Annotated in this window: 56 protein-coding genes and 2 pseudogenes (2 of these 58 only partly in view); 42 read left to right on the top strand and 16 right to left on the bottom strand. The window is 60.7% G+C overall.

Going from position 1 to position 57,036, the window contains the following annotated elements:
- Nucleotides 1-495 carry the 3' portion of a carboxylating nicotinate-nucleotide diphosphorylase gene (gene nadC, locus FHX10_RS10875; RefSeq protein WP_097630176.1) on the top strand. It extends 405 nt beyond the left edge of the window, so the window shows 495 of its 900 coding nt (coding positions 406-900); its start codon lies off the left edge, out of view; its stop codon occupies nt 493-495.
- Between the two features lie 694 nt (nt 496-1,189).
- Here the strand turns inward: nadC and FHX10_RS10870 are convergent.
- Nucleotides 1,190-1,369: a hypothetical protein gene (locus tag FHX10_RS10870; RefSeq protein ID WP_063475724.1), complete on the bottom strand. Its 180-nt coding sequence runs from the start codon at nt 1,367-1,369 to the stop codon at nt 1,190-1,192.
- A 44-nt stretch (nt 1,370-1,413) separates the two neighbouring features.
- On the opposite strand from FHX10_RS10870, the gene FHX10_RS10865 reads away from it, so the two are divergent.
- The 11 genes from FHX10_RS10865 to FHX10_RS10815 all read left to right on the top strand — a co-directional run bounded on the left by FHX10_RS10865 (nt 1,414) and on the right by FHX10_RS10815 (nt 12,302).
- Nucleotides 1,414-2,403, top strand: coding sequence for an ABC transporter substrate-binding protein (locus tag FHX10_RS10865; protein WP_184389290.1), 990 nt, complete (start codon nt 1,414-1,416; stop codon nt 2,401-2,403).
- Between the two features lie 5 nt (nt 2,404-2,408).
- The gene (locus FHX10_RS10860) at nt 2,409-3,182 is read left to right on the top strand and encodes an ABC transporter ATP-binding protein (protein WP_063475722.1); all 774 of its coding nucleotides are present in this window, start codon (nt 2,409-2,411) and stop codon (nt 3,180-3,182) included.
- A 4-nt stretch (nt 3,183-3,186) separates the two neighbouring features.
- The gene (locus FHX10_RS10855; protein ID WP_063475721.1) at nt 3,187-3,981 is read left to right on the top strand and encodes an ABC transporter permease; all 795 of its coding nucleotides are present in this window, start codon (nt 3,187-3,189) and stop codon (nt 3,979-3,981) included.
- Between the two features lie 87 nt (nt 3,982-4,068).
- On the top strand, nt 4,069-5,064 hold the full coding sequence (locus tag FHX10_RS10850; RefSeq protein ID WP_063475720.1) for an isopenicillin N synthase family dioxygenase: 996 nt from the start codon (nt 4,069-4,071) through the stop codon (nt 5,062-5,064).
- Nucleotides 5,065-5,066: 2 nt separating this feature from the next.
- Nucleotides 5,067-6,038, top strand: coding sequence for a LysR family transcriptional regulator (locus FHX10_RS10845; RefSeq protein WP_097630175.1), 972 nt, complete (start codon nt 5,067-5,069; stop codon nt 6,036-6,038).
- A 32-nt stretch (nt 6,039-6,070) separates the two neighbouring features.
- On the top strand, nt 6,071-7,423 hold the full coding sequence (locus tag FHX10_RS10840) for a cytosine deaminase (protein ID WP_063475718.1): 1,353 nt from the start codon (nt 6,071-6,073) through the stop codon (nt 7,421-7,423).
- Nucleotides 7,424-7,748: 325 nt separating this feature from the next.
- Nucleotides 7,749-9,701, top strand: coding sequence for a BTAD domain-containing putative transcriptional regulator (locus tag FHX10_RS10835; protein WP_047611942.1), 1,953 nt, complete (start codon nt 7,749-7,751; stop codon nt 9,699-9,701).
- A gap of 106 nt (nt 9,702-9,807) precedes the next feature.
- The gene (locus FHX10_RS10830) at nt 9,808-9,951 is read left to right on the top strand and encodes a hypothetical protein (RefSeq protein WP_164735880.1); all 144 of its coding nucleotides are present in this window, start codon (nt 9,808-9,810) and stop codon (nt 9,949-9,951) included.
- Nucleotides 9,952-9,964: 13 nt separating this feature from the next.
- Nucleotides 9,965-11,227, top strand: a complete 1,263-nt coding sequence (locus FHX10_RS10825) for a YcaO-like family protein (protein ID WP_047611935.1) — start codon at nt 9,965-9,967, stop codon at nt 11,225-11,227.
- Nucleotides 11,224-11,967, top strand: a complete 744-nt coding sequence (locus FHX10_RS10820) for a TfuA-like protein (RefSeq protein ID WP_097542607.1) — start codon at nt 11,224-11,226, stop codon at nt 11,965-11,967. The genes FHX10_RS10825 and FHX10_RS10820 overlap by 4 nt, the downstream gene beginning before the upstream one ends.
- Nucleotides 11,968-12,035: 68 nt before the next feature.
- The gene (locus tag FHX10_RS10815; RefSeq protein ID WP_004668299.1) at nt 12,036-12,302 is read left to right on the top strand and encodes a hypothetical protein; all 267 of its coding nucleotides are present in this window, start codon (nt 12,036-12,038) and stop codon (nt 12,300-12,302) included.
- Nucleotides 12,303-12,339: 37 nt separating this feature from the next.
- Here FHX10_RS10815 and FHX10_RS10810 read toward each other — a convergent pair whose 3' ends face one another.
- From FHX10_RS10810 to FHX10_RS10785, 6 genes are all read right to left on the bottom strand, one after another.
- Nucleotides 12,340-12,744, bottom strand: a complete 405-nt coding sequence (locus FHX10_RS10810; RefSeq protein ID WP_028759063.1) for a helix-turn-helix domain-containing protein — start codon at nt 12,742-12,744, stop codon at nt 12,340-12,342.
- 352 nt (nt 12,745-13,096) lie between these two features.
- Nucleotides 13,097-13,933: an amidohydrolase family protein gene (locus FHX10_RS10805; protein WP_097542608.1), complete on the bottom strand. Its 837-nt coding sequence runs from the start codon at nt 13,931-13,933 to the stop codon at nt 13,097-13,099.
- 112 nt (nt 13,934-14,045) lie between these two features.
- Nucleotides 14,046-14,657, bottom strand: a complete 612-nt coding sequence (locus FHX10_RS10800; RefSeq protein WP_097630174.1) for an ATP-dependent Clp protease proteolytic subunit — start codon at nt 14,655-14,657, stop codon at nt 14,046-14,048.
- A 42-nt stretch (nt 14,658-14,699) separates the two neighbouring features.
- Nucleotides 14,700-15,059, bottom strand: coding sequence for an SRPBCC domain-containing protein (locus tag FHX10_RS10795; protein WP_097630173.1), 360 nt, complete (start codon nt 15,057-15,059; stop codon nt 14,700-14,702).
- Nucleotides 15,056-15,370, bottom strand: a complete 315-nt coding sequence (locus FHX10_RS10790; protein WP_097630172.1) for an ArsR/SmtB family transcription factor — start codon at nt 15,368-15,370, stop codon at nt 15,056-15,058. Before FHX10_RS10790 ends, FHX10_RS10795 begins: the two co-directional genes overlap by 4 nt.
- A 70-nt stretch (nt 15,371-15,440) precedes the next feature.
- A complete protein-coding gene (locus FHX10_RS10785) occupies nt 15,441-16,226 on the bottom strand; it encodes an IclR family transcriptional regulator (RefSeq protein WP_097542612.1) in 786 nt (261 codons plus the stop codon).
- A gap of 315 nt (nt 16,227-16,541) precedes the next feature.
- Between FHX10_RS10785 and FHX10_RS10780 the strand changes: the two genes are divergently transcribed.
- The 5 genes from FHX10_RS10780 to FHX10_RS10760 all read left to right on the top strand — a co-directional run bounded on the left by FHX10_RS10780 (nt 16,542) and on the right by FHX10_RS10760 (nt 23,597).
- Nucleotides 16,542-17,276, top strand: a complete 735-nt coding sequence (locus FHX10_RS10780; protein WP_047611919.1) for an SDR family oxidoreductase — start codon at nt 16,542-16,544, stop codon at nt 17,274-17,276.
- Between the two features lie 211 nt (nt 17,277-17,487).
- Nucleotides 17,488-18,765, top strand: a complete 1,278-nt coding sequence (locus tag FHX10_RS10775; RefSeq protein WP_097630171.1) for an L-fuconate dehydratase — start codon at nt 17,488-17,490, stop codon at nt 18,763-18,765.
- 222 nt (nt 18,766-18,987) lie between these two features.
- Nucleotides 18,988-21,567, top strand: coding sequence for a caspase family protein (locus FHX10_RS10770; protein ID WP_097630170.1), 2,580 nt, complete (start codon nt 18,988-18,990; stop codon nt 21,565-21,567).
- A gap of 438 nt (nt 21,568-22,005) precedes the next feature.
- Nucleotides 22,006-22,320: a hypothetical protein gene (locus FHX10_RS10765; RefSeq protein ID WP_063475710.1), complete on the top strand. Its 315-nt coding sequence runs from the start codon at nt 22,006-22,008 to the stop codon at nt 22,318-22,320.
- A gap of 17 nt (nt 22,321-22,337) precedes the next feature.
- Nucleotides 22,338-23,597 carry a methyltransferase family protein gene (locus FHX10_RS10760; RefSeq protein WP_097630169.1) on the top strand — a complete coding sequence of 420 codons (1,260 nt, stop codon included), beginning with the start codon at nt 22,338-22,340 and terminating at the stop codon, nt 23,595-23,597.
- Nucleotides 23,598-23,610: 13 nt separating this feature from the next.
- Here FHX10_RS10760 and FHX10_RS10755 read toward each other — a convergent pair whose 3' ends face one another.
- On the bottom strand, nt 23,611-25,218 hold the full coding sequence (locus FHX10_RS10755; protein WP_097630363.1) for a hypothetical protein: 1,608 nt from the start codon (nt 25,216-25,218) through the stop codon (nt 23,611-23,613).
- Between the two features lie 151 nt (nt 25,219-25,369).
- Between FHX10_RS10755 and FHX10_RS10750 the strand changes: the two genes are divergently transcribed.
- The 7 genes from FHX10_RS10750 (at nt 25,370) to FHX10_RS10720 (ending at nt 36,524) form a co-directional block, all read left to right on the top strand.
- Nucleotides 25,370-25,960, top strand: coding sequence for a hypothetical protein (locus FHX10_RS10750; protein ID WP_047613358.1), 591 nt, complete (start codon nt 25,370-25,372; stop codon nt 25,958-25,960).
- Between the two features lie 192 nt (nt 25,961-26,152).
- Nucleotides 26,153-26,530, top strand: a complete 378-nt coding sequence (locus FHX10_RS10745) for a hypothetical protein (RefSeq protein ID WP_097630168.1) — start codon at nt 26,153-26,155, stop codon at nt 26,528-26,530.
- Nucleotides 26,531-26,742: 212 nt separating this feature from the next.
- Nucleotides 26,743-28,692, top strand: coding sequence for a DUF4384 domain-containing protein (locus tag FHX10_RS10740; protein ID WP_097630167.1), 1,950 nt, complete (start codon nt 26,743-26,745; stop codon nt 28,690-28,692).
- A 22-nt stretch (nt 28,693-28,714) separates the two neighbouring features.
- Nucleotides 28,715-30,331, top strand: coding sequence for a caspase family protein (locus FHX10_RS10735; protein ID WP_097596070.1), 1,617 nt, complete (start codon nt 28,715-28,717; stop codon nt 30,329-30,331).
- A complete protein-coding gene (locus tag FHX10_RS10730; RefSeq protein ID WP_184389287.1) occupies nt 30,328-32,871 on the top strand; it encodes a trypsin-like serine protease in 2,544 nt (847 codons plus the stop codon). The genes FHX10_RS10735 and FHX10_RS10730 overlap by 4 nt, the downstream gene beginning before the upstream one ends.
- A 13-nt stretch (nt 32,872-32,884) precedes the next feature.
- Complete coding sequence (locus FHX10_RS10725; RefSeq protein WP_097596034.1) at nt 32,885-34,084, top strand: serpin family protein; 1,200 nt, start codon at nt 32,885-32,887, stop codon at nt 34,082-34,084.
- 37 nt (nt 34,085-34,121) lie between these two features.
- The gene (locus FHX10_RS10720; protein ID WP_097596033.1) at nt 34,122-36,524 is read left to right on the top strand and encodes a protein kinase domain-containing protein; all 2,403 of its coding nucleotides are present in this window, start codon (nt 34,122-34,124) and stop codon (nt 36,522-36,524) included.
- A 219-nt stretch (nt 36,525-36,743) separates the two neighbouring features.
- Here FHX10_RS10720 and FHX10_RS10715 read toward each other — a convergent pair whose 3' ends face one another.
- Nucleotides 36,744-37,223: a GNAT family N-acetyltransferase gene (locus FHX10_RS10715; RefSeq protein ID WP_029868333.1), complete on the bottom strand. Its 480-nt coding sequence runs from the start codon at nt 37,221-37,223 to the stop codon at nt 36,744-36,746.
- 102 nt (nt 37,224-37,325) lie between these two features.
- On the bottom strand, nt 37,326-38,033 hold the full coding sequence (locus FHX10_RS10710; RefSeq protein ID WP_245435090.1) for an HAD family hydrolase: 708 nt from the start codon (nt 38,031-38,033) through the stop codon (nt 37,326-37,328).
- Between the two features lie 146 nt (nt 38,034-38,179).
- On the opposite strand from FHX10_RS10710, the gene FHX10_RS10705 reads away from it, so the two are divergent.
- The 3 genes from FHX10_RS10705 (at nt 38,180) to FHX10_RS10695 (ending at nt 39,377) form a co-directional block, all read left to right on the top strand.
- Nucleotides 38,180-38,455, top strand: a complete 276-nt coding sequence (locus FHX10_RS10705; RefSeq protein ID WP_063475700.1) for a type II toxin-antitoxin system ParD family antitoxin — start codon at nt 38,180-38,182, stop codon at nt 38,453-38,455.
- The gene (locus FHX10_RS10700; protein ID WP_184389474.1) at nt 38,436-38,786 is read left to right on the top strand and encodes a type II toxin-antitoxin system RelE/ParE family toxin; all 351 of its coding nucleotides are present in this window, start codon (nt 38,436-38,438) and stop codon (nt 38,784-38,786) included. The genes FHX10_RS10705 and FHX10_RS10700 overlap by 20 nt, the downstream gene beginning before the upstream one ends.
- Nucleotides 38,787-39,065: 279 nt before the next feature.
- Nucleotides 39,066-39,377, top strand: a complete 312-nt coding sequence (locus FHX10_RS10695; protein WP_029868329.1) for a DUF982 domain-containing protein — start codon at nt 39,066-39,068, stop codon at nt 39,375-39,377.
- Nucleotides 39,378-39,666: 289 nt separating this feature from the next.
- Here the strand turns inward: FHX10_RS10695 and FHX10_RS10690 are convergent, their stop codons facing one another.
- Nucleotides 39,667-40,401: a phosphotransferase gene (locus FHX10_RS10690; RefSeq protein WP_029868328.1), complete on the bottom strand. Its 735-nt coding sequence runs from the start codon at nt 40,399-40,401 to the stop codon at nt 39,667-39,669.
- Between the two features lie 175 nt (nt 40,402-40,576).
- Nucleotides 40,577-41,548 carry a DMT family transporter gene (locus FHX10_RS10685; RefSeq protein WP_029868327.1) on the bottom strand — a complete coding sequence of 324 codons (972 nt, stop codon included), beginning with the start codon at nt 41,546-41,548 and terminating at the stop codon, nt 40,577-40,579.
- A gap of 438 nt (nt 41,549-41,986) precedes the next feature.
- Here FHX10_RS10685 and FHX10_RS10680 point away from each other — a divergent pair, with 438 nt between their 5' ends.
- Entirely contained in the window at nt 41,987-42,955 is a 969-nt protein-coding gene (locus FHX10_RS10680; protein ID WP_029868326.1) for a DMT family transporter, read from the top strand.
- A gap of 399 nt (nt 42,956-43,354) precedes the next feature.
- On the opposite strand, the gene FHX10_RS10675 is transcribed toward FHX10_RS10680, so the two are convergent.
- The gene (locus FHX10_RS10675; RefSeq protein ID WP_097596031.1) at nt 43,355-43,624 is read right to left on the bottom strand and encodes a 4-oxalocrotonate tautomerase; all 270 of its coding nucleotides are present in this window, start codon (nt 43,622-43,624) and stop codon (nt 43,355-43,357) included.
- Nucleotides 43,625-43,666: 42 nt separating this feature from the next.
- Here FHX10_RS10675 and FHX10_RS10670 point away from each other — a divergent pair, with 42 nt between their 5' ends.
- The 3 genes from FHX10_RS10670 (at nt 43,667) to FHX10_RS10660 (ending at nt 46,300) form a co-directional block, all read left to right on the top strand.
- Nucleotides 43,667-44,551, top strand: coding sequence for a LysR family transcriptional regulator (locus FHX10_RS10670; RefSeq protein ID WP_047611887.1), 885 nt, complete (start codon nt 43,667-43,669; stop codon nt 44,549-44,551).
- A 206-nt stretch (nt 44,552-44,757) separates the two neighbouring features.
- Complete coding sequence (locus tag FHX10_RS10665) at nt 44,758-45,600, top strand: dienelactone hydrolase family protein (RefSeq protein WP_047611885.1); 843 nt, start codon at nt 44,758-44,760, stop codon at nt 45,598-45,600.
- Between the two features lie 214 nt (nt 45,601-45,814).
- Nucleotides 45,815-46,300: an AAA family ATPase gene (locus FHX10_RS10660; protein WP_097596030.1), complete on the top strand. Its 486-nt coding sequence runs from the start codon at nt 45,815-45,817 to the stop codon at nt 46,298-46,300.
- A gap of 20 nt (nt 46,301-46,320) precedes the next feature.
- Here FHX10_RS10660 and FHX10_RS10655 read toward each other — a convergent pair whose 3' ends face one another.
- Complete coding sequence (locus FHX10_RS10655; protein ID WP_097596029.1) at nt 46,321-47,088, bottom strand: alpha/beta hydrolase family protein; 768 nt, start codon at nt 47,086-47,088, stop codon at nt 46,321-46,323.
- A 279-nt stretch (nt 47,089-47,367) separates the two neighbouring features.
- Here FHX10_RS10655 and FHX10_RS35570 point away from each other — a divergent pair.
- Together FHX10_RS35570 and FHX10_RS10645 are read left to right on the top strand one after the other, a co-directional pair.
- Nucleotides 47,368-47,668: pseudogene (locus FHX10_RS35570) on the top strand (class I tRNA ligase family protein); the annotation flags it as partial.
- 21 nt (nt 47,669-47,689) lie between these two features.
- On the top strand, nt 47,690-47,830 hold the full coding sequence (locus FHX10_RS10645) for a GrpB family protein (RefSeq protein WP_141677034.1): 141 nt from the start codon (nt 47,690-47,692) through the stop codon (nt 47,828-47,830).
- A 29-nt stretch (nt 47,831-47,859) separates the two neighbouring features.
- Here FHX10_RS10645 and FHX10_RS10640 read toward each other — a convergent pair whose 3' ends face one another.
- Nucleotides 47,860-48,117: a CrpP-related protein gene (locus FHX10_RS10640; protein ID WP_028758724.1), complete on the bottom strand. Its 258-nt coding sequence runs from the start codon at nt 48,115-48,117 to the stop codon at nt 47,860-47,862.
- A 375-nt stretch (nt 48,118-48,492) separates the two neighbouring features.
- Between FHX10_RS10640 and FHX10_RS10635 the strand changes: the two genes are divergently transcribed.
- The 6 genes from FHX10_RS10635 to FHX10_RS10610 all read left to right on the top strand — a co-directional run bounded on the left by FHX10_RS10635 (nt 48,493) and on the right by FHX10_RS10610 (nt 53,064).
- Nucleotides 48,493-49,128, top strand: coding sequence for a LysE family translocator (locus FHX10_RS10635; protein WP_245435084.1), 636 nt, complete (start codon nt 48,493-48,495; stop codon nt 49,126-49,128).
- Nucleotides 49,129-49,360: 232 nt separating this feature from the next.
- On the top strand, nt 49,361-49,831 hold the full coding sequence (locus FHX10_RS10630; RefSeq protein WP_097596028.1) for an NUDIX hydrolase: 471 nt from the start codon (nt 49,361-49,363) through the stop codon (nt 49,829-49,831).
- Nucleotides 49,832-50,006: 175 nt separating this feature from the next.
- Nucleotides 50,007-50,387 (top strand): N-acetyltransferase, encoded by a 381-nt coding sequence (locus FHX10_RS10625; RefSeq protein ID WP_246781219.1) that lies wholly within the window; start codon nt 50,007-50,009, stop codon nt 50,385-50,387.
- A gap of 40 nt (nt 50,388-50,427) precedes the next feature.
- On the top strand, nt 50,428-50,805 hold the full coding sequence (locus FHX10_RS10620) for a VOC family protein (protein WP_097594688.1): 378 nt from the start codon (nt 50,428-50,430) through the stop codon (nt 50,803-50,805).
- Between the two features lie 139 nt (nt 50,806-50,944).
- Nucleotides 50,945-52,441, top strand: a complete 1,497-nt coding sequence (locus FHX10_RS10615; protein WP_097594689.1) for a WG repeat-containing protein — start codon at nt 50,945-50,947, stop codon at nt 52,439-52,441.
- Nucleotides 52,442-52,446: 5 nt separating this feature from the next.
- On the top strand, nt 52,447-53,064 hold the full coding sequence (locus FHX10_RS10610; RefSeq protein WP_210294389.1) for a hypothetical protein: 618 nt from the start codon (nt 52,447-52,449) through the stop codon (nt 53,062-53,064).
- 189 nt (nt 53,065-53,253) lie between these two features.
- On the opposite strand, the pseudogene FHX10_RS35010 reads toward FHX10_RS10610, so the two are convergent.
- A pseudogene (locus FHX10_RS35010) lies at nt 53,254-53,364 on the bottom strand (TetR/AcrR family transcriptional regulator); the annotation flags it as partial.
- Between the two features lie 256 nt (nt 53,365-53,620).
- Between FHX10_RS35010 and FHX10_RS10605 the strand changes: the two are divergent.
- The 3 genes from FHX10_RS10605 to FHX10_RS10595 form a co-directional block, all read left to right on the top strand.
- Nucleotides 53,621-54,706: a polysaccharide pyruvyl transferase family protein gene (locus FHX10_RS10605; protein ID WP_097594691.1), complete on the top strand. Its 1,086-nt coding sequence runs from the start codon at nt 53,621-53,623 to the stop codon at nt 54,704-54,706.
- 19 nt (nt 54,707-54,725) lie between these two features.
- Nucleotides 54,726-56,240, top strand: a complete 1,515-nt coding sequence (locus FHX10_RS10600; RefSeq protein ID WP_097594692.1) for a lipopolysaccharide biosynthesis protein — start codon at nt 54,726-54,728, stop codon at nt 56,238-56,240.
- A 150-nt stretch (nt 56,241-56,390) separates the two neighbouring features.
- A protein-coding gene (locus FHX10_RS10595) for an acyltransferase family protein (RefSeq protein WP_029868310.1) crosses the window boundary here: on the top strand, nt 56,391-57,036 show its 5' portion. The gene runs 446 nt beyond the window's last position; 646 of the gene's 1,092 nt are visible here — the first part of the coding sequence; it begins with the start codon at nt 56,391-56,393; the stop codon falls past the right edge of the window.

Below are 57,036 nucleotides of genomic sequence, written 5' to 3'. Positions count from 1 at the left end.
ACGCGCAAGACGACGCCGGGGTTGAGGGCGCTGGAGAAATATGCGGTGCGGGCCGGCGGCGGCATGAACCACCGTTTCGCCCTTTACGACGCGGTGCTGATCAAGGACAATCACGTCGCCATCGCCGGCGGCGTCGCCGAGGCGATCCGCCGGGCGCGGGCCGGCGTCGGCCATATGGTGAAGATCGAGGTCGAAGTGGACACCCTCGATCAGCTGCGTGAAGCGATGGAGACCGGCGTCGACGCCGTCCTGCTCGACAATATGACGCCGGATCAGCTGCGTGAGGCGGTCGCCATCGTCGCCGGCCGGGCCATCACCGAGGCATCCGGCCGCGTCACGCCGGCAACGGCCGCCGCGATCGCGGCCTCCGGCGTCGATCTCATTTCCGTTGGATGGCTGACGCACAGCGCGCCGGTACTGGATATCGGGCTCGATTTCGTCGCGGCCGCGTCCACAGCGGTAACAGGCCCGAAACGGATTGCACAGGTCCTGTGACCCGTCAGGCGTGTTTCGGCTGGGCTTCCTTGTCGCTGTCGAATTCCAGCAACTCGATCATCACGCCGAGATCGGGCACCGTGTCATAATAGGCATACCGCCCGTGGCCGCCATCGAATTCACCACTCTGGAGCAGGCGGCGCGGGCTTCGTGAACGAACGATCGCAAGGCAATTCTAGACTGGCCGCGCCTCGACGGTTCATGGCGGAGCGATTTACGCCTGCCCTTGAAACAGCTCAATCGTAAACGTTACGGCCTCGAAGCCCTTCTCGACTACGGCTGAAACGCCAATTCATGGTCGTCTGGGCGATCGCCTGCATACGAAGGAGGCATTGGAAACTGTCCAGATGCTGGTCGCTCACAAGAAAAATGCGCCGGAAAACGCAGATGCCAGCTGAAGGTGCGGCAAGAAAATTACGAGCTAAGCGCTCTAAATATTAGAACGCTTATTTTTCAGCCGCCGGACCGCTCGATTACAGAGAAATTTTTTCCGTTATTTCAATCACATAATTGACGATCCTGCCCACTTCGATCTCGATACCGTGGACTTCGCCTGTTTTTTCAGCACAAGAATTGAAGCGTTTAAAATCTTGCAGAACGCCGGATATTCATGAGACAAACGACCTGCGAGTAGAAGCGGTCTGAGCCTCGGTTCTGGACATTGCTCGACGGGTAAACCTGTCGAGAGGATGTCCTAATGCAGGGAAAAACCAGTGATCTCGCCCCGAAATCCGCAGAGATCGACGCTGGACCTGATCATCTTCGCGCGCAGCGTTGTTTTGTATGCCTGGCCAGCAAGCGCCCTGAAAAACGCGATTGCGCAATTGCCGGGCTCGTCGCAGATGGCTTCGATCCGGAGCGCGTCGCCGATCACTATCCGTCCTTAAAAATCGAACACCAATTGCGAAAGGTCGACCCATGTCCCGCACCAAGCTTGCCTTTTATGCACTTGCCGCAATCCTTTCTGCCGGCGCCGCCTCCGCCGCCGACAAGGTGATCTTTCAGCTCGATTGGCTGCCGGGTGGCGACAAGGCGCCGATCTACGTCTGTATCCAGGAAGGTTTCTGTTCGGACGCCGGCCTTGAGGTGGAGATCGCCTCCGGTCGCGGCTCGACCGACGCCATATCGCGCCTTGCCTCGGCGTCCTCCGACGTCGGTATTTCCGATATCGGCGCCCTGATGGCCGCGCGCGCCAATGAGGGCGTCAAGGTAACCGCCGTCATGTCGCTGTTCAACAAGGGGCCGCATGCCTTCTACGTCGCCAAGGGCGGTTCGATCGCAAGCGTCGCTGACGTCAAGGGCAAGACGATCGCGACGTCGCCCTTCACATCGTCGAATGTCTACCTGCCGCTGGTGCTCAAGGATGCCGGCATCGACATGGCGGATATCAAGCTCATCAAAGCCGATCCCGGCGCACTTGGCCCGATGCTGATGACCGGCAATGCCGATGGCATCATCGCCTGGATGACCGACCTGACGCGCTACAGCAACCAAGGCAAGGAAGCTGGCAAGGAGATCGTTGCCCTGCCATGGTCGGCAGCCGGGCTCGAGCTCTATTCCGCATCCCTCATCGCCAGCGACGATTTCCTCGCCAAGCGTCCGCAGGTCGCCGCCCGCTTTATCGCCGCCTACAAGAAATCGGTCGAATTCGCCAAGGACAATCCGGAGAAGGCTGCCGCCGCTGTCACCACCATGGTACCGGAACTCGGCTCGGAGGACGTCCAGGGTTCGCTCAAGGACACGCTGCCGTTGATCTTCAACGAGGTGACGGAGAAGGACGGCCTCGGCGGCTTCGAAGCCGCCCGTCTCGCCGAAACCTGGCGCCGTGTCTCTGAAGCACAGGATATCGATCCGGCCAAGCTCGATCCGGAAACCATGGTCAACCGCACCTTCGCCGTAACGGAGTAACCTCGATGGCGATGCCCGCTATCCGCTTCGACAGGCTGGGACAAGTTTTCGAAACTCGGTCCGGGCGCACGGAAGCCCTGCGAGACGTCAGTTTCGATGTGGTCCGGCATGAATTTGTCTCGATCCTCGGCCCTTCGGGCTGCGGGAAATCGACCCTGCTGCGCATGATCGCCGGCCTGTTGAAGCCGACATCCGGCTCGGTAGACGTCTTCGGTCTGCCGGTGACGGCCCCGCGTGACGACATCGGGATCGTCTTCCAGAAGCCGACGCTGCTTCCCTGGGCGACTGTCGAAGACAATGTCGTATTTCCCGCCCGCCACAAGACCGGCCGGGTAACGGCAGAGGAGCGCGGGCGGGCGGGTGAATTGCTGAGCATGGTCGGGCTTGCCGGCTTCGAGAAACGCCTGCCGGACGAACTGTCCGGCGGCATGCAGCAGCGTGTCGGCATCGCCCGCGCGCTGCTCATGGATCCGGATATCCTGCTGATGGACGAACCCTTTTCGGCGCTGGATGCCCTGACACGCGAGGTGATGGGCTTCGATCTGCTGCGCATCTTTTCCCAACGCCCGAAGACCGTGGTCTTCATCACCCACTCCGTCAGTGAGGCGGCGCTTCTGTCCGACCGCGTTTTGGTGATGACCGGACGTCCGGGCTCGATCCTGACCGAAGTCACCGTCCCCGTCGGCCGGCCACGCGGCCCTGAAACTGCAAAGGACAAGGCGATCCATGACCTCTCCAATTACCTCCGCGATCTCCTCCTCACCCGTCAGGCGGCGTGAGGCCATGCGGAGCCGCACACCGGTTGCTCTCCTCAAGCAGGTGCTGGCGTTGCCGGGCATTGCGACCGCCGCGGCCCTGATCGGCACGGTGCTGCTGTGGGAAGCGGTCGCGCGGCTCCTGTCGATCCCGACCTATCTGCTGCCGCCGCCAAGCGCGATCCTCGGCTCGTTCTCCTCCATCGGCTTCGAGCGCTGGATCGGGCACATCGCCGCGACGTTGCGGGTGGCGCTGATCGGTTATGCGATGTCCATCTTTATCGCCATTCCGCTCGCGGTGGTCATGATGCGCTCGCCATTCCTGTCGCGAACGCTCTATCCGCTGCTCGTCGTAGTGCAGTCGACGCCGGTGGTGGCGATTGCGCCGATCATGATCGTCGTGCTCGGAGCCGGCGATGCGCCACGTATCGTTATCACCTGTCTCATCACCTTTTTTCCGCTCGTCGTCTCGACCGCAACGGGCCTTGCGGCAACCCCGCCGGATCTGATCGAGCTGTCGCGAAGCCTGCGCGCCTCGGGCTTCCGCGAGATCACCCAGATACGCTTGCCGTTTGCGGTGCCCTACATCTTCTCGGCGCTGAAAATCTCGATCACGCTTGCCGTCATCGGCGCCGTGGTTGCGGAGTTCTGCGCATCCGAAGCCGGCGTCGGCTATTTCATCCAACTGTCGACCTCCCTGTTCAAGCTGCCACAGGCCTGGGCCGGCTTGCTGCTGCTCGCCGCCATGTCGCTCTTGCTATTTCAGGCCGTGGTCCTGACGCAGAAGCTCCTCTTTCCCTGGAGCCTGCCGAAAAACGGCTGAAATCCATCCGGAGTAGAAGCAGTCGGGCCCTGCCCGGACATTGCTCCTCAACCGCCGGTTCGCCGGCACTCACGTAAGGAGAATAATATGAATATCCAGACAGACACCCTCGCGGAACTCGCCAAGGAAGCGACCATCGGCGGCATGGGCACGACCGTTGACCGGGAAATCCCCGTCATCGACCTTTCTGACTTCGACCACCGCAAGCACGAGATCGCCGATGAACTCTGGCAGGCCTCGGTCGATATCGGTTTCTTCCAGGTCTACAATCACGGCATCGCTCAGGACGATATTGACGCGGCCTTCGACACGGCCTGGACATTCTTCGAACTGCCGGTGGAGGTTAAGGCGAAAACCCCGATGCCGAAGGGCATCAATGCCGGCTGGGAGTTCAGGGCGCAGGTCCGTCCCTCCACCGGTACGCCGGATAACAAGGAGAGCTTCCAGCTCACCCTGCCGGACATGATCCGCCTCAATCTGTGGCCGAGCGAAGACGATCTTCCGGGCTTCCGCGAAAAGATGCTCCGCTTCGAGCGACAGAACTGGGAACTCGGCATGCGCATCCTCTCCTGCTTCGCGCTGAAGATGGGCTTTGCCGAGGATTTCTTCACCAAGGCGCATGACCCGTCTTCGGACCAATATCAATCGACGCTGCGCCTCATCCACTACATGTCGATGGAAGGCGCCAAGCCGGAAGACTTCACGTCGTGGCGTGCCGGCGCGCATTCGGACTTCGATTGCTTGACCATTCTTCACCAGAAGGAGGGCGAAGGCGGGCTCCAGGTGTGCCCGGGCAAGGATGCAGCCCTGAAGGAATGGACGGACGTTCCGCCGCGCAAGGGCTATATCACCTGCAACATCGGCGACATGCTGATGCGCTGGTCGGACGACCAGTTGCAGTCGACGCTGCACCGGGTGCGTATGCCGCGCGAGAATGAATACATGGGCCGCCGACTGTCCCTGCCCTTCTTCTGCCAGGCAAACCGCGATGCCGTCATTGAGGGTCCGCTCGGCAAATACGAGGCGATCACCGCCGGCGAATACCTGACCCGGCGCATCAACGCCAATTTCGCCAAGAAGTGACGTTGAAGATGGGCCGTTGCGGTGACATCGTGGAACGGTCAATCCGACTCCCGTCAGGCAACGGACCCATCATGCTTCATGGACGCGCGCTGCGTTATATAGACGAGGTGGCCCGACAGGGCTCCATCCGCAAGGCGGCAAGGACATTGCATGTCGCCGCCTCCGCGGTGAACCGCTATATCCTGGAGCTTGAGGAAGAGCTGCAGGCACCCATTTTCGAGCGCCTGCCGCGCGGCCTGAAGCTCACGAGTTCCGGCGAAATCCTCATCCAGCACATTCGCGAGACACTGCAGGCGCATCAGCGGATGCGGTCGCAGATCCAGTCCCTCAAGGGGCTCAATCGCGGCGAGGTGGCGCTGGCGACCATGGCAACGCTCGCTGCGGGTCGGATTGCCGAAATCGTTGCCGCTTACCGAGAAGAACATCCGCAGGTCAGCCTGCGCATCATGGTCGGCGACCGGACGACTGTTGCGGAGATGGTTGCACTCGGCCAGGCCGATATCGCCATTGCCTACAACCTGCCGGACGATACTCGGCTGCAACGCGCCGCCGAATTCCACCATGCGCTGGGAGCCGTCGTGGCGCCCGCCCATCCCCTCGCAAACCGCAGGACCGTGCGCATGTCCGATTGCCTGCTCTATCCGTTGGTTCTGGCGGATCGATCGCTGTCGCTGCGCGAGGTCGTCGAGGCGACTGCCCCGGCGCGTGCCACCCTTGTTCCCGTCGTCGAGACCAATTCGATGGAACTGATGAAGCGCCTTGCCCGGACAACGCCTCACATCACCTTCCTCAACCGGCTCGATGTCGACCGCGAAATGGCGACCGGCGACCTGGTCTTCATTCCGCTGACGGGAACCGGCTCGCTGCAACGGCTGAATATCCTCCACCGCGCCCGCGGCTCGCTTTCGCCCGCAGGCAGCCATTTCATGCAATTCGCGCAGGAGCGTCTGCTCGCCTCGTTTGACGAGAACTGACCGCTCGGTAACCCATCCAATCGAGACTCACCATGAACGATCTTTCGCTGTTTCCCAGCTTTGCCGCCCGTCTGGCGAGACCGGAGCGCATTCGTCTTGCGAAGGCGCGCGTTCCGGTCGCGCTGCTTGCAAATGACGTGCCTGGTGCTGCGGAGGTGGATCGGGACGGCTCCGCCCTCGTCGATATTCTGGTCGAGAACGGCAAGATCGCCGCGATAACGCCGGCCCTTGCCGATGGTGGCGAAGATGCAGTCGCGCTCGACGGCCGCCACGTCTGGCCGCTTCTGATCGACGCGCACGCCCATCTCGACAAGGGTCACACCATGGGACGTGCGCCCGATTCCGGCGGCACGCATCCCGGCGCGCGCGCCGCGACGACGGCGGACCGGCTTGCCCACTGGAATGCCGACGATCTCCTGCGACGGATGGAATTCGGTCTTGCAACGGCCGACGCCCATGGCGTGGCCGCTATCCGCACCCATCTCGACAGCCACGAGGGGCAGGCGGAAATCACCTGGAGCGCATTTGCCGAAATGCGCGAACGTTGGAAAGGCCGCATCACCTTGCAGGCTGCCGGCCTCGTGCCGCTCGATGCCTATCGCGGCGACTATGGCGCCCGCCTTGCCGATATCGTTGCCGCCCACGGCGGCTTGCTCGGCGGCGTCACCCGCGCCTCCGGGGGCACCCATGGGGCAGGCCTCGACGATATCGATCTGCTGCTCGACCGGTTGTTTGCGCTGGCCAAGGAACGGGGACTGGATGTCGATCTCCATGTCGACGAGGCGGCACAGGCGGATTCCCTGCCGCATGTGGCACGTGCCGCCATCCGCCACGGTTACGAGGGGCGCGTGACATGCGGCCACTGCTGTTCGCTTGCGCTTCTGGGCGAGCAAGAATTGCGGGACACGATCGCGCTGATCGCCGATGCCGGCCTCTCGATCATCACGCTGCCAACCGTCAACATGTATCTCCAGGATCGCGAAGACGGCCGCACGCCGCGCTGGCGCGGGGTCACGCCCGTGCAGGAATTGCAGGCGGCTGGCATTCCGGTCGCCGCGGCCGGCGACAATTGCCGCGATCCGTTCTTTGCCTATGGCGATCACGACATGCTGGACACCTGGCGGCAAGCGGTGCGCATCCTTCATCTCGACCACCCTTACGCGGATGCGCCCGCTCTTGCCGGCCCGGCACCTGCTGGCGTCATGGGCATCGACGTCGGTACGATCGGCGCCGGTCGGCCGGCAGACCTGATGATCCTCGAAGCCTGGAGCCTCGACCAGGTTATCGCCCGTCCGCACTCCGACCGCGTCCTCCTCCGCAAGGGGATCTTCGCCAACAGGACATTGCCCTCCTACAGCATGCTCACAGATTTCCCGACCCCTTGAGCCGCTCCCTGGGAGACAAAAAACGGACCGGCGAAGCCCACATCAAGACGCTTGGCCTGTAGCGCGGCGCCGATTTTGTCGGGGACAGCCCGTAATACGGGCCGTCGTTTGCTCAATAACCTGCCGCCAGGGGACGCAAGCCGCATCCTCACGGAAGTGTTGGCAAAGCATCTTCTCGGCGAGCGACATGCGAAAATGCAAATAATCGATGAAATTTCTTCTTTTTTATAGCAAAGCCGCTATGCGCGGCGGCTTTATAGCTTTAACATGATGTCTTGACCGCCGGTGCGTTTGCGCGCCTTGGCTTTCGGGGGTGAGAACCGAGATGCAACGGACATCCGGGCAAATGTCGACGAACAGGCTGTGCCTGCTCGGAAGACCGCGATTGCTGGCGGCGGGGAAGGAACTCCCCTTGCCGGAGAAGTCTTATTTTCTTCTCGCCATGCTCGCTGCCGAAGCCGATCTCGAACTCGACCGCGAAACCGTCAGGCGGCAACTCTGGCAATCGGAGCTGCCGGAAAAGCGGGCAGGTAGTCTGCGCCAGCTCCTGGCGCGCATCGAACAGAGCATTCCCGCCGACCTTCCGCCGCTGCTGGCCGCGACCCGAACCCATATCGGCCTTGCCGCCGGCTGGGAGGTCGATGTTCATATCCTGAAACAGAAAGGGCCGCTCGCACCCGAAGACGGCGGCCTCCTGAACGGCGAATTGCTCGAAGGCGTCAAATCGCCGACGCAGGGCGCCGAGGACTGGCTGACCTTCGAGCGCCAGCGCATCGACGAATTGCGCTCCACCCATCTCGCCCGGCTGGTCGAAACATCAGACGATAGATCTGATGAAGAGCAGGTCACGCTTGCCAGGCGCCTGCTGGAACTCGATCCTGCCAGTGAGACTGCTTATCGTGCCCTGATGCGCACCTATGTCAGGATGAACGATCCGGCAGCGGCGCGTCAGGCCTATCTGAAGTGCAAAAGCCAGCTGAAGGACGACTTCGACACCGAGCCGGAGGAAAGCACCACCGCTCTTGCCCGCGAACTGAACCTGGTGCCGGCGGCACAAGCGGCTTCAGGTCATTCTCAGCCGGGGCCGAACCTCGCGATCACTCTGCTCGGTCAGCCGCGCATCATCATCCTGCCGCCGGAAAGCATTTTTACCGATCCGCTGATGGAGCGCGTCGGCAGGGCGCTTCTCGAAGACGTCACCATCGGCCTCAGTCAGCAGCGCGGCTTCAAGGTGATCGCGGCGCATACGAGTCTGGAAATCCTCAGCCGTTCGATCGATCCGTCGCGCGCCGTGTCCGGTCCGCTCGACCTCAGCTTCGACTATGCGGTCTACGTCACCATCCAGGGTCGCGACGAGGATGTCTTTGCGACCTGCCGCCTGACACGGACGACGACATCGGAGGTGATCTGGGCCATCGAGTTGCCGCTGGTCATGCAGAAGATCAGCGAATCCTTCGCGCATCTGACGCGGCGCATCGTTTCCTCGCTCGCCGACACGATCGAGCGCCACGAACTGGCGATGCCGATCGGCGAGGCGCCGCCGTCCGCCTATCGTCTCTATCTGGAAGGCAAGCGGCTGATCGCCCAGACCGATCTGCAGCATCTGCGCCAGGCGCGCAAATGGTTCAAATCCTCGCTCAATCGTTATGAGCATTTCTCGGCTGCGCATGCCGGCGTGTCGCGCGCGCTCGGTATGGAATGGCTGATTCGCGGCATGCGCGACAAGGAACTGCTCGATGAGGCGAACGGCGCTGCCCGGCAGGCGCAGCAGTCCGACCCGAACAGCGGCCGGGCCTACCGCGAGCTCGGATTCGTGGCGCTCTATCGCCGCCGCTTCGACGAAAGCCTGGAATATTTCCAGCAGGCCCAGGATCTCAATCCCAATGATGCCGACATCCTCGCCGATTTCGCCGACGCGCTTTCCCATGATGGCGATTTCGATCGGGCGCTGGAGCTCAGCCGCGCGGCCTTCAAACTCAATCCGCTGCCGCCGGACTATTATTACTGGAACCTCGGCGGCATCCATTTCATGCGCGAAGAGTATGAAATGGCGATCGAGGCGCTGGAACCGGTGAAGGCCAAGCAGGCAACCGCCCGCCTGCTCGCCGCCTCGCATGCTATGGCGGGCGATACGGCCAAGGCCAGGAATTATGCCAGGGTGGTGCTGGAAAACTTCCCCGATTTCCGCAGCGAGGATATCCGCCATTTCGTCCCCGATCGCGATCCCGCCTATACCGAACCGCTGATACAGGGCCTGCATCTTGCCGGTCTTCCCTGATTGCGCGGCCTTTTAACGAAGCCTGTAACGCTTAAATGACGCAGGTAATGTTTCCCTCTGATGGTTAACGGCAGCAAGGCGCTGCCCAACCAATCGGAGATGGAACATGAAGACGAATGCTGAAAGCACTGCAGTTCAGACACCGTCGCTGCGCTTCTCTGCAGCTGCCAGAGCAGCCATGAAGCAGGATGAACTCAACGTTTCCGCCAATGCGCTCGAGAGCCTGACGCATGCGCTGAGGTTCCGCTAAGGAACAAATCGGTATGTCCGCTTTCACCGACCTTGAAACGCTTGCCGGTGACCTCAAACGATCATCGGCAGGCGTCAGCGATTATCATGACCGCGCCGTCACGCCGGCGCAGACCTTCGCGGCCATCAGGCCGCATCTGCGCGAATTCGGCATCACCCGCGTCGGTCTGTTGACCGCGCTCGACGTCCTGAACATCCCCGTCGCCTTCGCAACGAGGCCGAACAGCCATACGCTCTCGGTCTTTCAGGGCAAGGGTATCGACAACGAGGCCGCCATGACCTCGGCGGCGATGGAGGCGGTCGAGACGCGGATCGCCGAAATTGCCCCCGCCGACCTGACGCAGGCGACCGTCGAGAGCATGCGGGCGGAGCGTGCCGCCATGATCGACCTCGACAATGTCGCACGCTGCGCGCCCGACGAGATCGGCAGCCGTCCCATTCCCTGGTGCTCCGGGCTCGACATCCTGTCCGGCAGCAGCGTCTTCGTACCCTGGTGGCTTGTCGGTCTCGACCATCGCGGCGAGAGGCCGCCGGGCTTCGAGCAGTCGAGCGATGGGCTGGCCTCCGGCAACACGCCGTCCGAGGCGGTCCTGCATGGGCTTTGCGAGCTGGTGGAGCGCGACGCCTGGGCCCTGACCCAGCTGAAATCGCCGGAGCGCCTGAAGGAAAGCCGCATCGACCCGGCCTCCTTCGGCGATGCGGTGATCGACGTCATGACCGACCGGATCACCCGCGCCGGCATGAAACTGCTGTTGCTCGACATGACAACGGATATCGGTATTCCCGCCTTTCTGGCCGTCATCATGCCTGGCAATCTTTCCGACCGTGTCGACGCACGCTGGTCGCATGTCTGCGGCGGTTGCGGCTGCCACCCCGATCCCGTGCGCGCCGCGCTGCGCGCCATCACCGAAGCGGCGCAGAGCCGGCTGACTGCGATTGCCGGCAGCCGCGACGATTTCTCGCCGCGCATCTATCAGCGGCTCGACAGGAGTGCGGCGATGCAGCAGGTGGTCGAACTGTGCGAGGGCGACGGCCGGATGCGCCCGTTCCAGCCCCGTCATCACCGCAAGGCGACGATCCAGGAGACCATCGGCCATATTGCCGACCGGCTGGTGGCCACCGGCATCGAGCAGATCGTCGTCGTGCCGTTTCCGCACCCGGCCCTGCCGGTCTCCGTCGTCAGAGTGATCGTGCCCGGCCTGGAGGTCGATATCTCAGGCCAGTACATCCAGCTCGGCATGCGCGCCGTCAACACCATAAGAGGAGCCGAATCATGAAGGTGCTGTTCGTCGGCCCGAGCCTGGGCAGCGATCTTGCCGCGGCAAGGGCGATGTCTTCCTGCATCGACTTCCGGCCGCCGGCCGCCGCCGGCGACATTCTGAAAGCCGTTGAGGACGGCGCCACCGCGATCGGCCTCGTCGACGGCTATTTCGGCGATCTGCCTTCGGTCTGGCACAAGGAAATTCTGTACGCGCTCGAACACGATGTCGCCGTTGCCGGCGGCGCCAGCATGGGCGCGTTGCGGGCAGCCGAATGCGCCCCCTTCGGCATGGTCGGGCTCGGCTCGATCTTCGAGGATTATGAGTCCGGGCGGCTGCTCGACGACGAGGCCGTCGCGCTGGTGCATGCGCCGCAGGAACTTGGCTGGCTGCCGCTTTCCGTGCCCTGGGTCGATTTCGAGCCGACGATCGATGCGCTTTACGCCAGTGGCGAGATTTCACCCGGCGAGCGCAAGAAGCTTCTGCTTGCCGGCCGTTTCCTGCATTTTTCCGAGCGCACCTATGCGAAGGTGGCCGACGAGTGCCATTTCCGTAAACCGCGCCGCGACCACATCCTCGCCGCCATTCGCGGCAACCGCGTCGAGCGCAAGCGCAACGACGCGCGGCTGGTATTGGAATGGCTGCGCAGGGACAAATTCCTTCCCGTCAACCGTGACTGGCACTTTGCCGCAACCTCGCACTGGGAGCTCCTGCACGCCGAAGTCACGCGCAATGCGGTTGCTGTAACGCTTGAATAACGGTCGCGGCACAAAGATGCAGTAGTGGATGGAATCGTAGGGTTTCACGGCCAACGAAGGCGGGAACGATGTTTGAACAACACAACGAAGGTACAGGCAGCGAATACGCAAGGATCTTCCGGCTGCTGTCGGCAGCCAAGGAGGAGGCTGAAAAGCTTCAGCTGCGTAATCTGATGCACCTGACGAACATGGCGCTGCTGCAGGTCGTTATCGATTGGGACGGCATAGATCCCGACAGGGAGCTTGACGTCAATCTCGAGAAGCTGCTCGGCAGCAAAGCCAAGATCGCAATGAAGGATGCCAGCGAGAATCTAATTCTGATCGATCGCCATTGACCCTCATGCGGCCCGTTGGATTGCGTGAAGGACCGGTTTATTCGGCCGCGTCAGCGTCCAACTGTTCGGTGTTGGCGATCGCCTGGACGAGCTTCAGAATCTTCTTGCGAAGAGCTTCGTTCTTGATCGAAAAGAACGCCGCATTGAGAAGGACGCCTTCGCGCGAAATAACGAATTCCTCGCTCGGAGCAGGGTTGTCGTTGGCCGTAGCAGGGGTCGACAGGTCGTCGAAAAACGTCCTGACATCGACCTTCAGCGCGCCGGCGATTTCGACCAGCATGCTGGCGGAAACGCGGTTGGAACCCTTTTCGTATTTCTGGATCTGCTGGAACGTTACGCCGACACGATCTCCCAGTTCCGTCTGAGAAACTTTCCTCAACAGACGCTGGATGCGGATCGTCTTTCCGACGTGAACATCTACTGAGTGCGGTTCTTCTTTCATTTATTTCCCTCCTGATACAGCGGAGATCAGGCCATTTGCCATATCTCCGCCTGACAACTTTTACCCGAGATGAATAAAGCTAGCAATTGCTCGGTTGTAAGTCGTCCCAAACCGATACAACGCGTCTGCGTCATTATCTCACCACACATCACCAGCAAAAAACATGCCAAAGTAGCACTTTTGCCGGGCACGTCATTATTTTCGTGATGTTGACGCCTGTCGGCGGGGCGTGTGCAGCGAATCCGGGGGTGATATGCATAAAAACAATGAGCGAAGAGCGTTGCTTCACCCGGTCCATGCAAATGCGCTTTAAGTCTTTGATAACCACTGCGCTCTTTTGGGGCGGTGCTTTTTAGAACGCCCAGAGACGCTGCGCATTGGCGAAAAGCAGCTTCGAGCGCTCGGCCTCGCCAACGCCGGAAAGCATCGCATGGGTCGCCGCGACCCAGGTGGAGAGGCCGCCGCCGAGCGTGCAGACAGGCCAGTCGCTGCCCCAGACGACACGATCCCAGCCGAAACTTGCGATCACATGTTCGATATAGGGCTGCAGCGTTTGCGCCGTCCAGGTCCCGGCATCGGCATAGGCGACCACCCCGGAAACCTTGCAGACGACGTTCGGCCGTCGGGCGATCTCCGATATGCCGGCCTTCCAGGGCTGAAAGGCATCCGAGCGGATATCCGGCACGCCGCAATGGTCGAGCACAAACTGCACATCGGGCGCGAGATCGACGAGTTCAGTCACCCGGCCCGCCTGATGCGGCAAGGTGCAGAGGTCGAAGGTCAGGCCGCTGCCGCCGATGCGCCGGATGTTTTCGCGGAACAGGGCGCCTTCGGAGACGTCGTCGGGCACGACATGCAGCACGCGGCGGAACCCCTTGACGAAGGGATCGGCCTTCTGTCGCTCGAGATAGGCGGCAAAACCTTGCTCCTCCGGTCGGCAGGAGACGATGGCGCCGGCAAGCAGACTGCCTTCCTTTTTGGAGATGCCGGCGACGTGATCGGTCTCGGCCTGCATGGCGGCGGGATCGACGTCGACCTCCATATGCAGCGCCGTGGTGATGCCGCAGCGCCGGGCCTCAGTCGCATAGGTCTCGTAGAGGAAATCACGATCGAGAGCGGGCGCCTGGGAAAGCCAGGGATAGGGCAGCGCCGACCGATCGATGATGTGCAGATGGGTGTCGATGAACACGCTCTCTCCTCCAAGAGTGGTTTTGCGGCAACCTATCCCTGGTGAATGGATTGTTCAAATAGAAATTCCCGGCGGTTAAAAATTCCAACTTTTGTTGGATTTCCGCGACAGCTTATAGGCTGGCCGTGTCTTCCCGAACCGTTAGAATACGGTCGATAAGACCCCATTCCAATGCTTCTTCCGCCGTCATGAAGCGGTCGCGATCCATCCCGCGCTCAAAGTCTTCATAGGAGCGTCCGCAATGCTCCGCAAAGAGCCGCGTCATGCGCTGCTTGGTCTTGAGGATTTCTTCGGCGTGAATCAGCATGTCCGAAGCCTGCCCTTGGAAGCCACCGGAGGGCTGGTGAATGAGGATACTGGCGTTGGGCAATGCAGCTCTTTCACCGGTCTCGCCTGCCATCAGCAGGAACGATCCCATTGACCGGGCTGTCCCCATGCAAAGCGTATGAACCGGCGCGCGGATAAAGCGCATGGTGTCATACATGGCGAGGCCGCTGGTCACGGCACCGCCCGGCGAATTGATGTAAAGATTGATCGGCTTCTTTGGATTCTCGGCCTCAAGAAACAGCAATTGCGCGCAGACCAGAGCGGAAACGGTGTCGTTAACCTCGCCGTTGAGGAAAATGATGCGTTCGCGCAGGAGACGGGAGTAAATGTCAAAAGACCTCTCTCCTCTGCTGGATTGTTCTATGACCATAGGGACGAGTTGCATCGCTTCGCGCATCGGCGAACTCCAATCTTCGAGAATTTAACGGGGCTTGCCGCGTCAGGCGGCGAGCATGACGGGCGGACTGTTGCTGTTCGCGGCCGCTTTCGCCATCCGGTCGAGCCTCGCGTCGGTCAGTTCGTGGATAATGCGCAGGCGGGTGCCGCCGGTCGCGTTCGGGACGATCGTGAACGTCACCGAGCTTTCAAGGAAAGGTGGAGCATTGTCGCGCAGGCTATAACGGACTTCCTCGCCAGGTGTGACAGTGGCCGGTTCGGGATCGGCCAAAGCGTCTTTTGGCAACCAGTTTTCCCGAAATTCGGGGATGCTGATTGCACGCCAGACCTTGTGCGGCGGTTCATCCAGATCGAATTCCATTTCGATGCCGTCTTTCTGCTCGGTGGCCTTTCTGTCGTTCATTGGTCCATATCCTTCAGCAAGACCTTGAGAGCTTCGATGCGGGCAGGCCAGTAGGCACGATATTTCGCCAACCATTGCGCGATGAGAGCCAGTCCCTCCGGATCGACTTCGTAATTCACGAAACGCCCCTGCCGTTCTTCCCTCACGAGCTTTGCGTTCCGCAAAACCGAGAGATGTTGCGACATTGCCGGTTGACTGATCTCCATGCCCGCGCGCAAGGCGCTGGCGTTCATGCCGCCCGCCGCCAGCTTCTCGAAGATCGCGCGGCGGGTTGGGTCGGCCAAGGCTCGGAAAATGTCGTTCTCGATCATGTCGACACATAAGCACGAACTTATGCGATTCGCAAGTCTGCTTCGCGACGGGCTTTTCCGAGGGGACCCGTCAGCCGGAATGGCCGACATCGGCGCCGGCGAGCAGCGAAAGCTGCGCGGCGGTCTTCTGCACCAGCATGATCGTCTGGGTGATATCGGGCGCGGACGGCGCATTAACGAGCGCGATGAAGGGGCAGGTGAGGGCGGCGATGCAGCGTCGGTCCGGCCCGAGCACCGGGGCGGAAAGGTTGTAGACGCCCGCCGTCTGGGCGCTTGCCATCATCTCGTAGCCGCGCTCGCGGATCTGCTCGAGGCGGTCGTAGAAATCGGGCCCGAGTTCGATGTCGGCGCGGCTGCGCACATGTTCCGAGATCATCATCTCCCGCTCCTCCTCGCTGCGGAAGGCGAGCAGCACATGCCCCGAACCGGTGTCGAAGAGGCTGATATGGGCGCCGATGCGGATCGAGAACCCCCAATAGTCAGGCGCCTCCTGTTGAGCGATGACAACCGCCGCACCGCGATCGAAGACGGCAAGGTGATTGGCCTGGCGCGTCCGCTGGGCGAGATCGCGCATCAGCGGCGTGGCATAGGAGGCGAGCCGGCGCACCGGCGCGTGCAACTGGGCAAGACCGAAGAGCTTCAATGTCAGCGAATAGCGATCGCCGTCCAGCCGGGTGACGTAACCGCGGCGCACCAGGCGATCGAGCATGCGGTAGAATTCATTGGGGCTGCGGTCGAGCCGCTTGGCGATATCGGCCTGGGTGAGGCCGGTATCGACACCGGCGAGCAGTTCCAAGATATCGAGGCCCTTGTCGAGGGCAGGAGCGCGGTAGCGGTCTGACTCGTCGGTCTCCATTCCTTCCTCCTGTGAATACCATTCTGCATATACGCAGAACTGCAGCCGGAAAAGGAAAACTTCACGCTTGACCCTTGGCCAATCGTCTGTTTGTCTATAAACAGACAAATCATGACTGAAGACGTCGCCCGATATCAGGTGAAACCGCGTGGCCTTCCCGGCACCAGGACTGGGCGGCAAGCCGCCAACAATATCTTGCCGGACGACCGTCGAAGCGCGCAAAATGAGAAAAGGCCCGAGCCTCGCCCCCGAGCCTCATCAAGACAAACCGCATTCCGTCGTCCAGCATAGACAATTCCAGAAAAGGCCCGTGATATGACAAACAGACTTTCCGGCAAGACCGTTCTCATCACCGCCGCCGGCCAGGGCATCGGCCGGGCGACGGCGACAGCCTTTGCCGCGGTCGGCGCCAAGGTCCACGCGACCGACATCAACACCGAGGCGCTGGCGACGCTGGCCGCCGAAACCGGCGTTTCCACCCACAGACTGAACGTGCTCGAAGACGATGCGGTCACGGCCCTCGTCGCCGAGATCGGCGCTGTCGACGTGCTGTTCAACTGCGCCGGCTTCGTTCATGCCGGCTCTATCCTCGAGATGAAGGATTCCGATCTCGAATTCGCCTTCGACCTCAACGTCAAGGCGATGATCCGCACCATCCGGGCCGTGCTGCCGGGCATGATCGAACGCAAGGACGGGTCCATCGTCAACATGGCCTCTGTCGCCTCCAGCATCAAGGGCGTGCCGAACCGCTTCGCTTATGGCGTCACGAAGGCGGCGGTAATCGGGCTCACCAAATCCGTCGCCGCCGATTACGTCGGCCAGGGCATTCGCTGCAACGCCATCTGCCCCGGCACGGTTGAAAGCCCGTCGCTGCAGGACCGCATGCGCGCCCAGGGCGATTACGATGCGGCGCGCGCCGCCTTCATCGCCCGCCAGCCGATGGGCCGGCTGGGCTCGCCGGAGGAGATCGCCGATCTCGCCGTCTATCTCGCCGGCGCGACCTATACGTCGGGCCAGGCGATCGCCATCGACGGCGGCTGGACGATCTGATTGAGAGCAGTTCCAGGGGAAATGCGCAGCGGTTTTCCCAGGCAAAGCGCGAAGCGGTTTTGCCGGGAATTGCGTAAAACAAAGACCTAAAGCGTGAGAAGCGAATCTGAAAGATCGCAACGCGCTTTAGCCGATCACGCGGCCGGCGGCACCGCCGGCCGATCCGGCCGCCGCCATCGGCCCCATACAATTATAATCGGGAGGAACAATCATGACCCGCATCACCGATCTTCGCGTCTTCGATCTTCGCTTTCCCACGTCGCAAAGCCTGGACGGATCCGATGCGATGAACCCCGATCCGGACTATTCGGCCGCCTATGTCATTCTCGATACGGACGCGCCTGATCTTGCCGGCCATGGCCTGACCTTCACCATCGGCCGTGGCAACGACATCTGCTGCATGGCGATCAAGGCGATGCGCCACCTCGTCGTCGGCGCCGATCTTGCCGAGATTCTTGCCCATCCCGGCCGGTTCTGGCGGCATCTGACCAGCGATAGCCAGCTGCGCTGGATCGGCCCGGACAAGGGCGCCATTCATCTGGCGACCGGCGCGGTCGTCAATGCCGTCTGGGATCTGCTGGCCAAACAGGCCGGCAAGCCGGTCTGGCGGCTCGTCGCCGAAATGTCGCCGGAAGAGATCGCCGATATCGTCGATTACCGCTATCTCACCGATGTGCTGACCCGCGACGAAGCGGTCGAGATCCTGAAGCGCGCCGAGGCGGACAAGGCCGAACGCATCGCCATCCTCGAAAAAGACGGCTATGCCTGCTACACGACTTCGGCCGGCTGGCTCGGCTATGGCGACGAAAAGCTCCGCCGCCTCTGCCAGGAGGCGATCGACGCCGGCTTCGACCATATCAAGATGAAGGTCGGCCGCGACCTGGAAGACGATATCCGCCGCCTCAGGATCGCTCGCGAGGTGATCGGTCCCGATCGTTACCTGATGATCGACGCCAACCAGGTCTGGGATGTCGGCCAGGCGATCGACTGGGTCAAGGCGCTCTCCTTCGCCAAGCCTTTCTTCATCGAGGAACCCACGAGCCCCGATGATGTCGCGGGCCACCGCAAGATCCGCCAGGCGATCAGCCCGGTGAAGGTCGCGACCGGCGAGATGTGCCAGAACCGCATCATGTTCAAGCAGTTCATCGCCGAGGGCGCGATCGACATCGTGCAAATCGATTCCTGCCGCATGGGCGGGCTGAACGAGGTCCTCTCGGTGCTGCTGATCGCCGCCAAATTCGGTCTGCCGGTCTGGCCGCATGCCGGCGGCGTCGGCCTCTGCGAATATGTGCAGCATCTGTCGATGATCGACTATGTCGCCGTGTCCGGCACCAAGGACGGCCGGGTCATCGAATATGTCGACCATCTGCACGAACACTTCCTCGAACCCTGCCGGATCGAGAACGCCGCCTATATGCCGCCCACCTTGCCGGGCTTCTCTATCGAGATGAAACCGGCCTCGATCAGCAACTATACGTTTCGAGGTTAAGGAAACTTCGCCGCCGCATGTTAAATTCCTGATTTCGACAGTCTTTCTTGTGGATGACGGGCTTCCAATCTGACGGGACTGCTCCAATTCACTTGGAGGCGGCGAAGCTTGATTTTTGAAGCGCCGAGGAATATTTTCAAACTGTGAATGCGGAGGGGGCCCAGCACCAGCAGGCCAGCAAATTTTATTGAACTCTGGACAATAGATGTTTGCGATCGAGCCATGCCCAAGTTTCACCACGTCAGGAGACTGTGCACTTATTTGCTGATCGTCGCGGCAATGCTGCTGTCGATCGGCACCGTACATGCCGCCATCACGGAAGAGAGCGGGCGCCGCGTCGCCCTGGTCATCGGCAACTCGGTCTACAAGACGCTGCCTTCGCTTCCCAATCCCGCCAATGATGTCGAAGAGGTCGCCAGCACGTTGCGCGCGGCCGGTTTCGACGTGACGATCGGCGTCAATGTCGACCGCATCGGGCTTGAGGATACGGTGCGCCGTTTCCTGCGTTCGACCAGCAATGCCGAGGCCGGCCTGATCTATTATTCGGGCCACGGCATCCAGGTCGGCGGGCAGAATTTCATCGTGCCGGTCGATGCGACACTGGAGACGCCCTATGACGTCGAGACGCAGACCATGCCGCTCGACCTGATCCTCAACCATCTCAAGCAGAATTCGCGGGTGCAGCTGATCTTCCTCGACGCCTGCCGCAACAATCCCTTCAACGCCCAGAAATTCTGGATGGCCGAAAAGCTGGAACCGGTCGGCGCCACGCGCGGACTGGCGCGCATCGACAGCGATCTCGGCAGCCTGATCGCCTTCTCCACCGAACCGGGCCAGGTGGCGCTCGACGGCACAGGTGCTCTCAGCCCCTATTCCGAATCCTTCATCAAGCGCGCCAGCGAACCCAACAAGGAAATCCGCCAGGTCCTCACCGATGTGCGCCGCGATGTGATCGCCATGACCGGCGGCAAGCAGGTTCCCTGGGAAAACTCCTCGCTGACCGACAGCTTCTATTTCATTCCTGCGCCACCGCCGCCGAGCGTCGAACCGATGCAGCAGGTGAGCGTGCCGGAGGGAGCCGCTGCCACCAAACTGCCGATCGCCCCGCCGCATGACGAGACCGGCTCGGCGTTGCTCGTCACCCTCAACCAGCTTCCGAAGACCGGCAAACTCAGCTTCGACGGCAAGCCCGTGGAGCAGGGCGCGAAGATACCGGCCGCAGCCCTGACGGCGCTGACCTATGATTCATCCGGCGTTGCCGCCGGCACCGTCGGCCTGATCGGCTATACCGTCAGCGACCCCTATGGCCAGGCGACGCAGGGCGTGGTGGCGATCACCGTCTCGGCGGATGCCGGCGCCAAGCTCGCCCAGCTGGAACAGCAAAAACAGGTGCGGCTTGCCGATGTCGATGCCTATTTGAAGACCTTGCCGCGCGACGTCAGCGCAACGATCGGCGTCGGCCCCGTCGAAGCCGGCCTGCCTGCCGTCCCGGCATCGGCCACCGAAATGACCTTCAAGGTCGCGGCCCTGCCCGGCAAGGGCACACTGCGCGCCGGTGACCGGGTGATCGGGCTTGGCCACGTGCTGGAGGCCGCCGATATTCCGACCCTTTCCTACGAGCCGCAGATCGGCACCGAAAACCAGCCTTTCGCCCTGACGGTGCAGGCCGCCAATGACGACCTGGCGCCGGCCACCATCACCTTCAAACCGGCGCTCGACGCCTGCGACACCGCGGCCGCGGCACCCCTCGACCTGCAGGGCGTGACCGCCGGAAAACTGCCGAACGAGATCGACCCCGCCTCCGCACTGCCGGCCTGCGCGGAGGCGGTCAAGGCCTATCCCGAGGTGGCGCGCTTCGTCTATCAACTCGGCCGCGCCCAGCTTGCCAACCGCGATACGAAGACGGCTTTTGCCACGATCACGAAGGCGATGGATGCCGGGCATGTCCGGGCGATCTATGAACTGTCGAGCCTTTACGAATTCGGTGCTTCCGTCCCGCGTGACGCAGCCAAGGCAAGCGAGATCGCCAAGGGTGGTGCGGCCAAGGGCGATCCCTTCGCCCTGCACAGCTACGGCAAAGCCCTCTACTACGGCCGTGGCACCAAGGCCGATCAGCAACTGGGGTTACGCCTGATGCTCCAGGCCGCAGATCTCGGCCATACCTACGCGATGAACGAGCTCGGCTATATCTTCCTCAACGGCGTCAACGTTCCAGCCGATCCGGAGCGGGCTATCCGCTTCTACGAGGCTGGCGTCCAGCGCAACGACATCTATTCGTTGAACAATCTTGCGCTCGTCTACCGCTTCGGAAAGGGCGCACCGGAGGATCTTCCCAAAGCGATCGAGCTATTCACGCGGGCGGCAGAGGGCGGTCAGCCCTATGCCCCGACAAACCTCGGACGCATGTACCGCGACGGTGTCGGCGTTGCCGCCGACAAGGCGGAAGCGGTGAAGTGGCTCGAGATGGGCGCAGAACGCGGCGACTATTGGGGTGCACTCGACCGCGCCATTCTGGCGAAAGAAGCAGGCACGGACGCTGACAGCCTTGCAACGGCGGCACGTTATTTCGCGCTGGCCACCGCCATCAACATGCCGGGCAGCGGCGACCCGAAGAACCAGGCAAAGGCGGAACTCAAGACCTTGCCCAATGCTGCAAAGAAGAAAGCGGAAAAAACCTTCGTCGCTGAGTTGACCACTCAGGAGCAAAAGGCGCTTCCGAAGACCAAGTCGCTCGACGACAGGCTCGTTCAGCTCGCTAAGGCGACATGGGTAAAGCGAAATCCGAGGTACGATCTCTTCTAAACCGGCGATCTGGGGGCGCCCTTCATGACAAGAAAGCTCATCATCCGTGTTCTGCTTTGCTCGACATTCATCGCAGGCTCAGGCGCGATCTTGCAGAGCTGCATCTTCGACCCTGGCGCCAGGACACTGTTCGCCAGTGAAGAGCCGGCTAGGAACGCCACGCCGGCCAGGAATCCCACTTCCACCGTCAGAAAAGTGCCCACAACGATCAATCAACCGGCTTTCGCCCGCTCTGAGAACCGTTCCGGTGGGAATGCCGGCTCTGGCTCCAGCGGCTCCTCTAGCTCTAGCGGTTCCTCTGGTTCCAGCGGTTCCTCTGGCTCTAGCGGTTCCTCTGGCTCTAGCGGTTCTTCTGGTTCAAGCAGTTCTTCTGGTTCGAGCAGTTCATCGAGCTCCAGCGGTTCATCGAGCTCCAGCGGAGGCTGGTCCGATCGCCGCTTGAAGACTGATATCCGTAGGCTCGGCACCTCGGCTGAGGGCATACCGGTCTATGCTTTCCGGTACATCTGGGGCGGCCCGATGTTCGTCGGCACGATGGCCCAGGATCTTCTGGCAATCAGGCCTGAGGCCGTCATCGCCACCGGATCGGGTTACTATATGGTCGACTATGACAAGCTCGACATTGCGATGATCTCGCTGCCGGAGGATGCGCCTCGGCTAACGGATGAAGCAACCATGATGCTTGCGGCGCAGGCGTCGCGGATACGCTCTCCGGTCTCCGTTCGACAACCTTCCATGCAGCCGGCAATGTAGTCGAGAAAGCCAAGCGCGTGCCGATCCCCCAGGACAGGGATACCGTTACCGGGAGCCCTCTCGTCAGCCAGGCTGGGACCCTTGTCGGCGTTCTCATCGGCATTGCGCTCTCGGCCTATCTGCAGCTTGAGCCCGGCAAGGCGATGGCGCTTGTCGTGTTCTGCCTTCTCCTGGCATGGATTCTCGTCGAAGGTACGCCAGCCGCTCGTCGGGCTTGGGCGTCGCGAGAAAGACGGAACGAGGCTTCCGCCATCTTCTGGCGCCGCATCGGAACCAAGCTTGTCGGCCTCGCAGCACTTTTGGGTGTGGTTGTCATCGCCTGTTCGGTCTTTCCGTTTTTCACAGAGTCGGCGGCGGTCCGATGGTTCATCGAGGCCGGCCATACGACCATCCCCATTTCCGTCGCGCTGGCTGCTGCTACCATCCTCTACATCGTAGCCACCGATCAGATCGCCGAAGAGCCCGACGATTACCTCCATCAGGTCGGGCGCGCGGTGCTGATCCAGGATTTTCGTGAGGAGGACGTGCTGTTCGCATTGCGCCTGCTCGCAATCAAATGCTTCTTTCTCGTGCTGATGTTCTCGGGCGGCATGACCGCTCTTGCCGATCTCGCCGACAAGCCGGCTTGGGCTTATTCGCCGCTCTCGGCGGCATGGTTCGAAGGTCTCATGCGGCTTGTCTTTCTCCTCGACGTCGTGCTTGCCGCCGGTGGTTATATTGCCACCTTCAAGCTTTTCGGCTGGCATGTCAGGGCGACGGAGACGACGGCGCTCGGCTGGCTGGTCTGCCTCATCTGTTATGAGCCGTTCTTCCCGGCGATTTCGCATGCTTTCGTGCCCTATGGCGACGGGCCGGGCTGGGAGACGGTGATCCAGGAGGGGTCGGCCATCTTCATCCTCTGGAGCGTCGCGACGCTGGCCTGCACCGTGATCTACGTTTGGGCGACTGTCGCTTTCGGGCCGCGATTTTCCAACCTCACTCATCGCGGCATCATCACCTCAGGTCCCTATCGTTTCATCAAACACCCAGCCTACGTCTCGAAGAACATCTCCTGGTGGCTGTTTGCATTTCCCAGCTTCATTACCAGCGGCCTTGCGGAAGGACTTGCCCGGGCCGGCATGCTGGCGATCGTCAGCCTTATCTACGTCATGCGCGCCCGCGCCGAAGAGCGCATGCTGAGCCGGGATCCCGCCTATCGGGACTATGCCGAGAGCGTTGCCGCGCATGGCCTTCTGGCGATGGCGAAGCGCCGATTGGCGTCAAAGCCGGCAGCCTGACGCTGCCTTTCATTCAACCATCCAGCCCCCTGAAGCGCACCGGCTGGTAGCCGCGCATCAACAGGCTGCCGAGCGAATAGGTGTTGCGGCAGACGCGGCCCTTGCAGGCATTCGGCGAGGCCTCCATCACCTCCACCTTGCGGTCGTCGGTGAAACGCATGAACAGCAGCACATGCGACCCCGGCTTGTTCAGCGCGTCGCCCGGCCGCATCGACCAGGGGTCGGAAAGGCGCTTGGTGATGCCGGGGATGGCGCGCGTCGTCACATGCATCTTCAGGCCCCAGGCGTCGCTGACGAAGCCGGAGCAGTCGACACCGAGGATGTTGGATTGCGGCGCGCTCTTGGTGCAGACATTGCCGGCAGTCTGGCCCTTTTCCACCCCGCCGATGAAATTCTCGAGCGGCGTCTTGCAGCCCCAGCAATAGGGAACACCCTTGACCGTCTGGCCGCGCTTGCCGATCAGGTAGGTCGGGCGGCGCAGCCGGTTCATGTTGATGCAGCCCGGACCCGGATCCTTGCCATAGGCCGTCGGCGTCACCAGCCAGTTCAGCGTCTCGAAGCCGATGGCCCGCTCGATGACGTCGCTGCGCGATTTCGGCACGATCGCCACCTTCGGCGTCTTGCCGGGTTTGCCGGCATTCGGCTGCTTGGCGGGGCTGGCGACGGCAAGCTTGCGGCCGGGCTCCCGGCCATCGAGCCGCAGCACCTGCGCCCGGCTCTCCAGCGATCTTAAATAGAGCACGTCGCCACGCGGGCCGATCGCCACGAAACGCCTGGAGAATACCGTACCCGGTTCGATCGGCAGGTCGTAGACCCGGTCGATTGCCCCGTTCGGCGTGAATCGCACCACCAGCATGCCGGTGCGTTCGGGCCGGTCGGCCGGCACCAGCTCGACCAGCGCATAGGGCCTGCCTGTTGTGTCGATGTCGAGCAGTTCGACGGTGCCGATCCGCCCTTCGGAGGTCAGCCGCAGCGACAGGAAATTCTCCTCCGAGCTGCTGCGCCGCAGCAGGATCTCCGCCTTGTCGTTGGCAGCCGAGACTTCGGCGACGATATCGCCGAGCCCGCGGCTCGGCACATATTGCTTGACCGGCGGGCGGACCTCGGGCCGGCTCACGCTGCGGCCGATCTCGTCGATGATGCTGTTCAGCGGCCCGGGCGATACCGAGCCCATCGAGGCGAAGACCGAGCGGGTGTAGTCGTCGGCATCGCCGCCGCCGTCGACGGCGCGCAGCGTCTGCGACCGACCGTCGGCATCGGTGGCGCGCTCGAGCGGCACGACGCCATCGGACCAGAGGTAGAGTTCGTTGTGGACGACGGCGAGATCCTCCGGCGTGGCATTCTCCGGCAGCGGCAGGATCTCCGGATCGGCCTGCGAACGTTCGGCGTCGACGGCGAGCACGCGGCCGTTGTTCTGGTCGAGAATGTAGATGGTGCCATCGTCACCGACGGTGATCGCCGCAGGCCCGGAGGCCTCCACTTCCTCGTTGGACGAGATGATGCCGACCGAACGCGCGCCGCCGCCGCTGCGAAGCTCTATGATTGTCGTGTCTTTGGCAAAACCTGGCGAGGCGACTGCAAGTGCCGCGGCAAACAGAATATGCGACCCCAAACCACGCATTGCCTCGACCCTCGAAAAGACTGCCAAGCCATTCAAAATGGTAAGATAGATGCGCCCCATCAGCAAGCTGTTGCTTTCCAAACGATTTGGAGATCTGCGCCTGGAATAGTACAAGATCATCGTCTCGAAGATTTGCTGGCAGGAAATGCTTATGCTGGAATGGAACGGTGACGAACTGGCGCTCGACATCAGCCTGCTGGAGCAGGTGCGCGCCGCACGGATAGGTTTTTCTGATCGCGTCTGCGCGGCATCTGCCAGCAAGGACGACAAGCATCTGGCGCAGCTGCGCTCCGAGCCGACTTATCTGATGGCCGAGTTCCTCTATTCGATGAAGGTCTTCGGCATCAACACGGCCGAGGATATCGAACGCTTCGCCGATCTGCACAATGACTACGTGGTTTCACTGACCCGCGATCCGGCCAAGCTGCAGCGCCTGGGGCTGTCGCAGGATCGGGCGCTCGCCTCGATGTTCACCGCCGACACCAAGCCGCGGCTGATCCAGAACTGGGCGGAAAAATCAGGCGCGATCGACCAGTCCAATCTCGCCCGTTTCCTGGTCGCGGTGATGTCGAGCGAGACCTGCCGCAAGACGCTGATCGATTTCGAGACGGCGGGCTTCATGCAGCGCAAGCGCTCGCCCTACGGCACCATGGTCGTCTGGTCGACGGGGATGATCGAGGAGATCTTCGGCGAGATGCTGCGCGACCTGCGCCTCAGTCTGCAGCAATTGAAGATCCTCTAATGCATGTCGCCCGGAAGTGTGCAGCGGTTCCGGGGCAACGACATGCATAAAACAAAGAGCGAAAGCGCCTCTGCCAGTCGATTTCAACCCTCCCAATCGATTGGCGCCAAGCGCCGTTGCCATCCTCCCAGCCTCTCCCTATTGTCGGGGCGCTTGTCGCGTAATGGCGCCCATAAGACGGATGTGACGACGATGACGAAATCCTGGCTCATAACCCTGTCGATCGGCCTGCTGCTGGCGCTGCAAATGCCTGAGCTTAGTCAGGCCGGCCCGGTCGAGGATGCGCTGGCGGCGCGCAACCCCGCGCTGGCAGCGTTGCGCCAGCAGGACGAAAAGGCCTTTGCTGCGGCGACCGCCATCATCGCCGAACATGAGCGCGCCGAGGGGCTGGCGCCCGGCGAAGGCAAGCTGCCCGATGCGACCTCGCCCGGCCGCGACATGGGCTCCGGCCCCGGCAAGGAATTCGCGATCGACAATCCGGATATTCTCTGGCTCTACAATTCCTCGCCCGAGGGAATGAGCGACCTGATCTCGATTTTGAAATCAGCCGGGCAGAAACCCAAGAACTAACCGCATCCCAGCCATCCGAACGGACTATAATAGCCACCGGATATTGCCGAGCATGAGTCTTGCTTACCTCTTTGCCTTGATGGATTCTTTCGGGCTCCAAATAATTTGTAACCCTCCCTCAAGCAAGACGGGTGAAACCATCCCAATTTCGCCGGTCAGTGCTATTCTCATCTTCAACACAGTGTGAGATTGTTCGAAGAGGAGGTTTTCCAATGCTGAACCGTAAAGCCATCCTAGCAGCAGCCACCTTTCTTTCATTCTTTTCGGTGGTTCCCGCCGTCGAGGCGCAGAACGAACGCACACTGACCGAAGCGCCGGCCCAGACCGGCCCCGTCAGCATCACCTTCGATCGCGCCGAGGCCAAATACGCCATCGGCGAAGTGGTCGGCCTCTTCATCCAGTCGAGCGAAAACGCCTATGTCACGGTGCTGAACGTTTCGCCGAACGGCGCGGTGGTGAAGCTTTTCCCAAACAAGTACCAGACCGATGCGCTCATCGGCGCCGGCAAGCGTGTGCAGGTGCCGGATCCGGCAAGCGGCGCCCGGCTGCAGGTTTCAGGTCCGGTCGGCCAGGAGCAGATCAAGGTCTTTTATTCCTCCAAGCCGCTGACCATCTTCGCCGATCTCGGCGGCAGCGGCAGCGGCATGTTCCGCTCAATCGACGGCGGCATGGATGCCGTGTCCCGCAGCCTTGAGGAAGCCCGCAGCCTCGGCACCAAGATCAGCAGCAAGACGCTGATGCTGACGACGGTCGATAGTCTGTCCGCGGCTCCTCCCGTCGCAACTGCCCCTGCCGCAAAACCCGCACCGGTCGAGCAGGCTGCAAAGCCGCCCGTTGCACCGAAACCGGCAGCCGCGCCGAAGCCGGTGACGAAACAGGAAGTTGCCAAGAAGCCGGAAACGGCGGTGGAAAAACCGAAGCCCGCTGCGCCGAAAAAGGTGGCGCCGAAACCCGTCGAGCAGGCCACCACACAGCCGCCGAAGAAATACAAGATCGTCACCAATCTGGCGCCCGGCCAGGAACTTGCCGCCGACGAACTGGAACTGATCGGCCCTGCCGACACCACGTCGTCCACCCGGCCGACCCAATATAAGCAGCCGACGCAGTACAAGCAGCCGGCCCAGTCTTCTCAGACCAAGATGCCGAAACTGCCGATGCCGCAGATCAAGATGCCGCAATTCAAGCTGCCCGGCGGCTTCAGCATCAAGATGCCGCAGCTGAACCTCGGCCGCTCGGCCGAACCGGATCAGGCCGGCGAGGAGATCGAGGTCGCCGACGCCGGTACGCCGGTTTGCACCGCGCTTCTCGACAAGCTGAACACGGCCGTTGCCGCCAAGGATATCACCGCTGCCGCTTCCGAGGCCGATGCGATCGCCGTCAGCGCCGATTGCGGCCAGTTCCAGGTGAATGCCCAGCGCCGCGTCGCAGCCCTCAGGCTTTCCGCCGCGCAGGAGATGATGGCCGCCGATAGACCGGTCGCCGATTACGAACCGCTGCTTGTCGCTGCCGACAGTCCGCAGGTGCTGTGGCAGGCTTCCGCCACGCTCGGCGAGATCTATTTCTCCGCTCGCCGCTTCGCCGATGCCGCCGCCGATTACCAGCAGGCGATCGAGATCATCAAGAACGAGACCCGCACGCCGAAGGCGCCGCCGGCCGAAACGATTTCCGATCTCATCCAGCGCGCCGCCCAGGCCCGCATCCTTGCCGCGAATCCTTCGAGCGACAATCCGCAAGGCAGCTTCGTGCCGGCCGAGAAGGATCACCGCAGCGGCGTGCTCGGCGGCATCTATTCCGAGAATGTGCGCGGCATCGTGCCGGTCTCCATTCCGGTGCCGATCACCTTCGATTTCGACAAGTCGAGCTTCACCTCGATCGGCACCGAGGCCGCCGAGGAATTGCTGGAAGCGCTGAAGGAGCAGAAGCCCGGCCGCATCATCCTCGTCGGCCATACCGACCGGCGCGGCGCTGACGATTATAATCAGAAGCTGTCCGAGCGCCGCGCCCAGGCCGTCGCCGATTTCCTGAAGAGCCACGGCATCGACGCGACGATCGATGCCGAGGGCCGCGGCGCCTCCGAGCCGGTCGACGTGACGGCAACGGCAAACCTCACCGAAGACGATGTCGATGCGCTCAACCGGCGCGTCGAATGGCGTCGCGAATAGCCGCGGCGAGGGGAGTTTGGCCATGTCCGCATCCGTTTCCATGGCCGCCGCATTAGCCCTCGTCACGCTGGCGGCCACCGACAGCCTGGCAAGGACGATCGAGGCGCCCGAGCGCGGCGCGGTCCGGGCGGTGCTGGTCGGCATCGATCTCTATCGCAATGTCCCGCCGCTGCATGGCGCCGTCGCCGATGCCGAGGACCTTTCCCTGTCGCTGCGCTCGGTCGGCGTCGAAGACATGACGCTCCTGAAGAATGGCGCAGCCGATCGCGAGGGCATTTTCCAAGCGATCGGGGCCGTGACGGAGCGGGCAGGACCTGGCGACCTCGTCGTGCTCGGCATTGCCGGTCACGGGTCGAGCGAGCCGGAACGCGTCAAGGGCTCGAAACCGAGCGGCCGCGACGAGGTCTATGTGCTGGCCGGCTTCGACACCCGGCTGCCCGGATCGCGCGAGCGCATCTTCGGGGACGAGTTCAAGGTGTTGATCCGCAACCTCGAGGCCAAGGGCGCCGATGTCGTCTTCATCGCCGATACCTGCCATGCCGGCGGCATGACCCGCGACGTCGATCCGCGCGGCGCCGAGATCACCTGGCGTCAGGCGCCGTCCTATACGATCGAGGAGGATGACCTCGCGCCGATTTCGACGACCGCCGATGCGCTCTCCACCGGCTTCGATTTCGAGCGGCTGACCTTCCTTGCCGCCGTCGACGAGAACACCAAGTCGCCCGAGATCACGATCCCCGGCATTCCACAGAAGCGCGGCGCGCTGAGTTATGCCACCGCCCGCGCCTTCGAGGGGGCTGCGGACCGCAACGGCGACGGCGCCGTCAGCCGCCGCGAACTCTTCGAATATGTGCGCCAGGCGGTCTATCAGTTCACCGACCAGCGGCAGAACATCTTTACCGAAAGCCCGCCCGGAACCGATCTCGACCGTGCGGTCGTCTATGCCTACGAAGGGGCGGGGGCGCAGGCGGTGGCGGAGAAATCAAACACTCCGCTGCCCACCGAGCCCGCGCCGATCAGCGTCGCCGCCCTGGGGTCCGAGCCGGTTCTGCAGGGGATCGACGCAGCCGTCACGCCATTCAAGGTGACCGAGGGTGCCGATGCCGAACTCGTCTTCGATCCGGAAAATCGCGAGGCGATTGCCGGCGGCGATGTCGTCGCCTCCGGCGTCGGCGCCGGCGACATGCCTTTTGTCGTCGACCGGATGGCCGCGCTCGACACGCTGAAGCGGCTGTCGGAGACAAACCCGCAAACCGTGCGCGTGACGCCGTCCGACACCGTCCATGGCGAAGGCGAGCGCGTCGGCGTCACGGTTTCGGATCTATCGGGCCGCAAGCTCGTGCTCTTCGACGTCAGCGGCGATGGCACCGTGCAGTTCCTCTATCCCAACGAGAAGGAGGCCGATGCCGAGATGTCTCAGACCTTCGACCTCGATCTTTCGGTCGTCGCGCCGTTTGGCACCGACCTGCTCGTCGCCGTCACCTCTGAAACCCCGATGCCGCAGCTTGTGGAGTTCCTGAAGCAAAACGACAGGCGCCGCACGGCCGGCAATATCGCCAGGCGCCTCGGCGAATTCCTCCCCGAGGGCGCCCGCGTCGGATTTACGGTCCTCTATACCTCCGCCGGAGCCAAGCTATGAGCACGTCGATCAGCAGGGTCCTCACGATTGCCTCCGTCATGCTGCTTCTGACCTCTCCAGCTCTTGCGCAGCAGGATACCGATTTTGCCGGCGAGGATGGCGGGCGCGTCATCGGCGGTCAGGCGGCGAGAAAAGGCGAATGGCCCTGGCAGGTGAAGATCCTGGCGCCCGACCCCGAACAGCGCGGCCGCTTCGGCGGCCATTGCGGCGGCTCGCTGATCGCGCCGCGCTGGATCTTGACGGCCGCCCATTGCGTCACCAGCGGCCGCTCCGGCAAGCAGGATCTCTTCGCCCGGGATCTGCTGATCGTCGAGGGCAAGTCGAAGATCGACAAGGTGATCGCGGTCGACGGGCCCGACAAGCCCGGCCTTGCCGTGGAAAACGTGATCATTCACGAGGATTTCGACCGGAAGGTCTTCGCCAACGACATTGCCCTCATCAAGCTCGCCGAGCCCGCCAAATCGAAGCCGGCGATCCTTGCCTCGGCCTCGGATGAGGCGGTGGAGGCCGCCGGCCACCCCGCCGTCGTCACCGGCTGGGGTTACACTAAGGCCGACCACGGCTGGGATGACAAATATCTGCCGACCGAACTGCAGGAAGTCGAACTGCCGATCGTGCCGCGCGAGGACTGCCGCGCCGCCTATCGTGACAGCTCGATGCGGATGAACCCGATCGACGAGCGCAATGTCTGCGCCGGTTATGCCGAAGGCGGCAAGGATGCCTGCCAGGGCGACAGCGGCGGACCGCTCGTCGCCCAGCGTCCCGACAAAAGCTGGATCCAGCTCGGCATCGTCAGCTGGGGCGCCGGCTGCGCCGAGGCCGAACATTACGGCGTCTATACCCGCGTCGCTGCCTTCCGCGGCTGGATCGCCGTAAAGACCGACGGCGACGTGCCTGATGTCGAAGGATCGGCGACAGGCGATCAGGTCGCGTCCGCCACCACCGGCGCCGGAACGAAGCAGCAAAAATCCGGGCAGGAAGAGGCCAACCTCACCATCACGTCGCCGCCCGCCGGCGATACCCCGCCCGCCGGCAATAGCGCGCCTGCCGGCACGACTGAAACGCCAAGCCCCGACATGCCCGCGGACAAACCCGTCACCGGGCCTGCAGACGCCGAACCCGACGTCCAATCCCCGACCGTCCAGACGCCAGTGATCCAAGGCTCCCCCGGCGATCGCGCGCTGCTGATCGGCATCGACGATTACGAGATGCGCGAGGCCAAATTGACCGGCTCCGCCAGCGACGTGAAGGCGATGCAGGTCTTCCTCGCCAAGACGCTCGCCTACCGCCCGGAACAGATCCACACATTGACCAACCGCAAGGCGACCCGCGAGGCGATCCTGGCCGAGATCGACGACTGGCTGGTGCGCCAGTCGACGCCGGGAAGCCGTGTCTTCCTCTATTTCAGCGGCCAGGGCTCGGAGGAAATGGGCGCCGAGGAAACGACGAGCCCGACGCTGGTGGCAGCCGATGCGAAACTGGTGCGCGAGGGTGGCAAGGTGACGGTCACCAACCAGATCCGCGAAACCGAGATCGCCGCACGGCTGAACAGCCTCAAGGACCGCCGCGTCACCCTGCTGATCGACGCCTGCCATGTCGGCCCCGGCAGCCGCAGCGCGGTCGCAGCACCCTCCGGCACCGTGCGCTGCCTCGGCCCGGCACTGGCAGCCATCGAACCGCCGAACAAGTCAGGCAAGGAAGCGAAATTCTCCTTCGGTGGCGAAAGCGCCATGGTCTGGTCGGCCGTCAATGCAGGGCAGTGGGCGCTCGTCGATCGCGAGGCCAAGCCGGCGCTCGGTGTTTTCACCCGCCACTTCATCGAAGGCGTGCAGGATGGCGTGGCACGCGCCGCCGACAAGCCGAATGTCAGCAATGCCGCCCTTCTCGATTATGTCCGGCGCAAATCCGACGAATATTGCCGGACGCATGCCGAGGATTGCCGCTTCACGCCGGTCCCGCAATTCTACGGCCTGCCGGATGCGCTAGGCCGCGACGTGATCACCGGCGAGGAGGCGAAGACGCCGGTCGCCGCCGTCGAAAATACGCTGAAGAGCGACAATGAGGCCGGTGTTGCCGTCGACATGCTGCCCGGCACCGCCGTCAGCATCGGCGACAAGGTGGCGATGCGCGTCTCTACCAAGAAGTCCGGTTACCTGATCCTGGTCGATATCGACGCCGCCGGCAAGCTGACGCAGCTCTACCCGAACAAGCGCTCGATGGGCCTGAAGCCGACGGCCAAGAGCGGCGACAACCGGCTCGATCCGGCCCGGCCGGTCGTCGTGCCCGATGCGCGCAATCCCTATATCGGCTTCGAATATCAGGTCGAGGGTCCGGCCGGCGTCGGTATGGTCGTCGCCATCCTCAGCGACAAGCCGATCGAAGTGCTCGACCTGCCGGATGTGCCGACACCGCTCGTCGGCCAGCGCGCCGCCTTCAACTATGTCTACGACCTCGCCCGAAGCCTCAGGATCGTCGGCGACGACGAGACCGGCACCCAGGGCAAGTGGTCGTTCGATTCCAAATTCTATCGCATCCGCTGAAGAGGAGCGAACCATGCCGAAATCCACTCTGCTGGCCGGTCTTGCCGCTTCCCTGATGGCGCTTGCCCCAGCCAACGCCGGCGAGACCGGTGACAGCAAGGTGGTGCTTGCCGCCCAGGCGGGGCTTGCCGCCGAGCTCATCGACCGCACCCTGGCAAAGGAAGGGGCGGCCAATATCATGGTGTCGCCGGCAAGCCTTGCGGCCGCCCTCGGTCTCGCAAGCCTCGGCGCCTCCGATGAGGGCAAGGCGGCAATCGCCAAGAGCCTCGGCTTCGCCGGCGAAGTGAAGGGACCGGAAAAGGTGCTCGACGCCATGACAGGGGAAAAGCCGGCCGCGGCCGACGCGCCTTTGGCGACGGCGGTTGCGATCGTCTTCGACGACAGGCTGGTACTCGTTCCCGATGCGCTTGCGATGCTCGCCAGCCACCGCATCAAGCCGTCGATCGAGGATCTCGACGGGCCGACATCGGTCGAGCACATCAATGCCTGGGTGAAGAACGCCACGCGGGGCGCCATTTCGTCGATCCTCGACGCGCCGCCCGGCGGCGGCTTCGTCAGCCTCGGCGCACTCTCCTTCAAGGCGCGCTGGAAGACCTCCTTCGAGAAGGAGAGCCCGGCAAGCCCCTTTCAGCGCCCGGATGGCTCGACGATTTCGGTGCCGATGATGCATCTTGCCGGCGACGGGCAGAGGTTTCGCTCCGATGAAAAATTCACCGCCGTCGATCTTGCCTATGCCGGCGAGAGCTACAGCATGGTCGTGGTGGCGGCGCGCTCCGGCAAGGGTGTCGGCGGCGCGGATCTGAAGGCGCTCGCTTCCTGGCTTCAGGGCGAGAAATTCGAGGCCGCCAAGGGCGAAATCTTTCTGCCCCGCTTTTCCCTCAACGACGGGCGTGATTTGATGCCGGTTCTCAATGCGATGGGTGTGGCGCCAGAAAAGGCCCCAAAGACTGAGAAGACTGGGGATGCGGGTTTTCCGGGTTTCACCAAGGAAAACATCCGCTTGTCCCATGTTCTGCAGAAGACCATGATCAAGGTTGACGAAAACGGCACGGAGGCGGCGGCAGCCACGGCTGTCATCACGGAACGCAGCATCGATCCGACACTTGTTCGCGTCGTCGCCGATGCCCGTTTCGCCTTCGCGCTTCGCGATACGAAGACCGGCCTGCTGCTCGCCGCGGGCCTGATCGGCGATCCATTACTGGCGGGTGAATAGAATTCGGTTTCATGAATGAATGCAGGGGGACACGTGCATGAGAAGTGATCTGATCGCCCGCTACACGATCGGCGAGCCGATCTATGAAAACGAATTCATCGTCTATCCCGCTGAGGACAAGCGGATGGGCCATGCGGTCTTCATCGTCACGCCCGATATGGCGCTGAAACTGGACAAGGCCCGTTTCGAGCGCGTCTGGACCTCGATCAACGAGGCCAAATCGCTGACGGCGCGGCGCTTCGTCGAAATCGAGGACCTCATCCCGCCGTCGCCGGAAGATGACAATTTCTATATCGTCGAGAAGCGGCCGTCGAAAACGCTGCACCAGTATCTCGACGAGACGGAGATGGTGGCCTACGAGCGCGCCGTCGAGATCGGCCGCCACATCCTCGAGGGCCTGGCGACGCTGCACGGCGCCGGTTACGCCCACAATGCCCTGACGGACCAGTGCATCTATGTCTCCGAGGATTATTCCGGCCTGTCGGTGCGGATCGGCAACCTGCACCTGATCTCCAAGATCGGCGAACACATCATCCCGCCCTATGTGCCGGAATTCGGGGCGCCGGAGATCTATGCCAGCGGCACCTTCTCCGCCTCGCCGGCGCTCGATATCTACGCCATGGGCATGATCGCCTACAAGCTCTTCCTGCCGCGGCAGACCTATGCCAGCGTCTTCGACAGCGTCATGGTCTGGGAAGACGAGCACCAGCGCGAGCAGAGCTGGAAGAACATCCATCTCGACCCGTCCAACATCTTTCCTCGCCTGGATGTGCTGATCCCCGGTTTTCCCGAGGGGCTTGCAAGTCTTGTGGAAAGGATGCTGAGCCGCGACCCGGCCGGGCGACCGCGCACGGGCGCCGATGCGCTCGGCGAATTCGCCCGGGTGACCACAGGCATCCAGCCGATGTCATGGGATCCGCGCGGCGGCGTGCAGCAGCCGGAACCGCCGAAGCCGAAAAAGTGGACGCTGGCCAAGCTCTCGATGATCGGAGCGCTGCTCCTGATCTGCATCGGCGTCGGTGTCGTCACCATCCCCAAACTGCTGCGCCCGGATCCGAAGCTCGTCGCCGATGTCGGCACCTGGAAGAAGGAGGCCGAAAGCCGCAAACAGAAGGCGATCGCCGCCAAGGCGCCGGAGCGCCCTTCCGGTGACCAGGCGAAACTCGCCTATGACACCGGTGCTGCGGCGCTGACCTCGGCCGATGCGCTGCTCAAGGACGAAGACTACGACAAGGCCCTTCCGGGCTATCAGACGGCCGCCATCAATCTCGGCAATGCGCTGATCGCCATCTCCAAGGAGAATGCCGAGAAGGCAAAAGCTGCCGCCTCTGCCGCAGGCGGCGACAAGGCGCCGGGTTTTGCCGAGGCCGATACCAAGATGAAGACTGCCGCCGAGGCCGCCGCCGCCAAACAGATGCACGCTGCCGTCGGCGCCTATGACGAGTCGAAAACGACGTTTGACGATCTCGCCAAGGCGCTCACCGCGCTCACCGCAGCCGAAAAAGACGCGGCGGCCAAACGCGAAACCGTCAACCGCATCGGCGCCGGCGATAGCCCCGACGTCGCCAAGGCGAGCGGGCTGATGACCGAAGCCAAGGCCAAGGCCGAGCAATGGCAGACGCCGGCCGCGACCTCAGGCTATGGCGACGCCGCCAAACTGTTCGACGCCGTCATCGCCGATGTCATGGCGGCGAAGGACGAGGCCACCGCGCTGAAGCAGAAGGTCACCGATCTCAACGCCTCGATCGCCACTCGCGCAGGGGCTGCCGATCCGACGCTTGCAGCCCTTGCGCCGAAGATCGGCGAGGCCGACGGCCGCTACACCGCCGAGGCCTACAAGCTGGCGGTCGCAGCCTACCAGCCGATCCTTGCCGAACTCGAGGCGCTGTCGGCGCGCGGCTTCTGCCCGGTTTCGCCGACCCTTGCCTTCGAAACCGTGCCGGCCGGAAGCTATTCGCTGGAGAATGTGCGGCTGATGACCTCCTCGATGAAGGAGCTCGGCGGCATGCTCGGCGTTGCCAATGGCGCGGTGAAGATCGACAAGTCCTTCTGCATGCAGGCAAAGGCGGTGACCCGCGCCGAGATGGCGCAATATTACACCGCCATCTCAGATCAGGCCGCCGCCCAGGCCTATGCCGATAACCCCGAGCAGCCGGCCGACGACGTGCCGCTCGCCGTGGCGCAGAACTATACCGCCTGGCTGTCGAAACAGCTGAACACACCCGTCCACCTGCCGTCGGCAACCGAATGGATGGCAAGTGCAACGAAGACCCCCACGGAAAAACTGCCCGACAACGGCGATATTATCCTGCAATGGAGCGCCACCCCCTGCGAAGCCGGCGGCAACGTCGCCTTCATGGCGCAGGAGGGCTCCACCTTCGTCGTCTGCTCGGATGCTTCGGCCGGCGGGATTTTCCGGGTTACTGCAGAATTGCGGTGAGGATCGGAAGGGTGGAGATTGAAGGGGGAAAGCTGGGTGCCGCTGACTATCGGCTGCGCGGGATGATGCGCCCGCCCGACCGCGATGGGACAATGTCGATTATCGGCAATGTCCCGTTCGGGCCGCGTCGCGGTCAGCCAGGCTGATGGCGATCAAATCCCGAACGGCGTGCAAGTCCGTCAAGACGCAAGCGCCGAGGCCAAGAAAAAATAGAGAATTCTAGCCGCGGGCAAACGCCGCCAGCGTCTCTCCCGCCATCCGATAGCGGATCCATTCCTTCTGCGGCTCCGCGCCGATCGCCTCATAGACGCGGATCGAAGGTTCGTTCCAGTCGAGCACACTCCATTCAAAGCGGCCGCAGTTCTTTTCCAGCGCGATCTGTGCCAGGCGCCGCAACAGCGCCTTGCCGGCTCCCGAGCCGCGCGCGTCCGGTGTTACGTAGAGATCTTCCAGATAAAGGCCGTTCTTCGCCTGCCAAGTCGAATAGCTGAAGAAATAGACCGCCATGCCGATCGCTTGGCCTTCGCGTTCGCAGATCAGCGCATGCGTGACCGAACCGTCGCCGAAGATCGCCGCACGCGTGCTCTCCTCGGTCGCCTCGACCTCGTGGATCGCCTTTTCATAGTCGGCCAATTCGCGGACGAATCGCAGGATCGTTGCCGCATCTGAAGGCGTCGCGGGGCGTATGTTAAGGGTCATGTGAGAGGCTCCTGATCTGGCGCTCCAGATGAAAGAACCGTCCCGACCTGTCAACTGCATGACGTGCGGAGTGCATCTGTGTAGGCTTGCAGTTTTGTTCCCTCACGGCTCCACGGCGGCTCCCGCCATCGAGATGGCGATCAAATCCCGAACGGCGTGAAGATCCGCCAAGATGCAAGCGCAGCGGCCAGGAATATCCGGAGCCGGCTGAACCAGATCAGGCACCATGATGGTCATCGCTCCGGCGCCTGACGCGGAGAGAACTCCATTTCGGGAGTCTTCCAGGGCAACGCATTCCGATATGGGCAGGTTGAGCCGCTCGGCGGCCAGCAGGTATGGAGCGGGATCCGGTTTTCCCACCGTGTAATCGCCATAGGCAATAATGGTTTGGAACCGGCGGCCTTGCAGCCCGGCGGCCGAAAGATGCGCCTCGACGGCCGTCCGACCCGATGAGGTGACGATGGCCGAAGGGATCCGCGCCGCTTCGAGGAAGGATAGGATTTCCGGCAAGCCTGCCTTCGTTCGTAAATCCGTTTGCACCATCTGCGTGAAGAGTTCCGAAGCCTGCCTCCAGAGATCCTCCAGAGGGGCATCCTCGCCGAACCGGGCCAACAGGAGTTCGCGCACACGGGAAGCCGGCAAACCGATGGTTTCAAGATAGGCCGAGAGAGGCAATTCGAAACCAGCATTCCGTGCAGCGTGATCGTCGCATCCCGATACAGAGCCTCGGTATCGAACATCAAACCGTCCATGTCGAACAGAACGGCTTTGGGGGCACGGGGCAGGCGCTGCATGTATGGCTTTCGACAAAGGGTATTCGCTTGAGTGTATACTGGCATGCCGTGACTGCACCATGGCCTATGGGTCGTCACCGTCATGGCGAATAGAGGGAGGGGTTCCGGCAGATCGACAAATATGCTACTGAGTAGCAAATTCGGCTCAATGGAGATAAACCGATGAGTGTCAAATCGTCGATCTCGCTGACCGACCAGCAGGACGCCTTTGCCCGTTCGCTGGTGGAAAGCGGCCGGTACTCCAGCATGAGTTCCGTTCTTCAGCAGGGCTTGGAACTCCTCCGCCAAAAGACGGAGGCTGAGGCCGTCGAAACGGCAGCGCTTCGCGAATTGGTCCATCGGCGTTTGAAAGGCCCGATGATTTCCACGACAGAAATGGAAATCCGCGTCGAGGCGATGATCGAGCGGAAGCGGCGGGCTGTTCGTGTGGACCCTTGAATATTCCGCGGATGCCGAACGCGATTTTGAGTTGATTTTCGATCATCTCTTCGAGTCCCACGTCGAACTCGGAGACTTGGCCGACGAGGCGTTGGAGCGTACCGCTGAACGAATCCGCAAGTTGCGTGTCGAAATCGATCGTGTCGTCGATACGCCTTATACCGGCACATTGCGGGCCGACATTGACCCTGGAATCCGGTTTCTTCGGCGGGATAAGGCGGCTATCTGGTTCGTGCCGGTGGAAAGTCGTCGCACGATCACTATCGCTGCAATTTTCTACGGCGCGCAGGACCATATCAGACATATGCTCGCACGTATGCTGGCTGGATAAGGTCCCTACTGGTGGCAGTTGCTACGCTTCGTCGGAAAGCATGGTTCAAAAACGCCTTCCATGATTTCCGATCATGTGGACGGCCTTTCCGCCCCAGGGATGTCACCTGTCGACGCAACGCAGGGCGCTCCGAGATAAAGCCATGGGCGCCATTTTTCCTGATTCCACAGCCTCGCGTTCAAGCGGTGCCTCTCGACAGTTTTCAATTCCAAATTTCAAAATACGCGCGTATATTGATCGCGGGGACTGTAGTACCCGTGCCTTGAGGGGTCGAGGACAATGTGCTGGAATACATCATCAGCATTTACGCCGGTCGGATTCGCTTTGCGAGGACCGGCATCTCGCAAGATCGTATGGACGCTGGGCGACGCGGCGCGTCTCCTGATCAACGACTGGCCTTGCGATGACGGCGAGGAATATGTGGCTGCCGTGAAAGCCTGCGTCGACGCATTGAGCGGGAAGATTGCCCCGGAACAATTCCGGGAGGCGCTTCTGCGTGCGGCCGATGAGGCGGGGATCGCGGCTCTATCGCTCGTCCCGCGGGGACTGGGAGAGCGGCGGCCGGACCTTCCTCCGATGATGCTAACCTAGGCCGTATTTCCAGGGGCTACCTGCCTATCGACGTCAGGCTTGCGCCGGGAGCGGCCGTCGCTGATGCATGTCGCCCGGAAGTGTGCAGCGGTTCCGGAGGTACGACATGCATAAAAACAAAGAGCTAAAGCACGTCGCTTGAACCACGTTTCATGCGACGCGCTTTAGAGCAATTCCAGGAAAAGTGCGAAGCGGGTTTCCCAGGCAAAGCGCGAAGCGCTTTTGCCGGGAATTGCGTAAAAACAAAAGAATAGAGCGGTTCTGCGCTTCCGTTAAAAGCTGAACCGCTCTAGACCGCTCGAACTTCGGCAAGTCGCTGTTTCGCGTATTCGTCATCCCAACAGACGGCGGCTTCCCATGCGGCCGATGCTTGCGCGGCGATGTCATACGCCCCGGCTTCCAGATCGGCAGCATTATGGGGCAAGACGAGGTCAAGGTCGGGGACGTCGATATGCGACTCATCCCAGTCGATCAGTGCGACGCGGTCCGTGGTCATGCGGATGTTGGCAGGGTTGTTGGGATTACCGTGGACGACGCTTGCCTCACGTCCGATAAGCCGTGCCCACGCCGCGCGGCATCGAGCGACGCCATCTGGCGGCATCGCGGCAAGGTCGATCCTCGTCCCCGTCTCGGCATGCAGGAGGTCCGTCGAGGATCGCCACCCTGGGCGCTGCGGCCAGCCTTGCGTCAAACGATGCAGTTCGCGGAGGGTCTCGGCGACACGACGCCAGTCGCCCTCGGTCTCGGGTGGTCCGCCATGCATGTATGTCATAACCATCAGGCCATCCGCGAATAGCCGGCCGTCGTCTGCCGGGATCGGCACCGGCACGCTCAGACCTTCACGGTCAAGGTGCCGGAGGAGTTCAACCTCCCACGCCAGATCAGCATTGCTCCTGGTACCCAGACGACCGACTGCAAGTTGCCCGTGGATGTGCACGCTCCAGACATCATTGGCGACCCCGCCAGCCAGCCGTTCGATGCGAACCGCGTCCTTGCCCCACAGCTCCAGTGCTTCCCATCCCACTCGCGGCACCCTCGATCAACCCGATTGAGACTTGGGTAAACCAAGCGCAGGATCGGGACAACACCCGGTCGCATTGCGCCCCATATTGCTCATAGAACCACCTGTTTCCTTTTTCCGAAAGCGGACATGGCACAGGTTTGAGAAGCGGTCATTGGGAAAGCCATTGCGTTCGTACTCAGGCTTTGGTCGCCTCCGCTCTGGTCGTTGGCTTCAGCAAGATGATGAGAAGCAAGCCGGCGACGATGAGTGCCGCGCCTTCGAGATGATAGCGTTGCAACTGTTCGCCGAGGAACAGGTAGGCGAGCACGGCGATAAAGATCGTCTGGATGTAAAGCAGCACGCCCGCCCGCGCCGCCCCCAGGGCCTCGATGCTGCGATTGAAGAGATAATACATAACCGCGCCACCCGGGATCGCGACATAGCCGAGCGCGATAAGGCCGCTGGCATTCAGCGTCGAGCGCTCGTCGGAGACAAGCTCAAACAGGTAGAAGGGCAGCGCCGTCAGCACCGCTGCACCGAGGAGCAGCACCAGGAGCGCAAGGCGATTCACATCGAATTTCGCCCGGCGGAGCAGGACGGTATAGAGGCTGAAACAGAACGCGCCAGCGACGATCCACAACTCCCCGGGATTGAGGTCGAGACGCAAGAGCGCAGCCGGGCTGCCCTTGACGATGATGACCACGATCCCGAAAAAGGCGAGGATCGATCCGATCACCTGCCAGCGTCCCATCGGCTCAGCCAGAATGAAACGGGCAAGAATCATGGTGATGATCGGGATCAGGGCGATGATGATGCCGGCGGTCGTGGCATCGGCATGTTCAAGGCCGACAAAAATCAGGCCCTGGCAGACGCCAAGCCCCACACCGCCGATGGCGAGCAGCTCGAGGCCGCGAGCCCGCACCAGCGCGACCATGGCGCCGAAATGCCGGTACACGATGGGCATCAGGATCGCCCAGGCGATCAGCACGCGCCAGAAGCAAAGCGCCCAGGGCGGCATCTCCGAAGAGACCCATTTCGCGGCGATATAGACGCCGGCCGACAGCAGCCAGCAGAAAACCCCCACGGAATAGGCGGCTGCAAGCGAACCGCCCGCCGCCTGTTCCGTCCCGACCGTGTCGCGATGGACCGCCAAGACATGTATCGCCATGGCCCAGTTATGCCACAATTCCCGTGCGCTGCACAGATGAAGGCGGCGGTATCCCTGGTTGCTAAGCCGCCGTCTGCTGGCGGGACGAGTATGCAGTCAAGCGGCTTGCCGAAGTTCGCCCGGTCTGAGCAGTTGCGGCGGGAAATCGGCTCTCCTGAAGAGGCGGCACGGCCGTCTGCGTGAATCCCATCCCGATGAAGCAGCGATGACCGCTTCGAAGCGTTGCACACGCATCGCGGCCCCTGCGATTCTGCACCGTTTCATGATCCGGGTGATGCGTATCGAGAGGCTGGCTCTCATTTTCCCCGGCTACCGACCAGGGCGCGTGGCCGGTAAATTTTATCCATTCGATCAAGCATTTCGCTTGACTGCCAAACGGCATACTCGGCGTCGCGGAGACCAGGGCTCGGTGACGCAACGTCAAAAGGGGTGAGCATCATGGACAGACTTTTCTATGTTGGCGTGTCGGCCGCTCTCTTTGCGGCCTTTGCCTTTTCGCTCAATTTCGTCGTGCCCTTCATCATCGGTGACTATTCCACCTTTGATTTTGCCCTCATCCGTCACGTCGTCTCGGCACTCGTCGGGCTTTACATTCTGTTTTCCGAGAAGGGTGTCATGCGCCACCTCACGCTTCGAAACTGCCTGCAAGCCATCTGGCTCGCCTTCGTCGGCTATGTCGGCTACTTCCTGACAGTGACCGGAGCGGCCCTCTTTGCCGGCCCAGTCATCGCTCCGGCCTTTCTCGGGCTGGTGCCAATCGTATTGATGGTCATTGGCAATCAGCGTCAGGCATCATTGCCTTGGCGATCCCTCATGGTGCCTCTGGCACTGGTGCTGGTGGGTCTTGTTCTCGTCAATGGCACGGCATTCACGGCCGAAGGACTGGACTCTGTGCAATCATTGTGGATTGGCGTGCCGCTGGCGCTTGCTGCCGTGGGCCTTTGGGTCTGGTTCGCGCTTTCCAATCAGGCGGCACTCGCCGCACGGCCGGACATGCCCTCCGGCGTGTGGTCGGCGCTGATACTGGTGGGCGGCGGCGTCTTGATGCTGGCCTTCTATCCCATCGGTGCCGCGATGGACCTCTTCCGGCTTCCTATATTGGGATTCGGCTGGAGCGCTGCCGGCAACCTCTATGTCTGGGGCACAACTCTCGCGCTGCTGGCCACCGTAGGCGGCGTCTGGGCCTGGAATATCGCCTCCCGCAGCCTGCCGGTTGCCTTGGCCGCGCAATTGATCGTCTCAGAGACTGCCTTCGGCGTGATCGGCGGACTTGTCGTGCATGCCCGCTGGCCAACTCCGATCGAAGTCGCTGGGGTTGTCGTCCTGATCGCCGGCGTCGTTCTGTCGGTTCGGATTTTCTATAATCGCCAATTTGCATCTGGAAAGACAGTGCTTGCGAACGAGTGACCCGCTGGACACAGGGCCAAAAACAGGCGCAGGCATCAAAGATGCAATCACGTTCAACGTAAAATCCGCTTTTGATGCAAACATGCCGCCTCGCCACTCCGATGCGTTGTCCGCTTTCAAGCCACCGCTTGGCTCTACGATTGATATGAGGACGCCAAGCAGCCTTCGCCTTCGACACCGAAAGGTCCGCTTAGGACCGAACTCCGCCATGGCTCAGATGGACCAAAAGCAAACTCCCCGGTGAGGTCGGCTGTCCAAAGGCTTGCGTGCGGTGGAGTGGCGGCGGCCAGTAAAATCACCGGCCGCCCTTCACATTCAGCAGGGAGCCGAGGGCCGGCTCCCCGTCCTATACCATGGCGGCGGCCCGCAGCTCGAGCCTTCGGCATAGCGGGTCGTCTGTCAGGCCTCGGATTTCAGCTTGCCGCCGACCGCCCAGGAATCCTTGGCGATCTCCGTTATCAGGATTTCCAGCGATTCCGGCGGGCACGCGAGGGTCTCGACGGCGGCCTTGGTTGCTTCGCGCGCGAAGGCGCGTTTCTGATCGTTGGTGCGGCCGGGATGCATCTGCAGGTGAAGAATGGGCATGGTCTCTTCCTTGGTCAGGTTGGTGATGTCCGTCGTCTTGGCGCGGGCATGGCGACCATGTTGTAAATTCGTCGGTTGATAAATAAGCTGTTGGTATCGTCATTCGAAACCAACAGGTAGGCAATCGTGGACAAGCTGGCCGGCATGGCGATGTTCGTCAGGGTCATCGACAATGGCAGTTTCGCGGCGGCCGCGGAGATCGCGCAAGTGTCGCCTGCCATGGTTGCCAAGCACATCAAGACGATCGAGACCCGGCTCGGGGCGAAGCTGATCCATCGCACCACGCGGCGCCATCAGCTTACAGAGGTCGGCCAGCTCTATTACGAGCGCTGCAAACGCGCGCTTTCCGAAGTGGCGCTGGCCGAGGCTTCGGCGAGCGAGCTGCAATCGGCGCCGCGCGGCCGGCTTCGGTTGGTGGCGCCGGTCAGCTTCGGCACGCAAGTCCTGGTGCCGGCGCTGATCGATTACCAGAACGCCTATCCCGACGTCAGCATCGAACTGTCGCTCGACAACAATGTCCATGATCTCGTCGGCGAGGGGTTCGAGCTCGGTATCCACATCGGCCCGCTCGCCGACAGCGGCCTGGTCGCCCGCCCGCTCACGCCCTACCGGCGGATTCTCGCTGCCTCGCCGGACTATCTTGCCCGCCATGGCCGGCCGGCCTCGCCGGAGGCTCTGGCGAACCACCTCTGCCTCGGCCACTCCTATTGGCGCATGCAGGATCGCTGGCACCTGGTCGGGCCGGGCGGCGAACTGCGCGATGTGTTGATCTCCGGAAAATTCTCGACCAACCAGGGAGCGGCGCTGCGCATGGCAGCACTCAGCGGCGCGGGAATTGCGCTTCAGCCGGAACTGCTGCTCGCCGCCGATATCACTGAAGGACGGCTTGAACGGGTACTGCCGGAATGGTCCTACAAGCCCGTCCCGATGCACCTCGTCTATGCGCCGAACCGGCGGCCGACAGCGATGTTGCGGACGGTGATCGATTTCCTGGTGGAACGGTTTGGCTGACGACGCTCGGCCAAGGCCGATGTCGCTCGTAAGGTTTAGCCTTGAGCTCTGTCCCCGGCTCCGGACTTACGCTTGGGGATAATCATTGAAGGCGACTATTTGCCGCGCCGCTTTAAAGCCTATGGACGTCGAAGTTTCCGCATCTAGATGATGATCGGTTGTGGATAGCGTTTGATCAACTGCCTGTCTCCCAGCGGAGCAACTCAATGCAAATCACAAAGCTTGTTTTCGGACTTTTGCTCATCGCTATCGTGCAGCCTGACCCTTCGGCTCACGCCGACGAGTTGGTGCGATTCGACAGCGCAGTCGTAAAGCCAAGTCCATTCCTGGAACGCAAGGCAAGGGAACAAGGTGTCAGTCTCCCGCAGGCCCAAGTCACGCACTTGCTGGGATATCTAAGCCGACCACAGGGAGATGGTCCCTTTCCGGCTATCGTCGTCATGCACGGTTGTGGCGGTATCCATGAGAACGTCAAGACTTACTGGCCGCAGCGGTTGACCTCATGGGGATATGTCGTGCTGGTGGTCGACAGCTTCACGACCCGCAACATCGACAACACCTGTGAGAGCTATCTTCCTGACCGGGTATTCGATGCCTACGGGGCTCTCGATTTCCTATCAACATACACCTTCGTTGATGCCCGACATGTGGGGCTGATGGGCTTTTCCGCTGGTGGCATCGCGACGCTGGAAGCCACGAAAACCGAGGGCAACGAACAGTTCATGGATCGGAAGTTCGAGGCTGCAGTCGGGTACTATCCGGTTTGCGCTCCCCACGAGGGCGATGCGACGGTGCCAACTTTGATCCTCATTGGCGACGTGGACGATTGGAGCCCAGCCGAAAGGTGTCGGCAGAGGGTTTCTCACATCAGTGGCAAAGGTCCGCCGATCGAACTCGATATCTATCCAGGTGCGTACCATGCCTTCGATGCTCCAGACGTCACAGTGGCAAAGACGGCATTCGGTCATCGGGAAGAATATAACGCGCCTGCTGCTGAGCAGTCCTTCATCAGAGTGAAGGCATTCCTGCACGAGTATCTCTCGAACTGAACGAACTGGCGGCAATTTGGCGGCGACGCGGGCTCGATGATGCGTCAGTCAGGTTCGCTTGCCGGCGATCAGCGGTGCTGATCGTTCTCGCCTTCCAGTCAGGCAAGCTTCGGGGCTGAGACTACTCAACTCGGATTCGATGCAATAAAGTTCACCGATCGGCTTCACGTTTGAAGCCCATCAGCAATCTACCCTCATTGAAGCAGGACAAGAGATGGACAGAATATTCATCGTAGGCAATGGCGGAAGTGGCAAGTCCTGGCTGGCCGGGCAACTAGCCCATAAATTGCAAATCCCAGCAGTTCATCTCGACGATCTTCATTGGCTACCGAATTTTGCCGGAGAGCGTCCGCGTGATGAGCGCGACCGACTGGTGACCCAGGCTGCGGGCAACAGCTCTTGGGTGATGGAGGGTATTTACGGTTCGATCCTCAGGCAGGTGATGACGCGTGTGACAACTCTGATTTGGCTCGACGTCTCTGACGATGAGTGTATTTCAAACCTTCTGCAACGAGGCCAAACCGGCGGCGGGACCGTGGAACAGTTCGAGGAATTGCTGGAATACACGCGTGGTTACCGTCTTCGGAAGAACCACATGAATTCCTTCGACGCACATCAATGTTTTTTCGAGGAGCATCCGTTGCAAAAGGTAAGGCTGTCCAGCCGCTCGGATGTTGCAACCTTCCTGTCGGCAATCTGAAGCCGAAGCTACGTGCCGCCTTAGTGATAGGTCACGATGGGATGGTACATCCTTTTCAGGAAGGGGCGGAGAGCTTCCTGCACGTGGCTCCTTGGAATTTGATGCCCACACTCAAACATGTGAAGCGTCACCGGGACGCCTGCATTGGATAGAGCTTTTGAGAACAGTTCAGCATGGGCAACCGGCGCACGGTTGTCATGCTTTCCATGCAGCAACAGCGTCTCCGACCGAACTTCGGGCGCGTAATGCAGCGCAGAGCGAGCCAGAAAGACCTCTCTCGACAGGCCCGCCTCCTTCTCGATAGCCCACCGCAAACCGTCTGAACTCGCGTGATAAGCGACTTCAAGATCGTAGACGCCGCCCGAGAGAATGACTCCCCGCAGATCAGAAATCTGGGTGGCAACCATTGCCGATGCAACGGCGCCACGACTGTTTCCATAGAGGACCATTCGGCTAGGGTCGACGGAAGGCTGTTCCCTCAGGAAGCCGAGAGCCGCAATGATCGCCTGCTGAGTTTTGGGACCGCAGAAATCTGGAGGCCCATCTGACGCCCCAAAACCGGGCTGCGAGACTGCCGCCGCAGTGATATTCAAACCAGAACAGAACCGAAGCAACGCGCCGCTATCGACCGCCTCTATCCCTCCAAGCAGACGGCCACCCTGGTTGCCGTGGACAAACAGGATTGCGCCTGCGGGCGTTTCGCTTGCGACCTGAGCTTGAAAGAGCTCGACCGTGGCTCCGTCACCCCGATCAATGAGATGTCGAGTTACTACCGGCATAACCACCATCAGGTTTTCTCGTGCGGGACAGACAATAGTACAACTTTTGGTATTGGCAACGTCCGTGATTGCTTGACGCGTCCTTTGGCATTCCCAGGGCATGCCGCTATTTGACCACCTCCGGCAAACCGCGGCCGGAATCGCCAAGGCGACGCCAGTCTGATGAGGTGAAGTTGACTGTGAACGCTTGTTGCTCCTTGTTGGCCGTTTCTTGCCTGATATGCATGCCGCGAATGAAGAGCGGCCGGATTTTGCAAGAGGCACAACCTGAAAGTATTCGCTCGACCGTCCCCGTTCGCTCCTCACATTGCCGAGGAGTTGTGGAGCAAACTTGGTCATGAAGAGACACTGGCTTTCGTTCCATGGCCAAGTTTCGATCCTGAATTGGCGGAGGAGGAGATGCGCGAGTACGTGGTGCAGATCAACGGCAAGGTTCGTCACCGTTTCCGAGCGGCGGCCTATCCTGGGGGAGGGTTTGCTGGCGGCAGCTCGATCAGAGCCTGAGGTGGTGACTTTGCTTGCCGGCAGGACCGTTGTGAAGGAAATAGCGGTCCCGGGTCGATTGGTGAACTATGTCACAAAAGGGTAAGGTTTGCTTCAAGGAGCAACGATGGCTGTAACCAGCAAAAACTCAATTTATGACAGCCGCTGGCCGTCTATGTTTCCTGCTGAGAAACAACGGATCGCGGGCTGCTTCGAGGGTGATGTCGCATTGTTTCACCAGCGCCCGAACACGACGCTTGGCGTTTAACTCAGGCATTGTAGCCAAAATTAACAACGTCACGCATCGAGCGCACCTCGTTTGGCAATCGAGATCAGCTCCTTGAAGTGAGTCACAATTCTACCTTCACGGCTGGCGTCCTCCGCTTCCCAACCGAACTTCCACGCGTCGTGACGCGCAAGCCAATCCCCCAGAGCAGCGCTATCACCGGTCGGCATCCTATGGGCCGCGAGGTATGGGTTCTCGTGAGCCTTCAGTCCGAGCACCCGCGCCCTCGAGCCTGCTTCCTGTAAATCGATCAGCTCTTCAATTGTCATACGCGATCCCCCACGATGGCGTCGACGGTAGCATCGAAGTCCGCGCATGCAAGCGAATGCTAAATTATGGGTTAATTTGGGACAGTTTCGATTGGAGAGCGCCTCTGGTCGGTCGGGCGTTGCACCGGAGTGTCAATGCTTCCTGTGCTTCATACTTGCCCCGCCGCCAATTGATCGCAGGAGCAGCAAATAAATCAGACGTACTGCCTAATTTCAGCACACCTCCTGACGAATTTATGCGCAACCATAAGTGTTGATTCTAGAATTTTTTACACGTAATAATGCGCCCGCTGAGCGCTACAAGTAGATAGGAGCGGAGTACTTTCAAGGCGGATATTGCAAGTTCGACGAGTTAACGGAGCAAAGGAGCGCATGATGGACCTACAAACAGTTCTGACGTTTAGCTTGGCTTTCTTCGTATTCGCAGCAAGCCCTGGCCCTGACAACCTGACGATCCTGTCGAAGACCGTGTCCAGCGGCCCGGCGCACGGCGTCGCCTATGGGGTCGGCGTCGTTTGCAGCATCTTCCTGTTCGTCATCTTCGCGGCCATCGGTTTCAACGCCATTGCTCAATACATGAACGAAAATCTACGTTTGATCCAATATGTCGGCGCTATCTACCTGATTTACACAGGGGTCACGATGTGGCGTTCGAAGCCGAACATAAAACCTCGTGTGATGAGGGGCGGCCTGATCCGCCTGTTCATTACGGGTTTTCTTCTCAATATCTCCAATCCCAAAATGCCGATTTTCTATCTGGCGCTACTGCCGGGCGTCTTGGGCATCCGGCCACTGACCATCCCCGACACCGTGGAACTGCTGGCGGTCATAGCCCTGATAGAGGTGGTCGTGGTCGGAGGACATGTGCTCATCGGCTCTAAAGCGAAAACGGCACTGGCCGATCCGAAAAAAGATCGGCATCCTCAACCGTGGCGCTGGAGCTTTGATGGTCGGGGCAGGGGTGCTTGTCGCCAGCAGATGATGCCGCCTCGAAGAGGGTGCGCCGAATAGTGACGCGCGATGACGGAAGCCCACGATGCGATAAGAGAACATGCGGGGATGGCTGACAGGCATCAACCGCTTCTCGGCCCCGAAAGATCAGAGGACTTCGAACGTCCGCTTCGGGCCGATAGCGGAAGATCGACCTCGGCTGGAATGCACCAATAGCGGACGTTGTGCACGTTGCGGAATTTCCTATTCTGCCGACTGACAAATCCAGCGGATCACTTTGGCGGAGAGGCTCATGATCGAAATCCCAATCCGTTGTTTTGCTGTATCGGTCGTCGTCATCCGCAAAAGAACTGCTCGACATGAGGTGCTGCTTTTACGCAGAAACCACACGTTGATTGGTGAGTGGTGCCAGGTAGCAGGCGGCATGGAGGACGGCGAGAAGGCTTGGGAAACTGCGCTACGAGAGGTCCGTGAAGAGACGGGCCTGATCTGCGACTTTCTCTATTCCGCAGATATATGCGAGCAATTCTATGAGGCTGATCGCAACGCCATCAATATGCTGCCCGTCTTCGTCGGCATTGTGGATACAGAGCAGCCAGTTTTTCTCAACGACGAGCACAGCGAATTTCAGTGGGTATCATTCGCCGAGGCTATGGAAATGGTGCCGTTCGCAGGGCAGCGCCATGTTCTAAAACATGTAGAAGCAGAATTCGTGAATCGGGAGCCTATTCGGCATCTGCTCATCCATGAGGTGTCGCGGTAAATTTAAATTTCTGCGACGCCTAATGACCGCTTCGGGCCGAGAGCAGTCAGCAGATCGCGTCCGCTTTGTACTGAGAGCGGTCATTGAACCGATGGCCGCAAAGAGGCATTGTACAAGCTTTCGCAATATATCGAGAGATCATTGCATGCTCCGAAATGCGGTTCCGAGTGACCTCTTGGCGCTGAAAGCTGTCCGTTCGTCAGTCGGCGAAAACATTTTGAGCGACCCCACAAAGGTTACCGATGATGATTACGATTGGTATGTAGCCAATCCGGGAGTGGCCGTTTGGGAAGAGAACGGCGATGTCGTCGGCTTTTCTGCTGCCGACCCACGCAACGGAAGCATTTGGGCGCTTTTTGTGGCGCCCGGATTTGAAAAAAAGGGAATTGGCTCCATTCTGCTGGCCGAAGCCTGCGCCTGCCTCAAATCTGCGGGCATCGAACGCGCCTGGCTCACCACCGATCCAAACACCCGAGCCGAAAAATTCTATCGAGCGGCTGGTTGGGAACACGCCGCCGAAAAGGACAATGAGCTTCTTTTCGAACGATCACTCTGAGGCTTGCGCCATTCCGGGAGAAAAGAAAGGGAGGCACCAGTTGGAACTGAGTTTGGAGCTATTTGTCGAAACGCCTGAGAAATCGTTGGATTTCTATCAGCGTGTCCTGAGTTTTGAAGTCCAAGGTTCGGCAAGCGCCGAATACACGATATTGAAAAACGGTGACGCAGTGATCGCGATCAATTCGCGCAACGTCCTTTCGACCGATCATCCGTTACGGGTCAAAACTGGCGAGAGAGTTGGCCTCGGCGTCGAGATCGTGTTGAAGGTCGCTGACGTCGAGGGTGCCTATCGCGCGGCAAACGAGAGCGGCTGGCCGGTCTCCGATCTTGCTCTACAACCTTGGGGGTCGCGTGACTTTCGCCTTGTCGATCCTGACGGCTATTATGTCAGGGTAACCAGCCGTCATACGAGCTGATGCACACCCAGACAGTTGCACAACGGCTCATCCATCGGCGGCTCCAATTTACCGGTGCAATTTTATCGAAAATCCTACCGCAATCATAACTTGTCCTGTTTCTTGTGGTCGACATGAATGTTCCTCACTGGAGACGCGCATGCCACGCTTTTTGGCGAACAGAATTTGGTCGCGGGAATGGTTCCGAGTCCCGCTGCTGGTCATTTCGCTCTCTTCCATGCCGTCCCATGGATTCGGCACCGACGACGTTGTAGCGAGTGGCAAGGCGATGGTTCCGTCGTGCGGCGGCATATTCGACTTGTGTGGTTATTCGGATCGACAGAGTGGCAAAGAGCTGATCCCGAAGGCATTCGAGCGGACTATGCTGTTCTCAGAGGGCCTGGCCGCCGTGCGCATGAATGGGCTCTTCGGCTACGTCAATACGGCAGGCAAGATTGTTATCGAGCCGCGCTTCGATCTTGCCGGGCCCTTCCACGAGGGATTTGCGGAAATACTCGTCGGTCAGCACACGGGCGTCGTCTCAGAAAGTGGGAAGGTGGTGCTGGAACCACAATTCGGTCGTTCGACGCCGATCATGGGCGATGTTCTCATCGTGCGGAAGGGTCAGTATCGGACTAAGCGACCTCCTGAAATGGAAGAGTTGGAGCCCTTCGATCTACTGTATGCCGATTATGGTCCTATGGGTCTCTACAGCCTGAGCAAGGGTTGGCTAACCGCATACACTTACGAATTTAAACCCTTCGAACGTGGCCGTCCAAATTACGTTTGGGCCCGCGATCTAGGTGCAAAGCAGCCGCGATTTGGCCTAATGAACAATAAGGGAGAGTGGAAGGTCGAACCGGCGTTCGACTCAGTTCAATCACTTCACGACGGTCGTGCTGTTGTTTCGATCAAGGTTGAAGACGCTGAAACACGCCGTGGACATTGGGGTGCCGTCGATCCGCAGGGAAAGCTGGTAATTCCCCTCGCCTACGACTGGCTGTCATATTGGGATCAGGGCTATTCGGTGGTGAGACTGAATGGCGAGGAAGGATTCCTGGATACTGGCGGCGATCTTCTTGGAGGTAAGTTCTTCCAAAGGGTCGAACGCGACCTCCAAGGAAAGCCGCTTAAAGTGCAACTCGATGGCAAATGGTTCGGCATCACTGCTGACGGGAGGCTTGTTGATGTCCCGGAGGAGAAACCTTTCCCATTGAGGATTAGTGAACCGCTTGTTCCTTCCAAGAATACCCAGTGCAAGAGCGGTGTTTCGATCGTACCGAATGACGGTGCTTGGGGGCTACAAGGACCTGACGGGCGCATGCTGGTCGAACCTGGGTTTGAAGCCATTTCTTGCTTCAGCCGAGGTGTCACCTGGGTGCCTGATGTTTCGAAGAATGCCTGGTGCCCAATCGGCCCAGATGGCAAAGCTCGGAACAAGCCCGATTGCCGCCCGACCTACTACGAGTTCGAGTTGCCCCATTACTATCCGGAGAAGCTCAACCCAGACCCATTCAGAAGCAGCGTCCTTTGGATGCAAGCCTACCTTAAGCACGGTGTGGACCCTTCGTATCCACCGCCAAAGCTGATCGGAGATGGAATACAAGGGACAGGCACCATTTCCGTGTCATGTAGGGAGATGATTGGGTGCGATTGACGCCAATGTCAGGGCTCGCGATCTGCCGAGCAGTCCGGGACGGCATCCAAAGCAAAACCTTTGTCGTCATCCTGGCACTTCTCACAATCAATTGGCCTCATTCTATCGGCGTTTCCGCGTTTGTAACGACCGCATTCGCCGAACTTGACCGGCGCCAGATATTGCCGCCGCTTCCCGGCATCGTCGCGGTCGACAGCCTGACGATAGCGCGCGGCGAGCGACCGGCCAGCGAGCTCTGGATTACGTGTTCAGAAGGACCGCAAATCAGGCTCGCGTTGAATACGCGCCTGCCTATCGAGGAGGAATTTGCACGCAATGGGACTCGCTCCCAGGAGCGAACGCACATCATCATTCTCGCTGAAAACATACGAACGGTCCAGGCCATCAAAAGCGCTCCACACATGCTCTTTGGGCAGACGACGTGGCGTCGCGATGACGAAAACGACGTCGTATTAACGCCGCCGTTATCAGTTGAAGAGGCTGGCCTGCTATCCCAGGCCTTTTTGCCCGCACCCCCTGCTGTCGTAAGAATAGATATCGCAGAAACAGGAACGGAAATGCGCGGTACTGTTGATGGTCGAGCCATCGCCGGGTTCACCAGGCGCTGCCTCGAAAACTCCTGATCTTCTTCGTCGATTGCCTAATCATACAGCCCCGATGACTGCAATCCCCCACTTTGATAGAACCCTACATCGTGCCAAATTCCGGAGTTGCGAACTCGACGCTATTGTCAATGACAGCAAGGGACGCACATCTGCGGAGGTTGCTTGGAGTGTCATTTCGCCCCAGCCGGAACCAACCCCTCTAGCAGATCACAAACGCTCCAAAAGCAAACCTCCCGCCGCCTCGACCGCCTTCGGTAGCACGCTCTGCGGGTTTTCGCTGGCGGCGACCCAGAGGGCAGCGTTGAGAGCCGCGCCGCTCTCCCTGATCTCCATCTTCGACGGTCCCGTCTGATCAACACTTCGTCATCCACGACCATTCCTCAGGAGCCGCTCGCCCGCGTCACGGGCATTTGCCAAGCCCAGGCTCGACGCTCGAACCTCGTGATCGCTGGTGGCCAAGACGTGAGACAATTTGCCCACTTAACTATGACCTAAAAGTAATTCATCCTCCAATTGACTCTTCAGAATCGCGGTTGTAATTGCTGTTTGAGTTTTGAAAATACAAGTTGAGTATATGCATCACCTCGGCGAAGTTGTAATACGACGACAAAAAGAAAAGTTGATTGAAATAGTAAGGAAATTTGTAAGCCGGGGACAGCCTTACGTTTTAATAAACTTTCCATCAAATAAAGATCCTGGCCATCACGCGAGTTGGCTTGGATTGGCGATAGTATTGCGCGAAGTAACGGGGCGCCTCCCGGTGCTGACGGGCAGCGCAGCGCAAAGTATAGATGAGATAAAAACAACACCAGGCGACGCTCCAATATTCATTTGCGGTGGAGCCGACCTTGGCGACGCGCAGGCGGGCAGGGATGATGTTCGCTACCGTTTGATGTGGAAATATCCGGATCGAACAATCATCCAGATGCCGCAAACGATCCATTTCGCAAACGAGTCCCTCAAGGAATATGCGAAACGTACGATCGGAAGGCATCGCAATTTTTTTTGGATGACGCGCGATCGTCAGAGTTTCGAGCTGGCGAAAGCCAACTTCGATTGTGATGTCGAGGCCGGCCCGGACACGGCATTCGGCATGGGAGCGCTGAAACCGTTCGAAGCCGATCCTCTCCGGGTATTATATGTCATGCAGCCTCTCGGAGAGGACGAGGTCGATATAGCGAAAGCGCGAGCGATCGTTGACGGACCTCTTACCAATTGGATCAACGGTCCGAACAGTTTGTCGCGCATGCGCAAGTCGAGCGTCGTCAAGTCGGCGTTGCGGCATGGCTTTAGCCGCACAGAGATGATCGCCCAGCATCGTCAGGATGTCGCGGCTCGATATGTCGATTACGGCGTGAAGATCCTCTCCGGCGCACAACGGATCATCACCAACCATCTGCACGGTCATATTCTCTGTCTTTTGCTGAATAAGCCGCATATCGCGGTTGCGAGGGACGGAAGCAATCTGCACGACGTCATCGGTAGCCAGACTGGCGATAGCCCTCTGGTGGAGAAGGCGACAAATGCCGGTGAGCTTTTGGCAGCAATGTCTCGCCTGCCGTATGAGCTGGGAGGAACTTGGTACAAGTCGAGTAAACCCATGCATCCAAGTCCCGCTGTTCCGGCCCCAGATCTAATACCTCAACCCTCCATAGTCTGATTCCCGGTAGGAGTTCACTTTGTCGGTTTTACGAGACGACGATATTCTGTTCAGCCATGTCAGTGAGAACCGATCCGCCGCAGCCGTTACGGGTGCTTTCTGGTCGGCGCTGAGCACGCTTATTCCGACAGTCCTGACTTTCGCAGTCTTTGTGGTGACGTCTCGCGTTCTCCAGCCTCAGGATTTCGGCCTTGTTGCGCTGGCCTTCAGCATCGTGTCGTTTGCCGGCAGCTTTGGACCGACGGCATTTGGCGAAGCGATCATCCAAAAAGCCGAAATCAGGCGCAGCCATCTGGATACGATATTCCTGCTTTCGCTCGCTTTTTCATTTTTGATCTATGGTGCTTTGTGCATCGCCGCTTCGCCAATCGCGGCCTATGTGGGGCATGAGCAAATCACACCCCTGATTTACATCATGGGATTGAAGGTTTTCTTCGACTTCACGGCCGTCGTTCCGAATGCAATTGTCAATCGGAAGATGTCGTTTCATCTGGTAGCCGTCCGCACTGTGATTGCGACGATCACTTCTGCCTGCATTTGCCTTGTTTTGGTTCTCGCGGGTTTCGGCTTGTGGGGGCTTGCGATTGCGCAGATCGCGGCCACAGCGGCATCATGCGGCGCCGCTTTCTGGGGCGCCGGGTGGCGGCCCGGGTTTCACCTGAAAAGAGCAAGCCTCAACGAGCTCCTTCACTATGGGTTTTTTGCATCCGGCACTCGGTTTTTACAGACAATGAGCTTGGACAACCTGCTCATCGGGGTGCTCTTGAGCCCATCAGCGCTCGGGATCTATAATTTTTCCAAGCGTTTGTTCGATATGATCAACAACGTCATCGCCGGGGGCTTAACATCCGTCACGCACGTCTTGCTTTCTTCATTGCGGGCCGATCCGAAGAAAGTGCGAGAAGCATTTCTCATGGCGACGTTTGGCTGCGCTCTGGTTTCCTACCCCGTCTTCATAGGCCTTGCTGCCGTCGCCGATGATGCGATCACGACAATTTTCGGTGCACATTGGATCGCGGCCGTTTGGCCGGTTCGGTTCTACTGCGTCATAGGATTGATGGCCGGGATCGGCTACGTGCAGGCATCCTTGATCAAGAGCCAAGGAGAGATGGATTGGTGGTTTTACTACCAGCTGGCACGAAACCTCCTCACACTCCTGACGATCGCAATTCTCTATCCCTACGGCGTCACGACAATCGTTTTCGCCATCATGATCGAAGTTCTGTTGTTTTGGCCGATCACCAGCTGGAAGGTTTCGCAGCATATAGAGCTGAGTATCCCGGCATATCTGGCGCAATTCCTGCGGCCTACCATGGCCTCTGCAGGAATGGTTGCAGTCATTTTCCTCCTCCATGAATTGCTCATTCATTGGTCCCCGTATCCACGCTTGGCCGTGGAAATCCTGGCAGGCGGCATGGCTTACTGCGGTCTGATATTCGTTCTGTGCAGAGCTCGTTTAAATGTCTTGATCGGCAGTATAAAGCAGGCACGGCAGCGCAAGAGTAACAGGGGTGCGGTTGCCAACCCTGCATGATTTCCAGGCCATACCCGCATAGACCTGTGTCGCGATTGATCTGGTGCTCAAGCCGTCATCTGAAATTATCAGAACGTCGCTTTGGTGACGTTCTCATCCACCGCATCCGAACGCCTCTCAGACGCAACGCGCAATAGGATAATCCATAAGATGACTAGCCTCGACCGCGGTTATTCGCCATCGGCGATGGACGACGTAGGAGTCTCGATTGCCGAGCGCAGCCGTTACTACACGCTCGATGCCATGCGCGGATTTGCCGCTATCTGTGTTGTCGCTACACATTTCCGGGAGAGCTATGCGCCTTCGGCCTATCTGGCAGTCGATTTTTTCTTCGTTCTCAGCGGATTTATTATCGCGGATATTTATGGAAAACGGCTCTCGCGCGGTCTGCTGTTCCAGTCGTTTATGGCGGCCCGCATCAAGCGCCTTTATCCGCTCTATTTCATCGGAATTGTGGTCGGCCTCGTCCAGATCATTCTGCTAACAAACTGGGGGCTGAGAAATCAAAGCGTCCTCGACCTGCTGGTGTCGACGACTGCGAACACGTTCTTTCTGCCGAGCCCGATGTATTTCCTTCAAGCGAATCCGATGCAAGGAATGTTTCCGATCAACGGTCCGGCATGGTCGATGTTCTGGGAGCTGTTGGTGAATATCGTCTTCGCCCTGTGGCTTTTTCGGCTCTCCGTCCGCGCGCTCTGCGGCGTTGCATTGGTCTCGGCTGCGTTTTTGGGTTTTGTCGGTCTTAAATACGGCATGTTGAATATCGGCTGGGAGTGGCCCTCAGCGGTCGGTGGAC

Source organism: Rhizobium sp. BK591, assembly GCF_014195045.1.
Taxonomy (GTDB): domain Bacteria; phylum Pseudomonadota; class Alphaproteobacteria; order Rhizobiales; family Rhizobiaceae; genus Rhizobium; species Rhizobium anhuiense.
Note: the sequence above shows the minus strand (reverse complement) of the source record. Positions and strands in the feature narration are given on the sequence as shown.

Bases quoted from the DNA above. Each gene is read 5' to 3' on its own strand.
- FHX10_RS10865 (WP_184389290.1), top strand. From the start codon at position 1,414: ATGTCCCGCACCAAGCTTGCCTTTTATGCACTTGCCGCAATCCTTTCT.
- FHX10_RS10860 (WP_063475722.1), top strand. From the start codon at position 2,409: ATGGCGATGCCCGCTATCCGCTTCGACAGGCTGGGACAAGTTTTCGAA.
- FHX10_RS10855 (WP_063475721.1), top strand. From the start codon at position 3,187: ATGCGGAGCCGCACACCGGTTGCTCTCCTCAAGCAGGTGCTGGCGTTG.
- FHX10_RS10850 (WP_063475720.1), top strand. From the start codon at position 4,069: ATGAATATCCAGACAGACACCCTCGCGGAACTCGCCAAGGAAGCGACC.
- FHX10_RS10840 (WP_063475718.1), top strand. From the start codon at position 6,071: ATGAACGATCTTTCGCTGTTTCCCAGCTTTGCCGCCCGTCTGGCGAGA.
- FHX10_RS10835 (WP_047611942.1), top strand. From the start codon at position 7,749: ATGCAACGGACATCCGGGCAAATGTCGACGAACAGGCTGTGCCTGCTC.
- FHX10_RS10830 (WP_164735880.1), top strand. From the start codon at position 9,808: ATGAAGACGAATGCTGAAAGCACTGCAGTTCAGACACCGTCGCTGCGC.
- FHX10_RS10825 (WP_047611935.1), top strand. From the start codon at position 9,965: ATGTCCGCTTTCACCGACCTTGAAACGCTTGCCGGTGACCTCAAACGA.
- FHX10_RS10820 (WP_097542607.1), top strand. From the start codon at position 11,224: ATGAAGGTGCTGTTCGTCGGCCCGAGCCTGGGCAGCGATCTTGCCGCG.
- FHX10_RS10815 (WP_004668299.1), top strand. From the start codon at position 12,036: ATGTTTGAACAACACAACGAAGGTACAGGCAGCGAATACGCAAGGATC.
- FHX10_RS10810 (WP_028759063.1), bottom strand. From the start codon at position 12,744: ATGAAAGAAGAACCGCACTCAGTAGATGTTCACGTCGGAAAGACGATC.
- FHX10_RS10800 (WP_097630174.1), bottom strand. From the start codon at position 14,657: ATGCGCGAAGCGATGCAACTCGTCCCTATGGTCATAGAACAATCCAGC.
- FHX10_RS10795 (WP_097630173.1), bottom strand. From the start codon at position 15,059: ATGAACGACAGAAAGGCCACCGAGCAGAAAGACGGCATCGAAATGGAA.
- FHX10_RS10790 (WP_097630172.1), bottom strand. From the start codon at position 15,370: ATGATCGAGAACGACATTTTCCGAGCCTTGGCCGACCCAACCCGCCGC.
- FHX10_RS10785 (WP_097542612.1), bottom strand. From the start codon at position 16,226: ATGGAGACCGACGAGTCAGACCGCTACCGCGCTCCTGCCCTCGACAAG.
- FHX10_RS10780 (WP_047611919.1), top strand. From the start codon at position 16,542: ATGACAAACAGACTTTCCGGCAAGACCGTTCTCATCACCGCCGCCGGC.
- FHX10_RS10775 (WP_097630171.1), top strand. From the start codon at position 17,488: ATGACCCGCATCACCGATCTTCGCGTCTTCGATCTTCGCTTTCCCACG.
- FHX10_RS10770 (WP_097630170.1), top strand. From the start codon at position 18,988: ATGCCCAAGTTTCACCACGTCAGGAGACTGTGCACTTATTTGCTGATC.
- FHX10_RS10755 (WP_097630363.1), bottom strand. From the start codon at position 25,218: ATGCGTGGTTTGGGGTCGCATATTCTGTTTGCCGCGGCACTTGCAGTC.
- FHX10_RS10750 (WP_047613358.1), top strand. From the start codon at position 25,370: ATGCTGGAATGGAACGGTGACGAACTGGCGCTCGACATCAGCCTGCTG.
- FHX10_RS10745 (WP_097630168.1), top strand. From the start codon at position 26,153: ATGACGAAATCCTGGCTCATAACCCTGTCGATCGGCCTGCTGCTGGCG.
- FHX10_RS10740 (WP_097630167.1), top strand. From the start codon at position 26,743: ATGCTGAACCGTAAAGCCATCCTAGCAGCAGCCACCTTTCTTTCATTC.
- FHX10_RS10735 (WP_097596070.1), top strand. From the start codon at position 28,715: ATGTCCGCATCCGTTTCCATGGCCGCCGCATTAGCCCTCGTCACGCTG.
- FHX10_RS10730 (WP_184389287.1), top strand. From the start codon at position 30,328: ATGAGCACGTCGATCAGCAGGGTCCTCACGATTGCCTCCGTCATGCTG.
- FHX10_RS10725 (WP_097596034.1), top strand. From the start codon at position 32,885: ATGCCGAAATCCACTCTGCTGGCCGGTCTTGCCGCTTCCCTGATGGCG.
- FHX10_RS10720 (WP_097596033.1), top strand. From the start codon at position 34,122: ATGAGAAGTGATCTGATCGCCCGCTACACGATCGGCGAGCCGATCTAT.
- FHX10_RS10715 (WP_029868333.1), bottom strand. From the start codon at position 37,223: ATGACCCTTAACATACGCCCCGCGACGCCTTCAGATGCGGCAACGATC.
- FHX10_RS10705 (WP_063475700.1), top strand. From the start codon at position 38,180: ATGAGTGTCAAATCGTCGATCTCGCTGACCGACCAGCAGGACGCCTTT.
- FHX10_RS10695 (WP_029868329.1), top strand. From the start codon at position 39,066: ATGTGCTGGAATACATCATCAGCATTTACGCCGGTCGGATTCGCTTTG.
- FHX10_RS10685 (WP_029868327.1), bottom strand. From the start codon at position 41,548: ATGGCGATACATGTCTTGGCGGTCCATCGCGACACGGTCGGGACGGAA.
- FHX10_RS10680 (WP_029868326.1), top strand. From the start codon at position 41,987: ATGGACAGACTTTTCTATGTTGGCGTGTCGGCCGCTCTCTTTGCGGCC.
- FHX10_RS10665 (WP_047611885.1), top strand. From the start codon at position 44,758: ATGCAAATCACAAAGCTTGTTTTCGGACTTTTGCTCATCGCTATCGTG.
- FHX10_RS10660 (WP_097596030.1), top strand. From the start codon at position 45,815: ATGGACAGAATATTCATCGTAGGCAATGGCGGAAGTGGCAAGTCCTGG.
- FHX10_RS10655 (WP_097596029.1), bottom strand. From the start codon at position 47,088: ATGGTGGTTATGCCGGTAGTAACTCGACATCTCATTGATCGGGGTGAC.
- FHX10_RS10645 (WP_141677034.1), top strand. From the start codon at position 47,690: ATGGCTGTAACCAGCAAAAACTCAATTTATGACAGCCGCTGGCCGTCT.
- FHX10_RS10640 (WP_028758724.1), bottom strand. From the start codon at position 48,117: ATGACAATTGAAGAGCTGATCGATTTACAGGAAGCAGGCTCGAGGGCG.
- FHX10_RS10635 (WP_245435084.1), top strand. From the start codon at position 48,493: ATGGACCTACAAACAGTTCTGACGTTTAGCTTGGCTTTCTTCGTATTC.
- FHX10_RS10630 (WP_097596028.1), top strand. From the start codon at position 49,361: ATGATCGAAATCCCAATCCGTTGTTTTGCTGTATCGGTCGTCGTCATC.
- FHX10_RS10615 (WP_097594689.1), top strand. From the start codon at position 50,945: ATGCCACGCTTTTTGGCGAACAGAATTTGGTCGCGGGAATGGTTCCGA.
- FHX10_RS10610 (WP_210294389.1), top strand. From the start codon at position 52,447: ATGTCAGGGCTCGCGATCTGCCGAGCAGTCCGGGACGGCATCCAAAGC.
- FHX10_RS10605 (WP_097594691.1), top strand. From the start codon at position 53,621: ATGCATCACCTCGGCGAAGTTGTAATACGACGACAAAAAGAAAAGTTG.